At 74.1% G+C, this 56,085-nt stretch carries 47 protein-coding genes, 2 pseudogenes and 1 riboswitch; of the genes and pseudogenes, 26 read left to right on the top strand and 23 right to left on the bottom strand.

What is annotated here, in order from left to right; all coding sequences use genetic code 11:
• The first annotated feature begins 108 nt into the window (after window positions 1-108).
• Entirely contained in the window at window positions 109-1,548 is a 1,440-nt protein-coding gene (gene purB, locus P3T27_RS31985) for an adenylosuccinate lyase (protein ID WP_280684748.1), read from the top strand.
• Window positions 1,549-1,579: 31 nt separating this feature from the next.
• On the opposite strand, the gene P3T27_RS31980 is transcribed toward purB, so the two are convergent.
• Complete coding sequence (locus P3T27_RS31980) at window positions 1,580-3,112, bottom strand: MFS transporter (protein WP_280684747.1); 1,533 nt, start codon at window positions 3,110-3,112, stop codon at window positions 1,580-1,582.
• Window positions 3,113-3,424: 312 nt separating this feature from the next.
• Window positions 3,425-3,606, top strand: a riboswitch (cyclic di-AMP (ydaO/yuaA leader).
• 2 nt (window positions 3,607-3,608) lie between these two features.
• On the opposite strand from P3T27_RS31980, the gene P3T27_RS31975 reads away from it, so the two are divergent.
• Together P3T27_RS31975 and P3T27_RS31970 are read left to right on the top strand one after the other, a co-directional pair.
• Window positions 3,609-4,574, top strand: a complete 966-nt coding sequence (locus tag P3T27_RS31975; protein WP_280684746.1) for a LysM peptidoglycan-binding domain-containing M23 family metallopeptidase — start codon at window positions 3,609-3,611, stop codon at window positions 4,572-4,574.
• A gap of 363 nt (window positions 4,575-4,937) precedes the next feature.
• Window positions 4,938-6,479, top strand: coding sequence for an APC family permease (locus P3T27_RS31970; RefSeq protein WP_280684745.1), 1,542 nt, complete (start codon window positions 4,938-4,940; stop codon window positions 6,477-6,479).
• A 33-nt stretch (window positions 6,480-6,512) separates the two neighbouring features.
• Here the strand turns inward: P3T27_RS31970 and P3T27_RS31965 are convergent, their stop codons facing one another.
• Window positions 6,513-7,232 (bottom strand): DUF2470 domain-containing protein, encoded by a 720-nt coding sequence (locus P3T27_RS31965; protein ID WP_280684744.1) that lies wholly within the window; start codon window positions 7,230-7,232, stop codon window positions 6,513-6,515.
• A 188-nt stretch (window positions 7,233-7,420) separates the two neighbouring features.
• Between P3T27_RS31965 and P3T27_RS31960 the strand changes: the two genes are divergently transcribed.
• A complete protein-coding gene (locus P3T27_RS31960; protein ID WP_280684743.1) occupies window positions 7,421-8,638 on the top strand; it encodes an MFS transporter in 1,218 nt (405 codons plus the stop codon).
• Window positions 8,639-8,785: 147 nt separating this feature from the next.
• Here P3T27_RS31960 and P3T27_RS31955 read toward each other — a convergent pair whose 3' ends face one another.
• Genes P3T27_RS31955 through P3T27_RS31945 form a run of 3 tightly spaced genes read right to left on the bottom strand, consistent with a single transcriptional unit; the run spans window position 8,786 to window position 11,110 of the window.
• Window positions 8,786-9,193, bottom strand: coding sequence for a RidA family protein (locus P3T27_RS31955; protein WP_280684742.1), 408 nt, complete (start codon window positions 9,191-9,193; stop codon window positions 8,786-8,788).
• 26 nt (window positions 9,194-9,219) lie between these two features.
• Entirely contained in the window at window positions 9,220-9,969 is a 750-nt protein-coding gene (locus P3T27_RS31950) for an IclR family transcriptional regulator (RefSeq protein WP_280684741.1), read from the bottom strand.
• A 37-nt stretch (window positions 9,970-10,006) separates the two neighbouring features.
• Window positions 10,007-11,110: a sugar kinase gene (locus P3T27_RS31945; protein ID WP_280684740.1), complete on the bottom strand. Its 1,104-nt coding sequence runs from the start codon at window positions 11,108-11,110 to the stop codon at window positions 10,007-10,009.
• Between the two features lie 125 nt (window positions 11,111-11,235).
• Between P3T27_RS31945 and P3T27_RS31940 the strand changes: the two genes are divergently transcribed.
• From P3T27_RS31940 to P3T27_RS31920, 5 genes and pseudogenes are all read left to right on the top strand, one after another.
• A complete protein-coding gene (locus P3T27_RS31940) occupies window positions 11,236-12,567 on the top strand; it encodes an alanine racemase (RefSeq protein WP_280684739.1) in 1,332 nt (443 codons plus the stop codon).
• 68 nt (window positions 12,568-12,635) lie between these two features.
• Window positions 12,636-14,231 carry a D-aminoacylase gene (locus P3T27_RS31935; RefSeq protein ID WP_280684738.1) on the top strand — a complete coding sequence of 532 codons (1,596 nt, stop codon included), beginning with the start codon at window positions 12,636-12,638 and terminating at the stop codon, window positions 14,229-14,231.
• Window positions 14,228-14,884, top strand: a complete 657-nt coding sequence (locus P3T27_RS31930; RefSeq protein WP_280684737.1) for a bifunctional 4-hydroxy-2-oxoglutarate aldolase/2-dehydro-3-deoxy-phosphogluconate aldolase — start codon at window positions 14,228-14,230, stop codon at window positions 14,882-14,884. Before P3T27_RS31935 ends, P3T27_RS31930 begins: the two co-directional genes overlap by 4 nt.
• A 150-nt stretch (window positions 14,885-15,034) precedes the next feature.
• On the top strand, window positions 15,035-16,615 hold the full coding sequence (locus P3T27_RS31925) for an alpha-amylase family glycosyl hydrolase (RefSeq protein ID WP_280684736.1): 1,581 nt from the start codon (window positions 15,035-15,037) through the stop codon (window positions 16,613-16,615).
• A gap of 210 nt (window positions 16,616-16,825) precedes the next feature.
• A pseudogene (locus P3T27_RS31920) lies at window positions 16,826-17,900 on the top strand (hypothetical protein).
• A gap of 193 nt (window positions 17,901-18,093) precedes the next feature.
• On the opposite strand, the pseudogene P3T27_RS31915 reads toward P3T27_RS31920, so the two are convergent.
• The 3 genes and pseudogenes from P3T27_RS31915 to P3T27_RS31905 all read right to left on the bottom strand — a co-directional run.
• Window positions 18,094-18,501, bottom strand: a pseudogene (locus P3T27_RS31915) (acyl-CoA dehydrogenase family protein); the annotation flags it as partial.
• Entirely contained in the window at window positions 18,498-19,760 is a 1,263-nt protein-coding gene (locus P3T27_RS31910; protein WP_280684735.1) for a CoA transferase, read from the bottom strand. The gene P3T27_RS31910 and the pseudogene P3T27_RS31915, both read right to left, overlap by 4 nt.
• Window positions 19,757-21,289 (bottom strand): amino acid permease, encoded by a 1,533-nt coding sequence (locus tag P3T27_RS31905; RefSeq protein WP_280684734.1) that lies wholly within the window; start codon window positions 21,287-21,289, stop codon window positions 19,757-19,759. The genes P3T27_RS31910 and P3T27_RS31905 overlap by 4 nt, the downstream gene beginning before the upstream one ends.
• A gap of 222 nt (window positions 21,290-21,511) precedes the next feature.
• Between P3T27_RS31905 and P3T27_RS31900 the strand changes: the two genes are divergently transcribed.
• Window positions 21,512-22,264 carry an FCD domain-containing protein gene (locus tag P3T27_RS31900; RefSeq protein WP_280684733.1) on the top strand — a complete coding sequence of 251 codons (753 nt, stop codon included), beginning with the start codon at window positions 21,512-21,514 and terminating at the stop codon, window positions 22,262-22,264.
• A gap of 53 nt (window positions 22,265-22,317) precedes the next feature.
• Complete coding sequence (locus P3T27_RS31895) at window positions 22,318-23,043, top strand: hypothetical protein (RefSeq protein ID WP_280684732.1); 726 nt, start codon at window positions 22,318-22,320, stop codon at window positions 23,041-23,043.
• Window positions 23,044-23,103: 60 nt separating this feature from the next.
• Here P3T27_RS31895 and P3T27_RS31890 read toward each other — a convergent pair whose 3' ends face one another.
• A complete protein-coding gene (locus P3T27_RS31890) occupies window positions 23,104-23,910 on the bottom strand; it encodes a (2Fe-2S)-binding protein (RefSeq protein ID WP_280684731.1) in 807 nt (268 codons plus the stop codon).
• A 164-nt stretch (window positions 23,911-24,074) separates the two neighbouring features.
• Window positions 24,075-24,626 carry a hypothetical protein gene (locus P3T27_RS31885; protein ID WP_280684730.1) on the bottom strand — a complete coding sequence of 184 codons (552 nt, stop codon included), beginning with the start codon at window positions 24,624-24,626 and terminating at the stop codon, window positions 24,075-24,077.
• Window positions 24,627-24,826: 200 nt separating this feature from the next.
• On the opposite strand from P3T27_RS31885, the gene P3T27_RS31880 reads away from it, so the two are divergent.
• Entirely contained in the window at window positions 24,827-26,026 is a 1,200-nt protein-coding gene (locus P3T27_RS31880) for an ATP-binding protein (RefSeq protein WP_280684729.1), read from the top strand.
• A 76-nt stretch (window positions 26,027-26,102) separates the two neighbouring features.
• Here P3T27_RS31880 and P3T27_RS31875 read toward each other — a convergent pair whose 3' ends face one another.
• Window positions 26,103-27,686 (bottom strand): metallophosphoesterase family protein, encoded by a 1,584-nt coding sequence (locus P3T27_RS31875; RefSeq protein WP_280684728.1) that lies wholly within the window; start codon window positions 27,684-27,686, stop codon window positions 26,103-26,105.
• 160 nt (window positions 27,687-27,846) lie between these two features.
• Between P3T27_RS31875 and P3T27_RS31870 the strand changes: the two genes are divergently transcribed.
• Window positions 27,847-28,533, top strand: a complete 687-nt coding sequence (locus tag P3T27_RS31870) for a response regulator transcription factor (protein WP_280684727.1) — start codon at window positions 27,847-27,849, stop codon at window positions 28,531-28,533.
• Between the two features lie 296 nt (window positions 28,534-28,829).
• Here the strand turns inward: P3T27_RS31870 and P3T27_RS31865 are convergent, their stop codons facing one another.
• Window positions 28,830-30,494, bottom strand: coding sequence for a peptide-N4-asparagine amidase (locus tag P3T27_RS31865; RefSeq protein ID WP_280684726.1), 1,665 nt, complete (start codon window positions 30,492-30,494; stop codon window positions 28,830-28,832).
• Window positions 30,495-30,632: 138 nt separating this feature from the next.
• A complete protein-coding gene (locus tag P3T27_RS31860; RefSeq protein WP_280684725.1) occupies window positions 30,633-31,535 on the bottom strand; it encodes a LysR substrate-binding domain-containing protein in 903 nt (300 codons plus the stop codon).
• Window positions 31,536-31,672: 137 nt separating this feature from the next.
• On the opposite strand from P3T27_RS31860, the gene P3T27_RS31855 reads away from it, so the two are divergent.
• Both P3T27_RS31855 and P3T27_RS31850 read left to right on the top strand, forming a co-directional pair.
• The gene (locus tag P3T27_RS31855) at window positions 31,673-32,692 is read left to right on the top strand and encodes a pseudouridine-5'-phosphate glycosidase (protein ID WP_280684724.1); all 1,020 of its coding nucleotides are present in this window, start codon (window positions 31,673-31,675) and stop codon (window positions 32,690-32,692) included.
• An 11-nt stretch (window positions 32,693-32,703) separates the two neighbouring features.
• Window positions 32,704-33,573: a PfkB family carbohydrate kinase gene (locus tag P3T27_RS31850; RefSeq protein ID WP_280684723.1), complete on the top strand. Its 870-nt coding sequence runs from the start codon at window positions 32,704-32,706 to the stop codon at window positions 33,571-33,573.
• Between the two features lie 152 nt (window positions 33,574-33,725).
• Here P3T27_RS31850 and polX read toward each other — a convergent pair whose 3' ends face one another.
• Window positions 33,726-35,453: a DNA polymerase/3'-5' exonuclease PolX gene (gene polX, locus P3T27_RS31845; RefSeq protein WP_280684722.1), complete on the bottom strand. Its 1,728-nt coding sequence runs from the start codon at window positions 35,451-35,453 to the stop codon at window positions 33,726-33,728.
• 247 nt (window positions 35,454-35,700) lie between these two features.
• On the opposite strand from polX, the gene P3T27_RS31840 reads away from it, so the two are divergent.
• From P3T27_RS31840 to P3T27_RS31830, 3 genes are all read left to right on the top strand, one after another.
• Window positions 35,701-36,387, top strand: coding sequence for a hypothetical protein (locus tag P3T27_RS31840; RefSeq protein ID WP_280684721.1), 687 nt, complete (start codon window positions 35,701-35,703; stop codon window positions 36,385-36,387).
• Window positions 36,388-36,505: 118 nt separating this feature from the next.
• Complete coding sequence (locus P3T27_RS31835) at window positions 36,506-37,123, top strand: helix-turn-helix domain-containing protein (RefSeq protein ID WP_280684720.1); 618 nt, start codon at window positions 36,506-36,508, stop codon at window positions 37,121-37,123.
• Window positions 37,120-38,445 carry an MFS transporter gene (locus P3T27_RS31830; protein ID WP_280684719.1) on the top strand — a complete coding sequence of 442 codons (1,326 nt, stop codon included), beginning with the start codon at window positions 37,120-37,122 and terminating at the stop codon, window positions 38,443-38,445. The genes P3T27_RS31835 and P3T27_RS31830 overlap by 4 nt, the downstream gene beginning before the upstream one ends.
• Before the next feature lie 234 nt (window positions 38,446-38,679).
• Here the strand turns inward: P3T27_RS31830 and P3T27_RS31825 are convergent, their stop codons facing one another.
• Window positions 38,680-39,657, bottom strand: a complete 978-nt coding sequence (locus P3T27_RS31825) for a DMT family transporter (protein WP_280684718.1) — start codon at window positions 39,655-39,657, stop codon at window positions 38,680-38,682.
• Between the two features lie 308 nt (window positions 39,658-39,965).
• On the opposite strand from P3T27_RS31825, the gene P3T27_RS31820 reads away from it, so the two are divergent.
• On the top strand, window positions 39,966-40,229 hold the full coding sequence (locus tag P3T27_RS31820) for a dsRBD fold-containing protein (protein ID WP_280684717.1): 264 nt from the start codon (window positions 39,966-39,968) through the stop codon (window positions 40,227-40,229).
• Window positions 40,230-40,696: 467 nt separating this feature from the next.
• On the opposite strand, the gene P3T27_RS31815 is transcribed toward P3T27_RS31820, so the two are convergent.
• Window positions 40,697-41,584 carry an alpha/beta fold hydrolase gene (locus P3T27_RS31815; RefSeq protein WP_280684716.1) on the bottom strand — a complete coding sequence of 296 codons (888 nt, stop codon included), beginning with the start codon at window positions 41,582-41,584 and terminating at the stop codon, window positions 40,697-40,699.
• 97 nt (window positions 41,585-41,681) lie between these two features.
• Here P3T27_RS31815 and P3T27_RS31810 point away from each other — a divergent pair, with 97 nt between their 5' ends.
• Window positions 41,682-42,137 carry a MarR family transcriptional regulator gene (locus tag P3T27_RS31810; protein ID WP_280684715.1) on the top strand — a complete coding sequence of 152 codons (456 nt, stop codon included), beginning with the start codon at window positions 41,682-41,684 and terminating at the stop codon, window positions 42,135-42,137.
• A 109-nt stretch (window positions 42,138-42,246) separates the two neighbouring features.
• Here the strand turns inward: P3T27_RS31810 and P3T27_RS31805 are convergent, their stop codons facing one another.
• Complete coding sequence (locus P3T27_RS31805; protein ID WP_280684714.1) at window positions 42,247-43,236, bottom strand: YafY family protein; 990 nt, start codon at window positions 43,234-43,236, stop codon at window positions 42,247-42,249.
• Window positions 43,237-43,328: 92 nt separating this feature from the next.
• Here P3T27_RS31805 and P3T27_RS31800 point away from each other — a divergent pair, with 92 nt between their 5' ends.
• Window positions 43,329-43,727: a VOC family protein gene (locus P3T27_RS31800; protein ID WP_280684713.1), complete on the top strand. Its 399-nt coding sequence runs from the start codon at window positions 43,329-43,331 to the stop codon at window positions 43,725-43,727.
• A 288-nt stretch (window positions 43,728-44,015) separates the two neighbouring features.
• Here the strand turns inward: P3T27_RS31800 and P3T27_RS31795 are convergent, their stop codons facing one another.
• Window positions 44,016-44,939 carry an AEC family transporter gene (locus tag P3T27_RS31795; protein WP_280684712.1) on the bottom strand — a complete coding sequence of 308 codons (924 nt, stop codon included), beginning with the start codon at window positions 44,937-44,939 and terminating at the stop codon, window positions 44,016-44,018.
• Between the two features lie 196 nt (window positions 44,940-45,135).
• Between P3T27_RS31795 and P3T27_RS31790 the strand changes: the two genes are divergently transcribed.
• Window positions 45,136-45,594 (top strand): HD domain-containing protein, encoded by a 459-nt coding sequence (locus P3T27_RS31790; RefSeq protein WP_280684711.1) that lies wholly within the window; start codon window positions 45,136-45,138, stop codon window positions 45,592-45,594.
• 226 nt (window positions 45,595-45,820) lie between these two features.
• On the opposite strand, the gene P3T27_RS31785 is transcribed toward P3T27_RS31790, so the two are convergent.
• Together P3T27_RS31785 and P3T27_RS31780 are read right to left on the bottom strand one after the other, a co-directional pair.
• Window positions 45,821-46,195, bottom strand: coding sequence for a transglycosylase SLT domain-containing protein (locus P3T27_RS31785; RefSeq protein ID WP_280684710.1), 375 nt, complete (start codon window positions 46,193-46,195; stop codon window positions 45,821-45,823).
• 574 nt (window positions 46,196-46,769) lie between these two features.
• Entirely contained in the window at window positions 46,770-48,365 is a 1,596-nt protein-coding gene (locus P3T27_RS31780; RefSeq protein WP_280684709.1) for a carboxyl transferase domain-containing protein, read from the bottom strand.
• A gap of 373 nt (window positions 48,366-48,738) precedes the next feature.
• On the opposite strand from P3T27_RS31780, the gene P3T27_RS31775 reads away from it, so the two are divergent.
• Window positions 48,739-49,071, top strand: coding sequence for a ribonuclease (locus P3T27_RS31775; protein ID WP_280684774.1), 333 nt, complete (start codon window positions 48,739-48,741; stop codon window positions 49,069-49,071).
• Window positions 49,072-49,196: 125 nt separating this feature from the next.
• On the opposite strand, the gene P3T27_RS31770 is transcribed toward P3T27_RS31775, so the two are convergent.
• Window positions 49,197-50,015 (bottom strand): MOSC N-terminal beta barrel domain-containing protein, encoded by an 819-nt coding sequence (locus P3T27_RS31770; protein WP_280684708.1) that lies wholly within the window; start codon window positions 50,013-50,015, stop codon window positions 49,197-49,199.
• 139 nt (window positions 50,016-50,154) lie between these two features.
• Between P3T27_RS31770 and P3T27_RS31765 the strand changes: the two genes are divergently transcribed.
• Window positions 50,155-50,826, top strand: a complete 672-nt coding sequence (locus P3T27_RS31765) for a helix-turn-helix domain-containing protein (protein WP_280684707.1) — start codon at window positions 50,155-50,157, stop codon at window positions 50,824-50,826.
• Window positions 50,827-51,268: 442 nt separating this feature from the next.
• Window positions 51,269-52,891, top strand: coding sequence for a carboxylesterase family protein (locus tag P3T27_RS31760; protein WP_280684706.1), 1,623 nt, complete (start codon window positions 51,269-51,271; stop codon window positions 52,889-52,891).
• 73 nt (window positions 52,892-52,964) lie between these two features.
• Here the strand turns inward: P3T27_RS31760 and P3T27_RS31755 are convergent, their stop codons facing one another.
• Complete coding sequence (locus tag P3T27_RS31755) at window positions 52,965-54,053, bottom strand: glycosyl hydrolase family 18 protein (protein ID WP_280684705.1); 1,089 nt, start codon at window positions 54,051-54,053, stop codon at window positions 52,965-52,967.
• Window positions 54,054-54,327: 274 nt separating this feature from the next.
• On the opposite strand from P3T27_RS31755, the gene P3T27_RS31750 reads away from it, so the two are divergent.
• Window positions 54,328-54,870: a universal stress protein gene (locus P3T27_RS31750; RefSeq protein ID WP_280684704.1), complete on the top strand. Its 543-nt coding sequence runs from the start codon at window positions 54,328-54,330 to the stop codon at window positions 54,868-54,870.
• Window positions 54,871-54,892: 22 nt separating this feature from the next.
• On the opposite strand, the gene P3T27_RS31745 is transcribed toward P3T27_RS31750, so the two are convergent.
• Complete coding sequence (locus P3T27_RS31745) at window positions 54,893-55,615, bottom strand: alpha/beta hydrolase (protein WP_280684703.1); 723 nt, start codon at window positions 55,613-55,615, stop codon at window positions 54,893-54,895.
• Window positions 55,616-56,085 lie beyond the last annotated feature (470 nt).

Genomic DNA, 56,085 nt, shown 5'->3' with positions numbered 1-56,085 from the left:
GGTGTGGTATCCTCGCGGTGAGAAGTTTGTCGAGCGTCACCTGACGGTCGCTCAATTGACCCAGCCTACCCGATGCGCCGACGTTCCGGCTGACCTCGGCTGTTAGGCTTGCGAAGCGTGAGCGCGAAGCCCCAGATCCCCAATGTCCTGGCCTCCCGGTACGCCTCGGCGACCCTGGCCCAGCTGTGGTCCCCCGAGCACAAGGTGGTCCTTGAGCGCCACCTGTGGCTCGCCGTCCTGAAGGCCCAGCAGGACCTCGGTGTCGAGGTGCCGGCGAACGCCGTCGCCGACTACGAGCGGGTGATCGACCAGGTCGACCTCGGCTCGATCGCCGCCCGTGAGCGAGTCACCCGCCACGACGTGAAGGCCCGGATCGAGGAGTTCAGCGAACTCGCCGGCCACGAGCAGATCCACAAGGGCATGACCTCCCGGGATCTGACCGAGAACGTCGAGCAGCTGCAGATCCGTCAGTCGCTGGAGCACGTGCGCGACCGTACGGTGGCCGTGCTGGTCCGGCTGGCCGGCCTGGCCGCCCAGCACTCCGAGCTGGTCATGGCCGGCCGCTCGCACAACGTGGCCGCGCAGGCCACCACCCTGGGCAAGCGCTTCGCGTCGATCGCCGACGAGCTGCTGGTCGCCTTCCGCCGCCTGGAGGAGCTGATCGCCCGCTACCCGCTGCGCGGGATCAAGGGCCCGGTCGGCACCGCCCAGGACATGCTGGACCTGCTCGGCGGCGACACCGACAAGCTCGCCGAGCTGGAGCGCCGGGTCGCCGGGCACCTCGGCTTCGAGAACGTGCTGACCAGCGTCGGCCAGGTCTACCCGCGCTCGCTGGACTTCGAGGTGCTCACCGCCCTCGTCCAGCTGGCCGCCGCGCCGTCCAGCCTGGCCAAGACCATCCGCCTGATGGCCGGCCACGAGCTGGTCACGGAGGGCTTCAAGGAGGGCCAGGTCGGCTCCTCGGCGATGCCGCACAAGATGAACACCCGCTCCTGCGAGCGCGTCAACGGCCTGGCCGTCATCCTGCGCGGTTACGCCTCGATGACCGGCGAGCTGGCCGGCGACCAGTGGAACGAGGGCGACGTCTCCTGCTCGGTGGTGCGCCGGGTCGCGCTGCCGGACGCCTTCTTCGCCTTCGACGGCCTGCTGGAGACCTTCCTGACCGTCCTCGACGAGTTCGGCGCCTTCCCCGCCGTGGTCGAGGCCGAGCTGGACCGTTACCTGCCGTTCCTCGCCACCACCAAGGTGCTGATGGGCGCGGTGCGCGCGGGCGTCGGCCGGGAGACCGGGCACGAGGTCATCAAGGAGCACGCCGTCGCCTCCGCCCTGGCGATGCGTGCGGGCGCCCGGGAGAACGAGCTGCTGGACCGGCTGGCCGCCGACGAGCGGATCCCGCTGGACCGGGCCGCGCTGGACGCGCTGCTGGCCGACCGGCTGTCCTTCACCGGCGCGGCCGGTGCCCAGGTCGCCGAGGTGGTCCGCCAGGTGGAGGCCGTCGCGGCCGCCTACCCGGAGGCCGCCAAGTACGCGCCGGGCGACATTCTCTGACGGTCTTTCAGCCAGCACTCCAGCCGGTGCCTCAGCCGGCCGAGGGCCCTGCCGCCGATCCGGTGGTGGGGCCCTCTTCCGTGCGCACATGGCCCGGGTCGAGCGGCGGGGTGGTGCCGCAGGACCACTCGCAGTCCGGCTCGGCTACGGGGTGGTCCGCCGGCGCGAGGACGTTGCCGCGGACGGTGGCGAAGGCGGTCAGCCCGCCGGTGACCAGCAGCCCGGCGCAGATCAGCATCGCGGTGTGGAAGGCGGAGTCCACCGCGGACGGCACCCGGTAGGCGTCGCCGCTCAGCCCGGCGAACGCGGGCAGGGCGGCGACCGCGAGCAGCCCGGCCGCGCGGGCGGCGGCGTTGTTGACGCCGCTGGCGATGCCCGCGTGCCGGACCTCGACGGCGGCCAGCACGGTGGCGGTCAGCGGCGCGACCAGCAGCACCATCCCGCAGCCCATCACCGCGACGGCGGGCAGCACGTCCGCCCAGTAGGAGGAGTGGGGGCCGGTGCGCAGCATCAGCAGCACCCCGGCGGCGCACAGCAGCGGGCCGACGGTGAGCGGGATCCGGGGGCCGATCCGCTTGCCGAGCCGCCCGGCGCGCGCCGACAGCGTCAGCATCAGCACGGTGATCGGGATCAGCGCGAGGCCGGAGACCAGCGGGGAGAAGCCCGCGACGATCTGCAGCTGCACCACCAGCAGGAAGAACACCCCGCTGAACGCCGCGTAGACGCACAGGGTGACCAGGTTCACGGCGGTGAACAGCCGGGAGGAGAAGAGGCCGAGCGGCAGCATCGGCTCGGCGGTGCGGCGCTCGACCGTGAGGAAGGCCGCGCCGAACAGCAGGCCGAGGGCGCCGCTGATCCAGACGGCGGGGGACAGGCCCTCCCCGGCAGCGGTGAGCGCGTAGGTGATCGCCCCGAGGGAGAGCGCGGCGAGCAGCGCGCCGGGGACGTCGAAGCGGCCGACGGCGCTCTCGTCCCGGCTCTCGGGGACGAAGCGGGAGGTGACCGCGACCACGGCGGCCGCGAGCGGCAGGTTCAGCAGGAAGATCCACCGCCAGCCCGGGCCGTCCACCAGCCAGCCGCCGACGAAGGGGCCGACCGCGGCCGCCACCCCGCCGAGGCCCGACCACAGACCCACCGCCGCCGAGCGGTCGTCCGGGTGGAAGACGGCCTGCAGCATGGCGAGCGAACCGGGGGTGAGCAGCGCCCCGCCGATGCCCTGGACGGCGCGGGCGGCGATCAGAACCTGGATGTCCGGGGCGGCGGCGCAGGCCGCGGAGGCGGCGGCGAACCAGACCACGCCGATCAGGAACACCCGGCGCCGGCCGTACCGGTCCCCGAGCGCGCCGCCGAGCAGGATCAGCCCGGCCAGGGTGAGCAGGTACGCGTTCAGCGTCCACTGCAGGGAGGCGAGCGTGGCGCCGAGATCGGCGCCGATCCGGGGCAGCGCGACGTTCACCACGGTGCTGTCGAGCAGCGCCATGCTGGAGCCGAGCACCGTCGCCAGAAGTACCCAGCGGCCCTGCGCGGTGCCCAGACGCAGGTTGCCGGCCTCAGAGGTGGTCACGGCCTGATCCTGCGCCCAGTGGGGTGTACGTGACAAGGGTCACCGGGGGGTGTGTTGATGGTGGGCGGTGCGTGAGCGGCCGGGTGCGCTGTGCTGGCGGGATGGGCGCAGCGTCGTGGATCAGTGGCGCCGGGTGAATGGATTGTGCACGTACAGTGCGGCGGATCATGCGGAGGGTCACCGTGGTCCGCGCAGTGGTTGCCGGTTCAAGTGATCGACATTGCTTCACTCGAATGGATGGGTTTTAGTTCAGCGACCGCCCGGCCAGTCCGGACGGATCCTCCGGGCGGAACGCCGAGTCCTGCCGCTGTCCGGTGGTTCGAACTGAACTCTGTACGGCAGGAGCGGGGGACCCACAGGTAAGTCGCCGGACCGGAACGGCACGCTCTCGCGTGACCGGATCCAGGGCCGGCTAGGGGTGAAGCCGCGCATGCGGCCGGGCAACTCCAGCCCGAACCCGACAGCTCACCTCGCAGGCGTCGGAGAGGAAAATCCCATGCCTGCTCAGGCTCGTCGTATCGCCCTGCCCCGCGCCGCCCGCATCGGCATCGCCACCGCCGTCACCGGTGCCTCCTTCGCCCTCCCGCTCGTCACCGCGATGAGCGCCCAGGCCTACACCGTCCCGGCCGCCCCGGTCGCGCAGAGCACCACCTCGACCAGTGCCGCTCCCGCCACCCAGGCCCCCGCGCAGGCGAGCTACCGCGTCGTCAGCGGCGACACCCTGTCGAAGATCGCCGACGCCAAGCACGTCGACGGTGGCTGGGAGGCGCTGTACGCGCACAACCGCACGGTCGTCGGTGGCAACCCGAACCTGATCTTCCCGGGCCAGCAGCTCGCGATCGCCGGCCAGGCCGCCGCTGCCGCGCCGTCCTCGGACGCCGCTGCGACCGCCCCGGCCAAGCCGGCCGCTCCGGCCGCCTCGGACACCGCCGCCAAGCCGAAGGCCCAGCTGGAGGTCCGGACCGAGGCCGCGAAGCCGTCCGCCCAGCTCCAGACCCAGGTGCAGACCGCCGCGCCGGTCGCCGCGGTCACCGCCACCCCGGTCGCCGCCACGTCCGGCTTCGTCGCGCCGTTGGCCAACCCGAAGCTGGGCACCGCCTACGGCGTGGCCGGCTCGATGTGGGCCTCCGGCCACCACACCGGCCAGGACTTCGTCGCCTCCACCGGCACCCCGCTGCGCGCCGTCGCCAACGGTGTCGTGGTGAAGGCCGGCAACGGCGGCGCCTACGGCAACGAGGTCGAGATCAAGCTCTCCGACGGCCACTACGCCGAGTACGCGCACCTCTCCTCGATCGGTGTGAAGATCGGTCAGACCGTCACCGTGGGCCAGCAGATCGGCCTCTCCGGCGCGACCGGCAACGTGACCGGCCCGCACCTGCACTTCGAGATCCGCAACGGCTCGGAGTACGGCTCGGACATCAACCCGGTCACCTACCTGCGGGCCCACGGCGTCGCGCTCTGACCCGTACCGCTTGAGAAGCCACCGCTGCTACGGGCGGAACGACCTCCCGGGATGGTCATGTCGGGTGACCGCTCGACCGGGTGATCGCCGCGGCAGCGGACATGGGCGCGGGACACGCCCAGGCCGGCCCGGCACACGATACCTCTCTCGTGTGCCGGGCCGGCCAGCGCCTTTTTCGGCTGATGCCCTTTCCGGGCAGGCTCGTTCGAGCGCGGGTGAGTGGAACCGAACAGGGCGTCAACCTGCCCGCGACCGGTCCGACGATCTGTTCTTGCGAGGGCTCTCGCCGCGCCCGATGCTGTCGGGCAGTCGGCGCCCGGCGGTTCGGCGGGCGGTGGAGCCATGGCGCGCGGAGGAGGACGGATGGCCGTCCGGAGCGGGGAAACGGTCGACGGGCAGACCGGGGGAGGCGGGGTCGACCGGCTGAAGGCGGACTCGGTCGGCCTGGTGGGCGTGGTGTTCATGGCGATCGCCACCGCCGCCCCGATCACCGCGATGACCGGCAACCTGCCGATCGTCGTCGGGCAGGGCAACGGCGTCGGCGCGCCCGCCGCGTACGTCCTGGCGACCGTGGTGCTCACGGTGTTCTCGGTCGGGTACGTGGCGATGGCCCGGCACATCACCGCGGCCGGGGCGTTCTACGGGTACATCTCGCACGGGCTCGGCCGGGTCGCCGGGATGGCCTCGGGGCTGCTCGCGGTGCTCGCGTACATCGTGTTCGAGGCCTCGGTCATCGGCTTCTTCGCCTACTCGCTGCGCGGACTGGTCCGTTCGCAGCTCGGGGTGGACCTGGGGTGGGGCTGGTACGCGCTGTTCGGGCTGGTGGTGATCGGGGTGATGGCCTGGTTCGACCTGCATCTGACGGCGGGGCTGCTCGGGGTCGCGCTGGTGCTGGAGATCGGGGTGCTGGGCGCGGTCGCGCTGGCCGTGCTGGTGGGCGGCGGCGGGCCGGACGGCATCGTCGGCGAGGCGGTGAACCCGCTGAACGCGCTGACGGGGGTGGGGGGTTCGGGCGCTGCGGCGGCGGGCCTCGGCCTGTTCTTCGCGTTCTGCTCCTGGGTGGGCTTCGAGTCGACCGCGATGTACGGCGAGGAGTCCCGGGACCCGAAGCGGGTGGTGCCGCGGGCGACCCTGGTCTCGGTGGTCGGGGTCGGGCTGTTCTACGTGTTCGTGTCCTGGATGATCGTGTCCGGCAACGGGGTTCGGCACGCGATCGACGTGGCGAGCGGCGCGGTGCCGGGCAAGGACGGGAACAGCCTGTTCCTCGACCCGCTGGGCGCGTACCTCGGGGCCTGGGCGGTGAAGGTGTTCCAATGGCTGGTCGTCACCGGCTCGTTCGCCTGCGCGATGGCCTTCCACCAGTGTGCGGCCCGCTACCTGTACGCGATCGGGCGGGAGGGGTTCCTGCTCCCGGCGCTCGGCCGCACCCACCCGAGGTACGGCTCGCCGTACGTCGCCTCGGTGGTGCAGTCGGGGATCGCGGGCGCGCTGGTGGCGGCGTTCCTGATGGCGGGGATGGATCCGTACGCGCACCTGTACACGCTGCTCGCGCTGCTCGGCACGATGGCGATCCTGATCGTGCAGACGCTCTGCTCCTTCGCCGTGGTGGGGTACTTCCACGTGCAGGGCAGGCACCCGGAGACCAGGCACTGGTTCCGCACGCTGGTGGCACCGCTGCTGGGCGGGGTGGCGATGGCCGGGGTGGTGGTGCTGCTCGTGCTCAACAAGGACACCGCGGCCGGGGCGGCCGCCGGGACGCTGCTGTTCCGGCTGATCCCGTACCTGGTGATCGGGGCCTTCGTGGGCGGGATCGTGCTGGCGCTCACCATGCGTCGGCGCAGCCCCGAGCGGTACGCGCGGATGGGGCGGGTGATCCTGGAGGAGGCCGCCGTCGAGCGGGGGTGACGGTACGTCGGAATCGTCCGTCGGTCTGCTGGTTCAGATCCGGTGGGCGGGCAGGCCGTGCTGGGCGGCGGTCAGCAGCTGGTGCATCCGGTGGCCGAAGTCCTCGGTGTCGGCGGCCGGTTCGGGGAAGACCAGGCGGACGTCGCGGTGGCCGTGCGGGTGGTCCAGGCGCAGCACCAGGCCGTGGCGGTCCAGGGCGAGCGGGCGGACGTCCGGGTGCTGGGCGAGCAGGTCCGGGTCGAGCAGGCGGGTGAGGACGGCGAGGGCGTCGGCGTGGTCGTCGGCGAGGTGGGTGAGCATGGCGGCCTCGTAGCGGGCCAGCGGGTCGGGCGTGGCGAGGGCGAGGTCGTCGGCGGTGAGCGCGCCGGTGCCGTACGGGGTGGCGAGGACGGCGTGGGCGACGTCCACGCGCAGGTGGACGCTCAGGCCGTCGTCGGCGAGGTGGGCCAGGTGCAGCCGGCCGGCCAGTGTGAGGCGGGCGCGGACCCGGTCGCGGACGGCGACGGGGGCGATGTCGGTGACGTCCAGGACGACCGCGAGCCCCTCGGTGGCGCCGGCGGCGGCGGTGGTGAGCGGGGTGCCCAGTGGGGCGCGCAGGCGCAGTCGGGAGCCGTGGACGGAGACCGGGCTCTCCAGGTCGTGGTGCTCGCCGCAGGCGCGGACGGTGAGCGAGGAGGTCGCGCTGAGCAGGCTGTGGACCCGTTCGGCGGTGGTGGGCTCGGGCACCTCGGCGTCGCGGGCGGACAGGCTCATGGTGGACTCCATTAGGTTAGGTGAGCCTAACCTAATGTCTGCCGAGGGGTGTGGCAAGTGGCATGCCGGGGCCGTCGTCGGATTGCTGTCGTTGGAGATAGGCGGCGCTTGCAAGCATCTGTGAACGTCCGTATTGTCGACGCTGGTAGTTGCACGCGCAAAGATATCTCTACGGAAAGCGGTCCCTCATGCCCCTCGCGCTCCTGGCACTGGCGATCAGCGCCTTCGGCATCGGCACCACCGAGTTCGTGATCATGGGCCTGCTGCCCGAGGTCGCCGGCGACTTCTCGGTCTCCATCCCCACCGCCGGCCTGCTCATCTCGGGCTACGCGCTCGGCGTCGTGATCGGCGGACCGCTGCTCACCATCCTCGGCACCCGGGCACCCCGCAAGGGCATGCTGCTGACGTTGATGGGCCTGTTCGTGGTGGGCAACCTGATCGCGGCCGTCGCGCCCGCCTTCGGGCTGCTGATGGTCGGGCGGATCGTCAGCGCCTTCGCGCACGGCGCGTTCTTCGGCATCGGCTCGGTGGTCGCCGCCGACCTGGTCGCCCCGCACAAGCGGGCCGGCGCGATCGCCCTGATGTTCACCGGCCTCACCGCCGCCAACGTGCTCGGCGTCCCGATGGGCACGCTGCTCGGCCAGCACTTCGGCTGGCGCTCCACCTTCTACGTCGTCGCCGGGCTCGGCCTGGTCGGCCTCGCCGGGATCGCGGCGCTGGTGCCCGTCCAGCCACGGGCCGAGGCCGCCCGGCTCGGCGCCGAGCTGGCCGCCTTCCGGACCCTGCGGCTCTGGTCGGCGCTCGCCATGACCGTGCTCGGCTGGGGCGGCATCTTCGCGATGTTCACCTACATCACGCCGATGATGACCGAACTGGCCGGCTTCGCCCCGAGCAGCGTCACCTGGCTGCTCTTCCTGTTCGGCGTCGGACTGTTCGTCGGCAACCTGTTGGGCGGTTGGTTCGCCGACCGCGCGCTGATGCGCAGCCTCACCGTGATCCTCGCGGTGCTCGCGGCGCTGCTGTTCGCCTTCACCTTCGCCGCGCACAGCAAGGTGGCCGCGATCGTCACCATCCCGCTGATCGGGCTGTTCGGCTTCGCGACCGTCGCGCCGCTGCAGAAGCGGGTCATGGACCAGGCGGCCGGTGCACCGACGCTGGCCTCGGCCGCCAACATCGCCGCGTTCAACCTGGGCAACGCGCTGGCCGCCTGGCTCGGCGGGCTGGTCATCTCGGCCGGCCTCGGCTACGCCGCGCCGAACTGGGTGGGCGGGCTGCTGACCGTCGTCGCCCTCGGCGTGACGGTGTTCTCCGCGGCGCTGGACCGGCGCGGCGGCGCGGCGGGCGAGGGGCGGATCGTGGCGCACTCGGGCGCGGCGGTCGAGCAGGGCGTGCCCGTGGGGCGGTGAGCGCGGGGCACGGCGAAGGGCCCGGACGTCGGGGGTGCGTCCGGGCCCTTGCGTCGGTCATGCGGTTCAGGCGCCTTGCCGGCCGTGGGACTCGTGCGACCGTTCGTCGGTCGCGGGGCTCGTGCGACTGCCCGTCGGTCGCGGGGCTCAGGCGACGACGGCCTGGGCGTCGATCTCGACCAGCATCGGCTCCTGCGGCAGCTCGACGAAGATCGTGGTGCGGCAGGGCTTCACACCGCCGGGTTTGACGTTCTCCTCGATGAACTCGGCGTACACCTCGTTCATCAGCGGGAAGTCGGCCCGCTTGGTGAGGTAGACGCGGAACATCACCACGTCCTCGATGGTGGCGCCGCCGGCCTCGACGATCGCCTTGACGTTCTCCAGCGTGCGCCGGGTCTGCGCCTTCACGTCGCCGTGGTGGAGGTACTCGCCGGTCGCCGGGTCCTGCGGGCCCTGGCCGGAGACCTGCAGGATCGGGCCCTTGCGGACGCCCTGGGAGAACATCCAGGCGGGGGCGGGAGCGCCGTCGGTGCGGATCTCGGTCTTGTCGCTCATGAGCTTCCTTACGTTCTGGCGGTGGATCAATTCTGCTCCGGGCAACCGCAGTCGGCGGAGATGCCGCGGGTGGTGGCGAGCAGCTGCGGGAGGAGGTCCAGCACCTGCTCGTAGGGGAGGACGACGTCCGGGACGGAGATGGACGCGGCGGCGACCACCCGGCCGCTGCTGTCCCGGATCGGCGCGGCCACGCAGTTGATGAACGCCTCGTGCTCGGCGTGGTCCTGCGCCCAGCCCTGGACGGCGACCTTCTCCAACTCGGCGAGCAGCGCCTCGGGCGTACTGAGGGTGCGCGGGGTGTGCGGGGTGAAGTCGATCCCGGCCACCACCCGGCGGCGTTCGGGCAGCGGCAGGTCGGCGAGCAGCACCTTGGAGACGGCGGCGCTGTGCAGGGCGGCGCGCAGGCCGATCCGGGAGTACATCCTGACCGGGTGCCGGGAGTCGAACTTGTCGATGTAGACGACCTCGCCGCCCTCGTACGCGGCCAGGTGCACGGTCTGGCCGGTGGCGGCGTTCAGCTCGGCCAGGTGCGGGGCGGCGATCCGGCGCACGCCGCGCTGCTCCAGGGCGAGGCCGGACAGGGCGAACAGGCCGGCGCCCAGGTGGTAGCGGTAGGCGGCGTCGCGGTAGACGAACCGTTCCTCCTCCAGGCTCTGGAGCAGTCGGAGCACGGTCGTCTTGTGGACGCCGAGCACCTCGGCCAGCTGGTCGAGGGAGCGCTCGCCCTCGCCGAGCTCGGCGAGGATGCGCAGGGCGCGGGTGACGGTCTGGCTCATCGTGCTCCGCCGGGGTCGTTCGGGCTCGGGTTCGTGCTCATTGTGCCCGGGCCCGCAGGGCGTCGTGGGACCGCTCCGCGGGGACGGCCGGGCCGGTGATGCCCGTCGCCGAGACCCGGGTGGCGGCCCAGTCGGCGGGAGAGGCGTCGAGCAGCGCGGCCACCACGGCGGCGGACGGCAGCTCGGCCTGGTCGCCGTGGGCGGTCAGCGCGCAGGCGGCGCTCAGGTGGCCGAGCCGCAGCCGGCGGCGCTGGTCCAGGCCGTGGACGGTGCCGGCCAGGTACCCGGCGGCGAAGGCGTCGCCCGCGCCGGTGGCCTCGACCACGTCGACGGCCAGGGCGGGCTCGGCCACCGCCGTGCCGTCCCGCTCCAGGGCGGTGACCAGCCGGGCGGCGTCCTTGACCACCACGGTGGCGGGGCTGGGGAAGCGGCGGCGCAGCGCGGCCGGGTCCCCGGTGCCGAAGGCGGCCTCGGCCTCGTCGGCGCCGAGCAGCAGCAGGTCGGCGGCGTCCAGCAGTGGCGGCAGGACGGCCGGGTCGCGGTCGTGCCAGAGCGCGGGGCGCCAGTTGAGGTCGAAGCTGACGATCCGCCCCGGGCGGCGCTCGGCGAGCAGGGCGCGCAGCAGGGCCAGGCAGTCGTCGGAGAGCGCGGCGGTGATGCCGGACAGGTGCAGGAGGCGGGCGTCGGCCAGCAGCCGGGCGGCGGCCGGGTCGGCCAGCAGGGCGGGGGAGAGCGCGGCGGCCGCGGAGCCGCGCCGGTGGTAGTGCAGCCGGCTCCGGCCGGGGCCGAGGTCGTGGCGGTGGCCGGTGGCGCCGCCGACCTCCTTGAGGTAGAGGCCGGTGGGGCGGTGCGGGTCGACGGCGACCGCCGAGACGTCCACACCGCGGGCGGCGACCTCGTCGAGCAGCCGGCGGCCGAAGCCGTCGTCGCCGACCCGGCTGATCCAGGCGGTCGGCACGCCGAGTGCGGCCAGCGCGACGGCCACGTTGGACTCCGCACCGCCGACCGACAGCCGGAAGTTCTCCACCGCCTCCAGCGGGCCCGGCCGGTCCGGCAGCAGCACCGCCATGGACTCGCCCACGCACACGGCCATCGGGGAAGGACCGGGTCGGGTCGGGCCCGGGGTGTCCTGTCGCGGCATCTGCTGGGCTCCTCGTCTGCGGCGGCCGTTCCGTTGACCGTGATCCGGCGCCGATGCTAGAACCGTGATGCCAACATGTGCAACCCTCATTGCACATGTTGCAATATGGCAGATGGAGGAAGACGGTGGAGCAGACCTTCGCAAGCATCGGCACCGGGCCGGGCATCGACGGCGGCGCGGTGGCGGGCCTCGCCGACGAGACGCTCGACTGGCGGTTCAAGGCCGTCCCGCCGGACGCCTCCTCGGTGGGGCGCCCGGACGGCGCCACGCAGGGGCGCTCGGTCCGGGACTGGCTGGCCACCGGGCCCACCCTCGCCGGGCTGAGCACCCCGCTGCTCACCCTGGACGGCGCCGCGCTCGACCACAACATCCGCACCATGGCCGACTGGTGCGCCAAGGCCGGGGTCGCGCTCGTGCCGCACGGCAAGACCACCATGGCGCCCGCCCTGTGGCAGGCGCAGCTCGTCGCCGGCAGCCACGGCATCACCCTCGCCAACCTGCCGCAGGTGCGGGTCGCCCGGGCCTTCGGGGTCGAGCGGATCCTGCTCGCCAACACCCTGCTCGACCCGGCCGGACTGGCCTGGCTCGCCGCCGAGCTGGCCGCCGACCCGGCCTTCGCCTTCGTCTCCTGGGTGGACTCCACCGAGAGCGTCCGGCTGATGGACGAGGCGCTGCGCGCCGCCGGGGCCGAGCGACCGGTCGAGGTCCTGATCGAACTCGGCGGCCCCGGCGGGCGGACCGGTGCCCGCGGGGTGGACGCGGCCGTCGAGGTCGCCGCCGCCGTCCTGCGCGCCCCCACCCTGCGCCTCGCGGGCGTCGGCGGGTACGAGGGCGCACTCGCCCACGACGCGTCCGTCGGCGGGCTGGACACCGTCCGCGGCTACCTGAGGACGCTCGCCGAACTGCACGGCCGGCTCGCCCGCGCCTACCCGGGCGACGCCCAGCCGGTGGTGACGGCCGGCGGCAGCGCCTACTTCGACCTGGTCGTCGAGGAACTGACAGGACTGCCGGAGGCGTTCGTGGTCCTGCGCTCGGGCGCGTACATCGCCCACGACGACGGCTTCTACCGGGGCATCTCCCCGCTGGTCCGGGGCGCTGGCGACGCGCCGTTCCGCAGTGCGCTGCACGGCTGGGCGCGGGTGGTGTCCCGGCCCGAGCCGCAGCTGGCGCTGCTGGACGCCGGCAAGCGCGACCTGCCCTTCGACGAGGGCCTGCCCGAGCCGCAACGCGTGCGCGGTGGCGCGGAGTTGACCGGGACGGCGGCCCGGATCACCGCGCTCAACGACCAGCACGCCTTCCTGCGCGACGCGGGCGACCTCGCCCCGGTCGGCGCGGTGGTGCGGGTCGGCGTCTCGCACCCGTGCACGGCCTTCGACAAGTGGACGGCGATCCCGGTGCTGGACTCCGCCGACGCGGCCGAGCCGAAGGTCACCGGGCTGGTCAGGACGTTCTTCTGATGGCGGGCGGCAGGGCGGGGCGAGTGGGCGTCGGGGGCGCTGGAGGCCTTGAGGGTGCCGGGGACGCCGTGGTCTTCCGGGGCGCCACGGTGGTCGACGGCACCGGCGCGGACCGCTACCGGGCGGACGTGCGGATCGCCGACGGCCTGATCACCGAGATCGGCCGGGGCCTCGGCGCGCCCCGGGTGGTGGACGCGGACGGTCTGGTCCTCACCCCCGGCTTCATCGACATGCACGCCCACTCCGACCTCGCCCTGCTGCGCGAACCCGAGCACCCGGCCAAGGTCACCCAAGGCGTCACCTGCGAGGTCCTCGGCCAGGACGGCCTGTCCTACGCCCCGGTCGACGACACCACGCTGCTCGCGCTGCGCCGCCAACTGGCCGGCTGGAACGGGGATCCGGAGGGCTTCGACTGGGACTGGCGCGGCGTCGCCGGCTACCTGGACCGGATCGACCGCACCGGCGTCGCCGTCAACGCCTGCTACCTCGTCCCGCACGGATCGCTGCGGATGCTCGCCATGGGCTGGGCGAACCGGCCGCCCGCACCGGCCGAACTCGACCGGATGCGCCAGCAGTTGGCGCAGGGCCTGCTGGACGGCGCGGTCGGCATGTCCAGCGGCCTCAGCTACACCCCCGGGATGTACGCGGACACCGCCGAGCTGGTCGAGCTGTGCACCGTGGTCGCGGCCTACGGCGGCTTCCACGCACCGCACCAACGCTCCTACGGCGACGGCGCGTTGGAGGGCTACGCGGAGATGGTGGAGATCGCCCGGCGGACCGGCTGCGCGTTGCACCTGACCCACGCCACGATGAACTTCGGCGTCAACCGGGGCCGCGCCGGCGAACTGCTGGATCTGGTCGACGAGGCGCTCGCCGACGGCGTCGACCTCACCCTGGACAGCTACCCCTACCTGCCCGGCTCCACCACCCTGGCCGCCCTGCTGCCGAGTTGGGCCACCGAGGGCGGCCCGGCGGCGACGCTCACCCGGCTCGCCGACCCGGCGGCCCGCGAGCGGATCCGCTTCGACGTGGAGGAGCAGGGCAGCGACGGCTGCCACGGCGTGGTCACCGACTGGGCGACGATCCAGATCTCGGGCGTCCGCGCGGCGGAGCTGGCGGCGACGGTCGGCCGGACCGTCGCCGAACTCGCCGCCGAGCGGGGGCGCGGCGGGACGGAGGTCTTCCTCGACCTGCTGCGCCGCGACGAACTGGCCACCACGATCCTCCAGCACGTCGGGCACGAGGAGAACGTCCGGGCGATCATGCGCCACCCGGCGCACACCGTCGGCAGCGACGGTCTGCTGGTCGGCGCCCGGCCGCACCCGCGTGCCTGGGGCACCTTCCCCCGCTATCTCGGCCACTACAGCCGGGATTTGGGCGTGCTGACGCTGGAGGAGACGGTCGCCCGAATGACCGGCCGGCCCGCCGCCCGGCTCGGACTGCACCGGCGCGGCCGGATCGCCCCCGGCCACCACGCCGACCTGGTGCTCCTCGACCCCGAACGGGTCCGGGACGCCGCCACCTTCGAGCACCCCCGGCTGCCCGCCGAGGGCATCGAGCACGTGTACGTCAACGGCACCGCCGTCGTCCGGCAGGGCCGCACCACGGGCGCCCGGCCCGGGCGCGCCCTGCGCCGCACCGACCGAGGAACCCGAGCCCTGTGAATCCCGCCGCCGTGCATCCGCCCGCCGAGAACCCGCTTTCCGCCCTGACCGACGACCCGGTGATCGCCGTGGTCCGCGCGCCCCGGATCCCGGACGCGGCCGCGCTGTGCGCCGCGCTCGCCGATGGCGGCATCAACTGGACCGAATTCACCTACACGACACCGAATGTGACGGATCATCTGCTCCGTGCCGCCGAGGCGGGCTGGCGGGTCGGCGTCGGTACCGTGCTGACCGCCGAGCAGGCCGGGCGCGGGATCGCCGCCGGGGCCTCCTTCCTGGTCACCCCCGGCTGCCGGCCCGAGGTCGCGGAGGCCGCCCGGGCCGCCGACGTGCCGGTGGTGCTCGGGGCGCTCACCCCGACCGAGGTGGCCCGGGCGTTGGACCTCGGCGCCGCCGCCGTGAAGATCTTCCCGGCCCGGGCGTTCGGCCCCGGCTACTTCAGGGATCTGCGCGGCCCGTACCCGGACGTCCCGCTGGTGGCGTCCGGCGGCGTGAACGCGGGCAACGCCGCGGAGTTCCTGGCGCACGGCGCGCTCGCGGTCTGCGCGGGGACGGACGTGGTGCCGCCGGACACGGTCGCGGCGGGGGACTGGGCGGAGATCACCCGGCGGGCCCGGGCGTTCACCGAGGCGTGCGCCGCCGCCCGGGCCTGAGGCGGTCGCTGCGGTCGGGATCGGGGTCGCGACAGCTGGTAGCGGCAGTGGGCAGTGGGCAGTGGGCAGTGGGCAGTGGGCTGTCGGGATGGCCGGGGATGGGCGAGAATCGTGCTCCCCGGCCCCGGATCCGGCAGGAGGACCCACCCCATGACCTCGACCCGCCCCGGCCCCGACTGGCTGGCCGACGCCGTCCTGTACCAGATCTACCCGCAGACCTTCGCGGACTCCGACGGCGACGGCATCGGCGACTTCGCGGGCATCGCCGAGCACCTCGACCACCTCGCCTGGCTCGGCGTCGACACCGTCTGGCTCAACCCCTGTTTCGCCTCGCCGTTCCGCGACGCGGGCTACGACGTCACCGACTACCTCGCCCCCGCCCCGCGCTACGGCACCACCGAGGACCTGGTCGCGCTGGTCGAGGCCGCCCGCCGCAAGGGCATCCGGATCCTGCTCGACCTGGTCGCCGGCCACACCTCCGACCGCCACCCCTGGTTCCTGGCCGCCGCCGAGGATCCGGCCGACCACCGGTACATCTGGTCCGAGCGCCCGGTGGAGGGCTTCGTCGCCTCGCCCGGCAGCCGCCCCGGCTGCTACCGGCCGAACTTCTTCGACTGCCAGCCGGCGCTCAACTTCGGCTACGCGAGCGGCAGTTCCGAGGAGCCCTGGCGCCAGCCGGTGGACGCCGAGGGCCCGCGCGCCAACCGGGCGGCGCTGCGCGAGATCATGGCGCACTGGCTCGGCCTCGGGCTGGCCGGCTTCCGGGTGGACATGGCGTCCTCGCTGGTCAAGGACGACCCGGGCCTGGTGGAGACCGCCAAGCTGTGGACCGGCCTGCGGGACTGGCTGGACCGCGCCCACCCGCAGGCCGCCCTGTTCGCCGAGTGGGGCGATCCGGCGGCCGCCGTCGCGGCGGGCTTCCACGCGGACTTCTTCCTGCAGTTCGGCGGCGCCGACCACGGCCTGCCGCTGCGCTCGCTCTGGAACAACGGCGGCGGCACCGTCGAGGAGTTCTGGCACCAGGGCCCGTGCTACTTCGAGGCCGAGGGGCGCGGTACCCCGCAGGTGTTCCTGGACGCCTGGCGCTCCGCCGCCGAACTGACCGAGGGCAGCGGCCACATCGCCCTCCCGACCGCCAACCACGACTTCTCCCGGCTGGCCACCGGCCCGCGCACCGCCGAACAGCTGGCCGCCGCCTTCGCGTTCCAGCTCACCTGGCCCACCCTGCCGGCCGTCTACTACGGCGACGAGATCGGCATGCGCTACCTGCCCGGGCTGCCCGACGTCGAGGGCAGCGTGCTCGGCCCGCGGTACAACCGGGCCGGCTCGCGGACCCCGATGCAGTGGGAGCCCGGACCGACGGCGGGTTTCTCCAGTGCGCCGCCCGAGCGCCTCTACCTGCCCGTGGACCCGGACCCGCGGCGGCCGGACGTGCTCTCCCAGCGGGCCGACCCGACCTCGCTGCTGCACACCGTCCGGCGGCTGATCGTGCTGCGCCGCGCGCACCCGGGACTGGGCGCGACCGGCGGGGTCGAGGTCCGCAACGCCGGGTACCCGCTGGTGTACACCCGGGCCGGGCGGTACCTGGTGGCGGTTAACCCGCGCCGGGAGCCGGGGTCGGTGCGGCTGGAGTGGGGCGGTGTGCGCCCGCTGGAGGTGCAGGGCGTGCGGGTGGCGGACGGGGAACTGCGGGCGGAGGGCTTCGGGTACGGGGTGTTCGAGCTGTCCTGAGGCCCGGGCTGCGGGTGCCGGGCTCGGGCTGCCCGCTCCGGTCCGCTCCGGGGGTTCGGACTGCTCGCTCTGGGCCCCGGCCACGGGGACCGGCTTTCGATCGGCGTCGGATGGTTGTAAGCTGCATCCATAGATGGTTGCATTTACCACCCACAATGGTTGTATATGACACCCGATCTACTAATGTCACCGGAGGACCGTACGAACGCCATGAGCACACCCCAGACTTCCGCCGCAGCGCCCACCCTGGGGCACTCGCTCAAGCACCTCGCCATCCACCTGATCACCCCGCTGCTGATGTGCCTCGGCATGGCGCTCGCCTACGAGGGCGCCTTCCACCAGCCCGAGCCGCACCACCTGAAGGTCGCCGTCGTCGGCACGACCCCGCAGGCGCACGGCCTGGCAGAGGCGATCCGGGCCAAGGCCGGGGACGCGCTCGACGTCCGCACCCTGCCCGACCGGACGGCCGCCGAGCGGCAGCTGCACGACCGCGATCTGGTCGGGGCCTTCGTCCCGGACGCCAGGAGCCCTGAACTGCTCGTCGCCAAGGGGAACTCGGACACCTCGGTGGTGGCCGCCACGGCGGTGTTCACCGACGTCACCGACCGGCAGGGCGTCCCCGCTGCACGTCACCGACCTCACCACGCCGGCCGAGGGTGACCCGACCGGTCAGGGCCTGTTCTTCCTGCTGGTCGCGCTGAGCATCGGCTCCTACGCGAGCGTCGCCGCGATCGGCGCGGCCGGCGCCGGGCTGAGCCTGCGGACCCGGGCGCTGGTGGGTGTGGCGGTGTCGCTGATGGTGAGTGTGATCGGGGCCGTCACCGCCGGGCCGGTCTTCCACGTGGTCGACCACGACCTGGCCGCGGTGTGGGCGCTCGGCTGGCTCTACTCGGCGGGCGTGGTCCTGATCGGCATCGGCCTGCACACCTTCCTGAAGAAGTGGACCACGCTGGCCCTGATGGTGCTGTTCGTGATGCTGAACTTCACCAGCTCCGGCGGCGTCTTCCGGCCCGAGCTGCAGAATGGCTTCTTCGGCGCCCTGCACGGCTTCTGGACCGGCGCCGGCTTCCTGGAAGGCGCGCGCAGCATCCTGTACTTCGGCGGCGGCGCGGGCCTCGGCGGGCACGTCCTGACGCTGGTGGTCTGGTTGCTGCTGGGCGGCGCCGCGCTGGTGGCCGCCGCGCTGTACGAGGGGCGCGGGCGCTGGCCGGTGGAGGCCCCGGCGGAGGCCGAGGAGGAACTGGAGGAGGCCGAGGAGGAACTGGAGGAGGCGGTCGCGGTCTGACCGCACCGCACGGGCAGCTTCACCCGGGCCGAGGGCATCGGCGCCGGGTGGCGATCGGCGGCCCGCGCCCGGCTCTGGACAAGCCGGGCGCGGGCCCGTTCGCGTCTACCGGTACGCCGCCTGCCCGGTGAGCGCCTGGCCGATCACCAGGGTGTGGATCTCGCTGGTGCCCTCGTAGGTCAGCACCGACTCAGCCGATCGCGGTGCCGGCGGCGAGCCGGGGCAGCCACTCCTGCTTCTGCTCCTCCGAGCCCCACCGGTGGATCGAGTACATCGCGAGCGAGCCCTGGACAGAGACGAAGCTGCGGAAGCCGGAGTCGGCGGCCTCCAGTTCGAGGCAGGCCAGGCCGTAGGAGACGGCGTTGGTGCCGGCGTAGCCGTAGCCGTCCAGATGCATGCCGAGCAGGCCCAACGCGCCCAGTTCGGGTGCGAGTTCGCGGGCGAAGTGGGCGTTCTCGAACCACTCGGCCAGGTGCGGGCGGACCCGGTCGGCCAGGAACGTGGCCACGGTGGTCTGGATGTCGCGCTCCTCGTCGGTCAGTACGGCGGCGAGGTCGATCAGGTCGAGCGGGTCGGCGAGGGGAGTGGCGCGGGTGCTCATGGGTGGTCCTCGGGGTGCTGGTCGGGGCGTGTGGGCTGCCCGCCGGGGCGGTCGGGCCGTGCGGCCGGGGTCCCGGGCCGTGCGGCGGGGCCGCCGGGGCGCCGGCCGGGGTCCTCGGTGTCGAGCCAGGCGGTCAGTTCGGCGGTGTGCTCGCCGAGCCGGGGCGGGGGCAGGTGGTAGCGGGGCGGAGTGCGGGAGAGGCCGATGGGGTTGGCGACCAGGGCGAGCGGGCGGCCGTCGGGGCCGGGCAGGGTGGCCCGGGGAGCGAGGCCGAGGGAGTCGGCGAGGGCGAAGGCGCCGGCCAGGTCGTTGACCGGGCCGCAGGGCACGCCGAGCGGGGTGAGCACGGCGAACCACTCGGCGGCGGTGCGGCGTTCGAGCCGGGCGGTGAGTTCGGTGCGGAGCGCGTCGACGTGCGCGACCCGGTCGCCGTTGGTGGCGAACCGGGGGTCGGTGGCGAGGGCGGGGGCGTCCAGGCCCCGGCAGAGGGCGGCGAACTGCCGGTCGTTGCCGACCGCGACGACCAGCGGGCGGTCGGCGGCGGTGAACACCTCGTACGGGGCGATGGAGGGGTGGCGGTTGCCGAGGATGCCGGGCACCGTGCCGGCCAGGGTGTACCCGGCGGACTGGTTGACCAGGCCGGACAGCAGGGTGGAGAGCAGGTTCAGCTCCACCAGCTGGCCCTGCCCGGTGGCCTCCCGTTCGCGCAGCGCGGCCAGGACACCGACCGCCGCGTGCAGCCCGGTCAGCACGTCCACCAGTGCGACGCCCGTCTTCACCGGCTCGCCCGGGGCCGGGCCGGTCACCGACATCAGGCCGCCGACCGCCTGCACCAGCAGGTCGTAGCCGGGCAGTGCGGCGCCCGGTCCGGCGCCGAAACCGGTGATCGAGCAGTAGACGAGCCCGGGGTTGAGCACCCGGGCCCGTTCGTGTCCGAGGCCGTGGCGGTCCATCGTGCCGGGGCGGAAGTTCTCCACCAGGATGTCGGCGCGGCGCACCAGTTCGACGGCGCGGGCGTGGTCGGCCGGGTCGCGCAGGTCGAGGGTGAGGGAGCGCTTGTTGCGGTTCACCGAGAGGAAGTAGGTGGCCTCGCCCTGGGCGTGCGGCGGGCCCCAGGAGCGGGTGTCGTCCCCGGTGCCCGGCTGCTCGACCTTGATCACGTCGGCGCCGAGGTCGGCGAGCAGCATGGTCAGGTACGGCGCGGCGAGGACGCGGCCGAAGTCGGCGACCAGGAGGCCGGCGAGGGGGAGGCCCGTCACGCGTCCTCCACCGCGCCGGTGGCGGCGACCGCGTCGCCGGACGGGGCGTCGCTGCGCAGGTGCGGGCGGGCCAGCAGCAGGTAGAGCCCGCCGGCCGCGAGCACCACCACCGCCGAGAGCAGCACGAGGTAGTTGTCGTACCAGGCGGCGTCCGGGGTGCGGCCCCAGCAGATGTTGACGATCGCGGCCACGCCGTACACCAGTGCGCCGATGTTCACCGCCAGGCCCCAGCGGCCCAGCCGGAAGTCCCCGCTCGGGCGCCAGCCGCGCAGCCGGGCCCGCAGCGCGGCCAGCACCACCATCTGGAAGGCGAGGTAGATGCCGATGCTGGAGAAGGAGATGATCTTCGTCAGGGCGCCCTCGGAGAGCGCCGAGGCGCCGACGATGATCACACCGGGCAGCGCCGCCGCGAGCAGCAGGGCGTACGGCGGCACCCGCAGCCGGTCCGAGACGGTGGCGAGCAGCCGGCTGCCCACGATCATCCGGTCCCGGGCGAAGGAGTACGTCAGCCGGCTCGCCGCGGCCTGGAGGCTCAGCACACAGGACAGGAAGGAGATCAGCACCACGCCGATCACCACCCGGGCGCCGGTGGGGCCGAACGCGTCGTGCAGCACGGCGGCCACCGGGTCCTTGTCGTCGCCGGACACGACCGCGCCGATGTCCCGGATCGACATGACCAGCGCCAGGCTGACGCCGATCGCCGCCGCGCCGCCGACGTAGATGGTGCGCCGCATCGACTTGGGGATCTGTCGACCTGGGTTCGGCACCTCCTCGGCGACGTCGCCGCAGGCCTCGAAGCCGAAGAAGAGGAAGACCGCGATCAGCCCGGCGGCCAGGAAGGCATCGGTGTACGAGCCGCCCTCGCCCGCGCCGAAGCGGTCGAAGACCACGCCGAGCCCGTGGTAACGGTGGGTCAGCAACAGCCAGGCGCCGACCGCGAGGGCGCCCAGCAGCTCGGCGGCGAAGCCGAACACGGCCGCCGCCGACAGCACCTTGGTGCCGCCCAGGTTGATCACGGTGGCGAGCAGCAGCAGACCGAGCGCGCACCAGACGGTCGTCGCGGTGCTCGGCTCGACACCCAGCAGCGCGGCCACGTACGGGCCGGCGCCGTAGGAGACCGCCGCGATGGTGGACATCAGCGCGAGCAGGTACACCCAGCCGGTCAGCCAGCCCCAGGTGCGGCCCCAGAGCCGGCGCGACCACGGGTACACCCCGCCCGCCACCGGGAACTGGGCGACCACCTCGCTGAACACCAGCGCCACCAGCAGCTGGCCGACACCGGCGATCAGGAAGCTCCACACCATCGGCGGGCCGGCGGTCGCGAGGGAGGAGGCGAAGAGTGTGTACACCCCCACGACCGGGGAGAGATAGGTGAAGCCGAGGGAGAAGTTCGCCCAGAGGCTCATGTCGCGTTTGAACTCGGAGGTGTAGCCGAGGGCGGCCAGATGGTCCGCGTCGGCGTCGGGGCCGGGGCCCTGCCGGGGGAGGGGGCCGGTCGGGGAGGTGGCACGTGCACTGGCATCGGTCATGACCTGCTCCTGGGAACGTGGCGTGACGCGCGAGGATTCTCGGGTGATGCTCGGGTTTCGGGTGATGCGTGGGTCTCGGTGGCGCTCGGGTCTCGGGTGATGCGCGGGCCGAGGTTGCGGGAAAACATACGAGATTGAGTTTCTAGCGGCAAGGGTGCGCGCCCGACCAAGGGGTACCCTGCCGGAAACACCCAGTCCCAAGGCGATCGAGGAGGGCCCGGCGTGGCGACCATCGGGAGCGCGACCCCGCTGCTCAGCGCCGTCCTCGCGCCGCTGACCGACCTCGGCCGCGCCGACGCCGTGGCCCGCCGGATCACCGAGGCGATCGCCCTCGGCCTGGTCGCCGACGGGGACCAACTGCCCAGCGAGAACGACCTCGCCGACCAACTCGGCGTCGCCAACGGCACCGTCCGCGAGGCGCTCGCCCTGCTCCGCGAGGCCGACCTGATCGAGACCCGGCGCGGCCGAAACGGCGGCAGCTTCGTCCGCACCCCCGCCGAGGGCTCCGAACGCCTCCAACTCGCCCGGCTGCGCGACCTCGCCACCGTCGACCTGCGCGACCTCGGCGACGAGGAGCTGGCCGTCTCCGGCACCGCCGCCCGGCTCGCCGCCGAACGCGCCCCCGCCGACCTCGGCCCCCGGCTCACCCGGCTGGTGCACGACCTGCGCGACGCCGCCGGGCCCGCCGAGCAGCGCCGCGCCGACGCCCGCTTCCACATCGAACTCGCCGTCGCGGCCCAGTCGGTGCGCCTCACCCAGCTCGCCGTCCGGCTCCAGGCCGAACTCGGCCCGCTGCTCTGGCTGCCCGCCCCGCACGGCCCCGACCAGGAACGGTTCGCCGAGCAGCACCGGGAGATCCTGGTCGCGGTCCTGGCCGGCGACGCGACCGGCGCCCGGGCCGCCGCCGAGGCGCACACCGTCGCGTGCGTGCACCACCTCGTCCGGGGGCACCTCCAGCTGGCGGACGACGGCTGACCGCGGCCGCCCGTGCCGCCGCCCCCGGAACCCCCATCCCCGCCGGAGCCGTCATGACCACCACGCTCGCCCCGCCCGCCACCGTCGGCGCCGGCGCCCGTCGCGTCGCCGCCGCCGTCGAGTCGGTGCTCGCCGAACTGGACGGCCTGCGGGCGGCGGCCGCAGACTGCTGGACCCGGGCCGCGGCCGACGGGCGCCGGCCCGCCGCCGCTGAACTCGCCGTCCTGCAGGGGCCGGTGCGGGACCTGCTGCACCGGCCCGGCTCGCCCTACTTCGGTTGCGGCGCGGTCGCCGCCCCGGGCGCGCTCGCCGACGCCGACCTGCACGTGGAGTGGTGGTATCGCGGCGCGCGCGGCACCGGCGAGCGGCGGCTGCGCCTCGTACTCGACCCGACGGACGCCGAGTTCTACGACTACCGGGTGCTGCCCTGGTTCGCCGCGCCCCGGTACGAGCGGCGGGCGGCGGTGGCCGGGCCGCAGGTCGACCTGCTCTGCGCGGACCGGTACGTGCTGTGCTGCGCCCGGCCGGTGACGGCCCCGGGCTTCGTCGGGGTGGTGGCGGGGGACGTCCCGCTGGCCGCGCTGGAGCGGCTGCTGGTGCCGCCGCTGCGGGCGCTGCCCGGCGAGGCCGTGCTGGTCACCGGGGAGGGGCGGGTGCTGGCGGCCTCGACCCCGGCCTTCCCGGTGGGCTCGCTGGCCCGCGCGCTGCTCGCCGATCCGGCGGTGGAGCGGGCGGCGGTGCCGTCGTCGGCGGCGGACTGGCAGGTGGTCCGGCTATGACCTTCAATCATGAAGGTCATAGCCGGTCGGTCCGCTCCGCTTCGGTCGGCGCTGCCTCGGTCAGCCCCGCCTCCGCGCGGGCGGCCGGCTGAAACAGCAGTCGCCGCAGACCCCGGCACCCGGCCCCACCCGGTAGTACAGGCAGCAGCTGGTCCGCCGGAAGGCGGCGCCGCGCGGCCCGGCCGACAGGGTCCCGGTGCCGGCCAGCGGCGGACGGGCGAGCAGCTCCGCCACCAACGCCCGGGCGGGCCCCGGCGCGTGCGCGTCCAGGACCCGGAGGGTGCCGGCCAGCGCGGAGGCGGCGTTCCCGGCCAGCAGCCGTGCGGAGAGCGGGACGGCGGACCGCACCGCCGCCGCCAGCGGCTCCAACTGTCCCACCAGGACGGCCTCGTACAGCCGGTCGGCGAGCGAGCCCTGGTCGGCGGGCGTTCCCGGCGCGGGGAGCGGCCGCTGGGCGGGCGGCACCGGCTCGGGCGGCGTCCAGAGGTCGAGCGGCCCCTGGTCCGGGATCCGCACCCAGGCGCGCTCCAGCGTCGGAACCGTCCCCAGCAGGACCGCCGCGCCGAGGCCCACCGACCAGAAGCGGGCGGCCAGTCCGAGGTGCAGGATCGACGCGGCCACCCGGGGCTCGGTGGTGCCGAGCCGCCGCGCCACCACCCGGATCCGCCGGGCTAGTGGCCCGTCCGGCCCGGTGCCGTACAGCTCGGACAGCGGCCGGAAGCCCGGGGGCGGGGCCTCGCCGGGCGTGGCGGGGGTGTCGAGCGCGAAGTACGGGCCGATGGCGGCGAGTCGGCCGTGGTCGGTGTGGTTGCTGCCGTCCGTGCGCCCGGTGCCGTGGGCGTGGCGACGGTCGGGCGCGGGGTTCACCGGCCCTCCCCGGTACGGTCGGTGGACCCCGCGCCCCGTTCGGATGGCCCGGGTGCCGCGGGGCGGGGCGCGGTCGGGCGGTCGACGGGCATCGGGCGGGCCTCCAGGGGCGGTCGGGCGGTGGTGGCGCCGGACGGCGTGGGGAGGCCCCTGGTCGGGCGGGGTCAGCCGCGCACGGTGAAGTCGCCACTGGTCGTGCGGATGAACGGTACCGTGCCCTGGCAGTCCGAGACGGGCGCGCCGAACATGCCCCAGATCCAGCCCAGCCGGTCCCCGCGCCTCCCGTTGTCCTCCACCGAGATCGTGACCTTCTGCCCGACCAGCGGCCGGCCCGGGAACCACGGCGCCTCGCCCCTGGTGACCACACCGGTCGCGATCGCCTCCCGGCCGCCCACGGCCAGGCAGCTGACGTCCCCCTCGAAGTCGGCCACCGGCCGGCCGTCGGTGTGCACGTGGGTGACGTGGAAGTGCCCGCTGGTCGTCCTCGGGTCGGTGTTGACGCCCGCCCGGGCGTCCAGTTCGAAGCGGACCGGATCGCCCGCGAACTCGCCGAAGGCAGCGGTCAGGACCGTCCCACCGGCGCCGTGCACCCGCACCGGCCCGGCAGCGCCGCCGGCGGGGTCGGCGGCCGGGCCGGCGGCGGAGGCGGGCGTGGCGGCGGCGACGGTCGCCAGCAGGCAGAGGGCGGCTGCGGCGACGGCGGTGCGACGGTTCATGGCGGGCTCGTCCTTCTCAGCGGGGGGAATCTCCGGTGCCACCACTCTCGCCCTGGACGCCGCGCCAGACCTCCCGCTGCGGAGGGGAGTCGGGCGCCTCCGGACTCCACCCTGGGGAGGATCCCGCCTCCCCAGGGAGAGCTGCCCCGGTGGCGGGCCCAGGGCCCGGGACGCCGTGGACGGACCGTAGGCTCGGCCGGGTGCGTACCGAATTCCCGTCCCCGGCCGGCGTCGCCCGGTTCGGCCGTCCGCTCGCCGTCGTCGCCGTTCCGGTCCTGCTGGCGCCCGTCGTGCTCGCGCACCCGGGTGCCCGTGGCGCGGCCCTGCTGGTCGCCGCGACGGCGGCGTTCACCGTGGTGGCGGCGCTGTCGCCCGGGCGGGGCCGACGGGTCACGCCGGGGTCGGCGGCCCTGGCGGCGGCCGGGCTCTCGATGCTGGTCGACCTGTTCTACCCGGGCCCGTACCGGCTGCCCGCGTTCTGGCTGCCCTTCGAATGGCTCGCCCTGCTCGGACTGCTCTTCCGGGGCGTTCGCCGACTGCCCGACCGCTGGGCCGGCCCGGTCGGCGCCCTGGTCGGCCTCGCGGCGGTGCTGCTGCCGCTGCGCTTCGCCCTCCGGACGCCGCAGCGCGGCCTGGCCGGCCCGGTGACCGTCGTGCTGGTCTCCCTGCTGCCGACGCTCGGCGTCGCCGGGGCGAGCCTCTACCTGCGCGTCCTCGACGCCCGCCGGGAGCGGGCGGTGGACCGCGCGCGGCGCGAGCAGCGCCTCGAAGTGGCCCGGGGCCTGCACGACTTCGTCGCCCACGAGATCACCGGCATCGTGCTGGAGGCGCAGGCCGGCCAGTTGCCGGGCCAGGAGTCGGAGGAGACCACCGCACTGCTGCGCCGCCTGGAGGAGGCGGGCCTGCGGGCACTCGACTCGATGGACGAGATGGTCGGCGCGCTGCGCGACCCGCGGTCCGACCCGGGCGCGGCCGGCGCCACCGGCCGCCGCGGCCTGACCGAACTCCCGGACCTGGTGGCCAGGTTCGGCGCGACCGGCGGCCCGCGCAGCACCATCGACCTCGCCCCCGGCACGGCCGACCTGCTCACCGCCGAGGCCCAGGCGACCGCGTACGCCGTCGTCCTGGAGGCCCTCACCAACATCCGCCGCCACGCCCCGGGCACGACCGAGGTCGCTGTCCGGGTGGCCCCCGGGCCCGGGCGCTCGGTCGAGGTGACGGTCACGGACACGGGCGACCCGTCCCGCGGCCGTGGGCCCCTGCTGCGCCGCCGCCCGGGCTCCGGCGGGACCGGCCTGGCCGGCCTCGCCGCCCGTGCCGCCGCCCACGGCGGCACCCTCGCCGCCGGGCCGCGGGCCCCGTCGGGTTGGCGGGTGGTCTGCACGCTGCCGGGGCGGTAACCCCCGTCCGGCGGACCCCCGTGGGCGCGTGGCGCGGGTGTGAACCGCACCGGCCGCGCGCCCACGGGGGTGCGGGTCAGGGCCGGCGGCCTCGGCCGCGGGCGCCGCGCGGACGGGTCAGGGTGAAGCGGTCGACGGGGACGAGGTCGCCGTAGGGGCCGCTGACGGAGTAGTAGGTGACGTCGATGGTGGTCTGACCGCCGCGCTCGCCCGGGTCGACCTCGAAGGCGGCGAAGCCGTACGGGTTGTCGGCGTCGCGGAAGGCGGACCAGGGCGCGTCCTCGATCACGTACACCGGCGGCCGCTTGCCGGTGGCCGGGTCGACGGGGCCGACGCCGGTGATGACGCGGGCCTTGGCGGGGCTGAAGAAGAGGTGGTTGGAGGGGGCGGAGGTGCCGCCGCCGCCGATCACCATGTGGACGGTGCCCCGGGTGGTGTCGATGGTCTCGGTGTCGGTGGCGACCGGGATGGGGGTGCGGGTGTCGGTGTGCTGCTGGCCGCGGATCGGGTGCGAGCGCTCGTAGTGGTGCTCGTGGCCGCAGACCACCAGGTCGACGCCGTACCTGTCGAACAGCGGCACCCAGGTCTCGCGGATGCCGAGGTCGGCGCCGTTGAACTTGTCGGCGGTGGAGATGACGACCTGGTGCATGCAGACCACGATCCAGTCGATCTCCGGGTCCGCGTCGGCGGCCGCCAACTCCCGTTCCAGCCAGCGCTGCTGGGCGCCACCGGAGTAGCCGTGCACGTAGGAGTTGCCGGCGTCCTGGTAGGCGACGTCGTCGTTGTTGAGGCTGATGACGCGGACCGCGCCGGCGGTGAACGCGTACCAGAGGCCGCGCAGTTCGTCGTCGGCGCCGGAGGGCGGAAGGTCGAAGTAGGCCTGGTAGGCGCCGTAGCCGATCGGGCCGTTGCCGCGCTCGTTCTCGTGGTTGCCGGCGGCGGGCATCCAGGGGCGGTGGCGGGCGGAGCGGGTGTTGTTCTCGAACCAGTCGGACCAGGTGCGGACCCGGTCGGTGGCGAGGTTGGCGTAGCAGAGGTCCCCGTTGACGAGGTGGAACAGCGGGGCGATGCGCTCGACTCCGGCGGTGGTGTCGCCGGCGGCGGGGCTGCCCAGGTTGTCGTTGGCGTAGCCGTTCGCGGTCTGCTTGCCGAGGGTGGGGGTGCCCTGGTCGCCGAAGCTGGTGAAGGTGAAGGCGGCCCGGCCGCGCGGGGCGGTGCGGACGGTGCCGAGTTCCGGGGTGGCGCTGTCGTGGACCGCCGCGTAGACGTAGTCCGTGTCGGGGTGCAGGCCGGTCAGCCGGGCGTGGTGGGTCTGGACCTCGGTGCCGGACGCGGCGTCGCGGTAGGTGGTGGTGTCGGCCGGTACGGACCGTCCGAAGCCGCCGTGCGAAGTGCCGTACATGACGCGGGGGTTGCCGACGGAGGCGGTGGTGTGCCAGGAGACCACGACCTCGCGCGAGGCGTCCGAGCCGAACTGGAGGTGCAGGCCGGCGACGCGCGGGGCGCCGGAGCGGTCCGGCCGTTCCAGGAGCAGTGGGGAGGCGGCGGCGGGCGTGGCCGCGAGGCCGGAGAGGGAGACGGCACCGCCGAGACCGAGGCCGGTGGCGCCGGCCAGGATCCCGCGCCGGCTGACGGGGAGACGTCCACTGGAAGCGTTCATGGCCGGCAGTCTCACCGCGCGCAGGTGAACCGCGCCGGACCTCCGGCGTGAACTTCCCTCCCGGCGGGGCGCGCTGGTGGCGGGCGGGCCCCGGCGGCGCGGGCGGCGGCTCGCCCGGTGGTCCGGACCGTGGCCCGGACGGGCGTGGCAGACTGCCTGCGTGACGAGTACGAACGGTGAGCATCCGCGGATCATCCGTACGTTGATCGCGGACGACCAGGAGGCCGTCCGGCGCGGTGTCCGGCGGATCCTGGCGGCGCAGCCGGACATCGAGGTGGTGGGGGAGGCCGCCGACGGGGTGGCCGCTCTGGCGCTCGCGGCCGAACTGCGGCCCGACGTCGTGCTGGTGGACATCCGGATGCCGCGGATGGACGGGCTGGAGCTGACCCGGCGGCTGGCCGGGCCGGGGGTGGCGGAGCCGGTGCGGGTGGTCGTGCTGACCACCTTCGACCTGGACGAGTACGTGTACCCGGCGTTGCGGCACGGTGCGTCGGGGTTCCTGCTGAAGCGCTCGGGGCCGGCGCTGCTCGCCGAGGCGGTGCGGGCGGCGGCGGACGGGGAGAGCCTGATCAGCCCGGCGGTCACGGTCCGGCTGCTGCGGCAGGTGACGGCGCCGCGCCGCCCGGAGCCGCGGTCGGCACCGGTGGTGCCGCTGACCGAGCGGGAGGTGGAGATCGCCGGTCAGGTGGCGGCGGGCCGGACGAACGCCGACATCGCCGCCGACCTGTTCATCTCGCCGGGGACGGTGAAGACGCACGTCGCGAGCATCCAGCGCAAGCTCGGGGTGGCGAACCGGGTCGGGATCGCGGTCCACGCCTGGGAGATGGGCTATCCGGTGCCGCGGTGACGGGTGCGTCCACGGAGCCGAGGGGGTGCTCCGTGGACGCGAGAACCTGCGAGGTGGGGGTGGCCTCCGGACATGACGTCCTCCGGCCGGTAGTTCGATCGTCGACCGAGGTAGTACCAGCGGCAGACCCTGATCCGTCTCGATCTGTCGCCACTGCCTCCTGCGGTCGAACTCCTTCAGCTACCTCGCAGGTCCACTCCCATCATGCGCCTCCCACGCCGTGTGCACCAGGGGGCAACCGCTCGAAATCGGGTGGATTTCGCAAAACGTGATCTTTCCGCTGCTATCGGGCGCCGCTACGGCTTCGGCCACCCGTCGACGAAGGAGAGCGTGCGGTGGTACGGCCCGTCGGGCCCGGTGCTCCGGTAGTCCTCGGTGCTGGTGCCGGTGCGGACGGTGGAGTCGCCGTCATGGCGGCGGGCGGTGGGGCGGAGGGTGTGGTCGACGGTCGAGCGCTCGGTGACGTGGCCGCCGGTGGCCGCGGTGGCCTCGCGGTGGTAGCCGAGGTCCATGGCGGTCAGCTGGTCGGTGTTCCCGGCCGCGTCGTGGGTGACCCGGTAGGTGACGTCCAGCGGTTCGTCCTCGTGCACGGTCGTGGTGCGGTGCGGGCCGCCGCCCCAGGTGGCGGTGGTGCGGGTGAGGTCGGTGCCGTTGTGCAGGGTCACGTCGTTGCCGCTGTCGCGCAGCTGCTGGGCGGAGCGGAAGGCGAGGTCGTCGCGGACCTCGGTGGTGATCCGGCCGTGCGAGGTCTGGACCCAGCCGCGGGCGAGGTCGTGCCGGCCCGCGGTGACCGTCCAGTCGCCGCTGCCGCCGCCGTGGTCGGCGAGCTGGGTGTCGACGCGGGCCTCGGGGGCGACCCGGTGCTCGGCGAGCTGCCCGGTGGTGCGGGCGGAGCCGTGGTCGACGTCGGCGAAGAGGTTGATCTGGCCGGTCCAGACGTCGTTGTTCTGCGCCTCGGTGGCGTTCACCGCGATGCCGACGGTGTGCGGGCGGCCGTCGAGCAGCAGGCCGACGTAGGGGGTGAGGTCGAGCCGGTAGGCGGGCAGGTCGAAGGCGAAGATGCCGGGGACGGGCCGCCAGAGCAGTGGATCCCACCCGCCGGTGTAGATGACGGGGTAGGGCCAGACCGCGCCGGCCGTCCGTCCGTCGACGGTGAGGCGCAGTTCGCGGAACGGGCCCTTGCCGCAGGCGCCGAGGCTCGGGTTGGCGGTGACGAAGGCGTCGGGCGCGGAGGCGTAGGCGAACTCCTCGCAGGCGCCGCCGCCCCGGGTGTAGACCTCGGCGGTGAGGCGTTCCAGGTTCTGCGGGAAGGTGAGGTCGCGGGTGGCGGCGGGGGCGGTCTGGGTGAGGGCGAACGGCCCGGTGGTGAGCAGGTGGTCGGCGGTGCGGGCGGCGGGCCGGTGACCGTCCGCGGTGTAGAAGGTGACGCTGGCGCTGATGGTGAAGACACCGGTGTAGGTGGCGTCGGTGACGTTGGCGAGGTCGAAGGAGAACGGCTGCGGGCCGGCGGTGAACAGCGGGGCGTAGCGGGTGAGATCGTGTTCGAGGTTCCACTCGATGCCGTCCTTGGACGGCTCGGGGGTGGAGGAGAGCAGCACCTGGACGCCGCCGATGCGGGCGCTGAAGATGCGGTCGAACTGCCGCCCGGCGACCTGCCCGTGGAGGTCCAGGATCACCGCCGACCAGGGCCCGGCGCAGTCGGCGGGCGGGGTGAGGGTGGCGGTGTACGGGGTGTCGGGCGGGTTGCCGTAGCCGTTGCGGAACTGCTGGTCGTGCATCACCTCGACGGTGCAGGAGCGGGTGTCGGGGCGGGTGAGCGGCTTGGTGGCGGTGACCGGGTCGTGGTAGTCGGTGCCGAAGTCGGCGTGGGCGGGGGCGGCGGCGGTGAGGGTGCCGGCGAGGGTCAGGACGGCGGCGCCGAGTAAGCGGGCGGCGCGGCGGAACAGCGGGCGGACGGCCAAGGCGGGTCCCCGGGGTCGGGCGGCCGGCGGGCGCTGCCGCGGGCCGGGTGGACGATCCGGGCATCCTTTCGGCGGTGGCATGCCAGCGTCAAGGCTCCTCCGGGCCAGGACCGGGCGTCGCCGCGCGCAGGACGCGTGTCAGTCGCTCTCCAGGGCCGCCGCCTCCTGCCGGACCAGGTCGCGCAGGGCGGCCAGCCGGGGGCGGCGGTCGTCCAGCCGCCACTGCATCTCCAGGGGCAGGGTGGCCCGGCCGTCCAGTCGCACGGTGGCCACGTCCTCGGTGAGGTGGCCGGTCATCGAGCCGGGCACCAGCGAGAACGCGCGATTGCGGGCGAGCAGGTAGAGCCGGGAGCCGACGATCCGTGGCGGGCTGACCAGCACCGGCGGGTCGACGCCGTGGTCCGCGCACAGGCCGAGCACGTGGTCGTAGTAGCGCGGGTGCTGCTCGCGCGGCCACAGCAGGAGCGGCAGATCGCGCAGTTCGCGCAGGCTGACGGCGGTCCGGCCGGCCAGCGGGTGGTCCCGGCCGAGGGCGACCCGCACCGGCTCGTCGGCGATCCGCTCCAGCCGGTAGCCGGGCACCTCGTCGAGGAAGCGGCCGAGGCCGATGTCGGCCAGTTCGGCGGCCAGGGCGGCGGAGACCTGTCCGGTGTCGACGGCGACCTCGGCGGTGGTGAGCGCGGGCAGTTCCTGTTCGGCGCGGCTGACCACGGCGGGCAGCAGCCGGTTCGCCACGCTCGGGGAGGCGACGATCCGGGCCGTGCCCAGCCGGGACTCCTCGTGCAGCCGTACCCGGGCCAGCAGCGTCTCGGCCTGCCCGAGCAGCCGGGTGCTCTCGGCGGCCATCACCTCGCCGGCCTCGGTCAGGGCGACCGAGCGGCGGCTGCGGTCGAACAGCTCGACGCCGACGGTCCGCTCCAGCCGGGCGACCTCCTGACTGACCGTCGGCTGGGAGATGTGCAGCCGTTCCGCGGCCCGCCCGAAGTGCAGTGTCTCGGCGACGGTGAGGAAGACCTCGAGTTGACGCAAGGTGAAACCCATGGTCCGAAGCCTAGGCGAACCGATAGTCTGGAGCCTATCGGAAGCCCCAGGACTCATTCTGGATTCCGATGCGAACGGTCCATACGCTGAGCGACACGTTGCCCCATCGCAGTGGCATCTCACAGAGAGCTCGGATCATGACCGGACTGCCCACCAGCACCCCCGAGGCCACCAGCTCCGCGCCGGCCGCCCGTTCCGCGCGGGCCACTCGTTCCGCGCCGTCCGCCCGCTCCGCACGGGCCATTCGCGTCTCCGAGGAGGTCGCGCAGGCCGTCGCCGACGGCCGGCCCGTCGTCGCGCTCGAGTCGACCATCTTCACCCACGGCCTGCCGCGCCCCCGCAACCTGGCCGTCGCGCTGGAGGCCGAGAAGCAGCTGCGCGAGGCGGGCGTCGTCCCGGCGACCATCGGCGTGCACGCCGGGGTGCCCACGGTCGGTCTGAGCACCGAGCAGATCACCGAACTGTCCGCGACGGACGGCCTGGACAAGGTGAGCCTGCGCGACCTGCCGGTGGTCGCCGCGCTCGGCCGCCACGGCGGCACCACCGTCGCCGCCACCGCCTTCCTCGCCCACCGGGCGGGCATCCGGGTGTTCTCCACCGGCGGCCTCGGGGGCGTCCACTTCGGCGCCTCCGAGAGCTTCGACGAGTCGGCCGACATGACCACCCTGGCCGCCACGCCCGTCACCGTGATCAGCGCGGGCGTGAAGTCGATCCTCGACATCCGGGCCACCCTGGAGCGCTTCGAGACCTTCAACATCCCGGTCATCGGCTACCGCACCCGCAGGTACCCCGGCTTCTACGTCACCGACTCCGGCCACGAGATCGCCTACAGCGTCGAGTCGCCCGAGGAGGCCGCGCGGCTCATCGAAGCGCGGGACGGCCTCGACCTGCCGCAGGCCGTCCTGATCGCCAACCCGGTGGACCCGGCGAAGCAGCTGCCGCCGGCGGAACTCGACGGCATCCTCGCCCGCGCCTGGGCGGAGGCCGAGCGCCAGGGCGTCACCGGCAACGCCTCGACGCCGTTCCTGCTCGACTTCATCCAGCGCGACACCCACGGCCGCAGCCTGGAGGTCAACGTCGAGGTCTACCGGGGCAACGTCCGGCTCGGCGGACAGATCGCGACCGCGCTGGCGGCCGCCGCCGGTAGCGAGGCCTGACCGTGCTGGGGGTGCTCGGCGACCTCGTCGAGGACATCGTGGTCTGGGTCGACGGCCCGCTGCGGCACGGCACCGACTCCAGCGCCCAGGTGTTCCGGCGGCGCGGAGGCAGCGCCGCGAACGTCGCGAGCTTCGCCGCCGGTCAGTACCCGGCCCGGTTCATCGGCTGCGTCGGCGCCGACGCGGTCGGGGACGGCATCGTCGCCGAACTGACCGGCCACGGCGTCGACGTACGGGTGGCCCGGCGCGGCCAGACCGGCAGCATCGTGGTCCTCATCGACCAGGTCGGCGAGCGGACCATGCTGCCCGACCGCGGTGCGGCCAAGCTGCTGGAGCGGGTGCCGGACGAGTGGCTGGCCGGCCTGACCCACCTGCACGTGCCCGCCTACTCCTTCGACGGCGAACCGGTCGGCCGCTCGGCGGTGGACGCGCTGGCGCGGGTCCGGCAGACGGGTGGCACCACCTCGGTGGACGCCTCCTCGACGGGCATGCTGGAGCAGTTCGGGCGGGAGCGGTTCCTGGCGCTGCTGGCCGAGTTGGCGCCGACCTTGGTGTTCGCCAACCGGTCCGAGGCGGAGTTCCTGGGCCTGCTGGTGGGCGGGCTGCCGGGGCCGGAGCGGGCCAGGCTGGCGGCCACCACGGTGGTCACCAAGGCGGGCGCCGAGGCGACCACCGTCGACGTGCCCGGGGCGGCGCGGTTCACCGTGCCGGTGCCGCCGGTCAGCGAGGTGCGCGACCTCACCGGCGCGGGGGACGCGTTCGCCGCGGGGTTCCTCGCCGGGTTCCTGGAGACCGGCGACCTGCACCTGGCGGCCGGCCTCGGGCACCGCAGCGCGGCCCGGGTGCTGGCCACGCCGGGGGCCTCGTTCGCGGAGCGGTGACGCGGGTGGGCGGCCCCCGGGCGAGGGGCCGCCCACGGCGGGTGCTGGGCGTGGCGAGGGCTGTCCACGGCGGGTGCTGGGCGCGGCGTGGGCTGTCCACGGCGGGGCCGGCCATGGCGCGGGGTGCTCCCGGCGAGGGCCGCCCACGGTTCTCAGCGCAGCGCGTCCTTGCGGAGGAAACGCTTCAGGCGCTGCCACGGCCAGGTGTTGACCACGTCCTCGGCGGTGAGCCAGCCGCGCTGCGCCGTGCCGATGCCGAAGCGCGGGTAGCCGAGGTGCCCGGTGGCATGGGCGTCGCTGTCGATCGCGAAGCGGACGCCGTGCCGCTTCGCCCGCAGGACGTCCTCGTCGCGCAGGTCGAGCCGCTGCGGGGAGCTGTTGATCTCGATCGCGGTGCCGGTGCGCGCGGCGGCCGCGAACACCGCGTCCAGGTCGACGTCGATCGGGCCGCGGCGGCCGATCCTCCGGGTGGTGAGATGGCCGATGACGTGCACGTACGGGTTCTCGCAGGCGCGGATCAGACGGCGGGTCTGGGCGGCGCGGTCGGCGGTGAAGTGCGAGTGCACGGAGGCCACACAGACGTCGAAGCCGGCCAGGAACTCGGGCGGCCAGTCCACGCCGCCGTCCGGGCCGATGTTCAGCTCGGTGCCGTGCAGCAGGCGCAACTTCTTGTGCCGGTCGGCGAGTTGGCGCAGCTTCTCGCGTTGGGCGAGCATCTTCTCGTCGGTCATCCGCTGCATCACCAGGTCCGGCGCGTGGTCGGTGACGGCGTAGTAGGAGTAGCCGCGGGCGGCCGCGGTGTCGATCATCTCCTCCAGGGTGGCCAGCCCGTCGGTCAGGTCGGTGTGCGTGTGCAGGTCGCCGCGGAGGTCCGACTCCTGGACCAGGTCCGGGAGTTCACCGCGCAGGGCGGCCTCGATCTCGCCCCGGTCCTCGCGCAGCGGCGGCGCGATCCACGGCAGGCCGAGCGCCGCGTACACCTCGCCCTCGGTGGCGGACACCACCTTGGCGCCGCCGTCGACCTCGAACAGCCCGTACTCCGACAGCTTCAGCCCGGCCCGGACGGCCATCGTGCGCAGCCTGATGTTGTGCGCCTTCGACCCGGTGAAGTAGACGAGCGCCGCGCCCCAGTCCTCCTCCGGGACGACCCGCAGGTCCACCTGCACGCCCCCGGTGGTGCGCACCGAGGTCTTGGTCGGCCCGCTCGCGATCACCTCGGCCACGTACGGGAGTTCGGTGAGCGCGGCCATCAGCGGGGCGGAGTCGGCGGCGGTCGCCAGCACGTCGACGTCGCCCACCGTCTCGCGCATCCGGCGCAGCGAACCCGCGTACGTGCAGCGGGTGCAGCCGGGGACGGCGGACAGCGCGGCGACCAGCTGCTCGGCCAGTTCGGTGGCCGCGTCGAGCAGCGTCCGGCCGCCGGACTGCCGCATCAACTCGATGCCGTGCAGGATCTTCTCGCCGCTGCGCTCGCCGAAGCCGGCCACGTCGGACAGCGTGTCGGAGCGTACCGCCTCGGCCAGGTCGTCGACGGAGGCGATGCCGAGGTCGCGGTAGAGGGCGAGGGCGCGCTTGGGGCCGACGCTGGGCACGGCCATCATCTCCCGGACCCCGGACGGGATCATCGCGCGCAGGGACTCCAGGGCGGTGATCCGCCCGGTGGCGAGGTACTCGGCGACCTTCTCGGCGGTGGACCTGCCCACGCCGGGGATCTGCCGCAGGCCCTTGACGTCCAGGCCGGCGAGGTCCTCGGAGTGGCCGCCCACCGCCCGGGCGGCCTTCTCGTAGGCGCGGGCCCGGAAGGCGTCCCCGCCGGTGATGTTGATCAGGTCGGCGTACTCCTGGAGCAGCTCCCGCACCTGGTCGTTGAGCCGGGGCATGGGGTCAGTCTAGGTTCGGCGGTCCGGCCCTGCTCGTCCCGGCCCGCCCCGCTCGCGGGGCCTGCCCCGCCGGTCGGCGGGTGCGGGACCGGCCGCTCGGCGGGGGGCGGCGTCCGGTTCGTGTCCCGGAGCCGGATTGTCATCGGGGCGGGTGGGGCTCAGGCTGGCGGGAGGGCCTGGGAAGCGGCCCGCGCGGGTCGGCCGCAGTACTGATGACGGCCGCCGGCGATGCACGAGGGGCAGGGCGATGGCACGCGGGAAGCTCTGGGGCTATGTCGCGTCGGGGGCCAGGGCGCTGGGCGCCCTCGGCGGGTCGGGCGGGCCCGGTGGCAGGGCGGTGGGCGAGGAGGCCGGGCCGTTCCATCCGGGTGCGATGGCCACGCCCCGGACGCTGTCCCGGCCGGAACTGGAACGCGTTCGGTGGACCGGCCGACTGGCCGGCTGCGAGCCGCAGGCGCGGCACGTCCAGGTGGCCGAGCTGGTGCGCCGGGTGGTGCGCGGCGGCGGCCGGGCGGCGGCGGTGACGGTCCAGGTGGCGCCCGGGCTGCCGGTGGTGGCCGGGGACGCGCGGCGGCTGGAGGCCGCGCTCGCCGGGCTGGTCGACCACGCGATCCGGCGCGATCCGCTCGGCGGGCGGGTGCTGGTCCGCGCCGGGATGGCGGGCGGGTCGGGCGCGGCCGCGGCGGCGCTGCGGTCGGCGGGGCTGAGCGGCGCGGCGCTGCCGCGCGGGCGGGTGGAGATACGGGTGTCCGACCGGGGGTCGTCCGAGCTGCCCGGGGCACGCGAGTGGCTGCTCGCGGGCGTGCGCGCCGACGGGCCGGTCGGGCCCGCCCTGCACAGTCTGGTGCTGGCGGCGGGCGGGCGGCTGGCGGTCGAGACGACGCCGGGCGGCGGGCTGACCGTGGTGCTGCTGCTGGTGGTCGCGCACGACTGACCGTTCCCGTTCCCTTCGGGGCCTCCGGCGGGGCCGTCGGACGACCCCCGCTCGAACCGCAAAGAGTTCTTCGCAAAAATCCTTTGCAAAGAACACTTTGTGGTCCTACGCTCCTGCCATGACCGATGAACGCGGCTGGATGCACAGTGACGACCCGCAGATCGTCCTCACGGCCAAGGGCATGAAGGCGATGGCCCACCCCGTGCGGATGCAGTTGGTCGGGCTGCTGCGCAAGCGCGGCCCCTCCACGGCGACCAGACTCGCCGAGCAGCTGGGGCTCAACTCCGGGGCCACCAGCTACCACCTCCGTCAGCTCGCCGCCGCGGGCTTCGTCGAGGAGGATCCGGAGCGCGGCAACGCCCGCGAGCGGTGGTGGCGTTCGGCGCACACGCTCACCGTCTGGACGGGGGACGACCTGGCCGACGAGGAGCCGGAGACGGCCGTCGGCTTCCTGCGGTCCGTCCTCACCGCGCACGCCCTGGCCGCCCAGCGCACGATCGACGCCTTCGAGACGATGCCGCGGGAGTGGCGCAAGGCGGTCGACCTCGGCGACATGGTGCTCCGCCTCACGCCCGAGGAGTCCGAGCAGTTGGCCGGCGAGCTCTCCGCCGTGGTGCGGCGCTACCGCCGGCTGGACGCGCAGGGGCCGGTCCCGGAGGGCGCCGAGCAGGTGTCCGTGGTGGTCCACGTGCTGCCCGACCCGACCACGGACACCGCGGAGGGGGAGTCCCGGTGACCACCGCCGTCGACGCGCCCGCGCGCAGCCTCCGTCCGCTGGCCGGGGTGCTCGCCGCCACGGCCGTCTCCCTGACCGGGACACGGGTCTCGGCCATCGCCCTGCCCTGGTTCGTCCTGGCCACCACCGGCAGCGCCACCATGACGGGCCTGGTCGCCTTCGCCGAGATGGCGCCGTACGTGCTGGTCAAGGCGCTGACCGGGCCGCTGGTCGATCGGCTCGGGCCGCGCGTGGTGTCCTGGACGACGGACGCGGTGAGCGCGGTCGCGGCCGGGCTGGTCCCGCTGTTGCACGCGCAGGGGCTGCTGCCGTTCGGGGTGCTGCTGGCGGTGGTCGCGGTGATCGGCGCGATGCGCGGGCCCGGAGACCTGGCCAAGTCGGTGATGGTCCCGGAGGCGGCCGACCACGCCCGGGTGCCGATGGAGCGCGCCACCGGCCTCTCCGGCGTCACCGAACGGCTGGCCTCCACGGTCGGCCCGGCGATCGGCGGAGGGCTGGTCGCGGTGACCGGCCCGATGGCCGGGCTGGTGGTCAACGCCGCCACTTTCGCCCTGGGATCCCTCGTCATCGCCTTCGCCCTGCCGCGCGGCATGGGGCGCTCGGCGGCGCCGACCGCCGCCGGCGCGCAGGGGGCCTCGGCCGAGGCCGAACCGGCCGGCTACTGGCGGATGTTCCGCGAGGGCTTCACCTTTTTGCGCTCCGAGCCGCTGCTGCTCACCGTGATCGTGATGATCGGCATCACCAACCTGCTCGACGCCGGGTTCATGACCGTCCTGACCCCGGTCTGGGCGCGGGAGTCCGGCAACGGCCCGGCCGCCATCGGCCTGACCGCCAGCGCCTTCGGTGTCACCGCCGTCGTCGGCAGTCTGACCGCGGCCGCCGTCGCCCACCGGCTGCCCCGGCGGACGGTGTTCTTCGCCGGGTTCCTGCTCGCCGGGGCGCCGCGCTACCTGGTGCTCGCGTTCGACGCGCCGCTGTGGGTGGTGCTCACGGTGTTCGCGGTCGGCGGCCTCGGCTCCGGCTTCCTCAACCCGATCCTCGGCGCGGTGCTCTTCGAACGGGTGCCCCGCCCCCTCCTCGGGCGCGTCCACGCCCTCAGCGACTCCCTCGCCTGGGCAGGCATCCCCCTCGGCGGCGTCCTCGCCGGCGCGGCGGTCGCCCTGGTCGGGCTGATACCCACCCTGCTCGCCGGCGGCGTCCTGTACTTCGCCACCACCAGCCTGGCCGGGCTGCGGCCGGAGTGGCGCGAGATGGACCGCCTGCGCGGCCGCCCGGGCAGCGCCGTCGAGCCCCGGCCGGAGCCGGTCCCGGCGCGCTCGTAAGGCGGCCGCCGTTCGTCGGCAGACCGCCGCTGTTCGGTCGAAGGAGGCTGTGCGGCGACGGCGACGGCCACGGCGAGCGGGGCGGCGACCGCCGTACCGAGTACGGTCAGCCGGCGAGCACCAGCCGTCGTGGCCGACCCGCCCGGCGGGCGCGGACCAGGCAGAGCACGCCGACGCCCGCGACCACCCCGCCGGCCACGGCGTCCGCCTGGGCGCTCCAGCACGTCCGTCCGCCTAGTCGCCGTTTCGGGGGCTGTTCCCGGTGCCGGTCCCTGGCCCGTCGCCGGTGCTGTCGCCGGTGCCGGTGCCGTCCTCGGGCCGTTCGTCCTCCGGCGAAGCCCCGATCGTTTCCAGGGTGTCGCCGGCGCTGCCCGGCATCGCCGGGTGGCGGCCGATCACGACCACCCCGATCACGATGGCCAGCAGTCCGACCGACTCCCAGGCCAGCGCGCCCGGTGTCACCCGCAGCCGGTCGCCGAGGAAACCGACCGCACAGGCGATCCCGGACAGCGGCTGGGCGGCGGTCAGCGCTGGCAGGGACATCCGCAGCGGCGCGGCCTCGAAGGCGCTCTGCACCAGCAGCAGCCCGACCACGCCCGCCGCCACCACCGCGTACGGCTGCCAGCTGCGCAGGACCGCATCCAGCCCGCTGTGGTCCAGGCGCTGGGTGGTGGTGCGGGTCAGCGCGTCCTGAAGGCCGTAGAGCAGACCGGCGGCGAGGGCCAGCAGCGTGGCCTCCTCGAACAGCGGCAGCCGCCGGGCCAGTGAGACCAGCAGCAGGGTCAGCCCGACCACCGTGCCGACCACCAGCCAGTGCCGCAGTTCCCCGGCCGGCGCTCCGCCGCCGGTGGGCTGACCCGCCACGATGAACGCCGTCACCCCGAGGCCGAGCAGCAGCACGCCGATCCAGCCCGAGCGGCCGAGGGTCTGACGGGTCAGCACCCGGGAGAGCGCCATGGCGAACAGCAGATTGGTCGCGAGCAGCGGCTCGACGAGCGAGACCTCGCCCTGGTTGAGGGCGAGTGCGGAGAGGATCAGTCCGCTCACCATGAACCCGGTACCGAGCAGCCACTCGGGCATCCGCATCAGGTCCAGGAGCAGCCGCCAGCGCAGCAGGTCGGCACGGGGCGCCCGCTGCGCCGCGTGCTGCTGGAGGACGAATCCGAGGCCCAGGCAGCAGGCGGCGCCGAGGGCGAGGAGGAAGACCGCCACGGAGGGACCACCCGGTTGTCACTGCCCGCGCCGCGCCGGCGGGTCCGGGCTTGGTCGGCGGTCGCGGCGCGTTTCCGTCAGCGTACCGCCGGGGCGGTGGCGAGGCCCGGTTGGCGGCGCCGGAAGCCGGGGCGGGTCGGCGGAGTCACGGCGGGTCGGCGGAGTCGCGGGGGGCCGAGGCGGGCCCGGGGCGGCCGCGCTTGCCGCCCCGGGTGCCACAGGCGCACGCTGGTGTGAGCGGCCGACACCGCTCACCGCCCGTGCCGGTCCGGACAGGTGCGACGGGGGCCGTTGCCAGGAGGTGTGGCATGCACAACCAGTGGGACGTGGAGCTGAGCTTCGAGGAAGACGGTGTACACACGGCCTGCGAGGCCAGACTCACCGGAGCCAGGGCGCCGGGCCTGAGCGCGCACGGCGAGTCCGTGAAGAGCACGGAGGACCGCCCGCTCGCCCGGATCGGCGAGGAGGTCGCGGCCTCCCGAGCCCTGGAGGCACTGTCCCGCAAGCTGCGGGCCCAGGCCACTGGGGAGATCGACGACGAAGGACACCGTCCGGGATACCTGATCTACTGACCTCCGCCGCCCGGCGGGTGACCGAGTTCGGCAGAGCTAACTCGCTCTCGGCGCTGGGTACTCGACGCCCCTGTCCGAGTTGACGGACAGGGGCGCCGTCATTCCGGGGAGGAAGTCTCCTCTTTCGGAGGCCCGTGGGGCGTGTGAGCGTGTGGTGTGCCCCGCAGGACCGGTGGCGCATCACCCAGACCCTGCCCCGCTGACCGGCAGACCTCCCAGGGCAGACCTCCCAGGGCAGACCCGCAGGCCGACCATCGCGGCGTACCGCCAGTCGGCCCGATCCGGCACCTCACGGCGAGGCTCGGCACGATCGGTCAGGGTTCGCCCTGCGCAGAGCAGCGCCGGCTCCCGGTCCCGTCGCCCGGGTGGCTCTCGTCCACCGGCATGTTCGACGGAGCGAAGCCACCTCCGCTTCGCTGGCGGCTCCGCCGATGCTCCACCGGCACTGGTCGGCCGCGTCAGGGGGGTCAGGTGCGTGCGGCGGCGAGGAATGCGGCCAGCCGGGGGTTGACCTCCGGCGCGCCCGCCATGGGGAGGCTGTGGTGGGAGAGACCCGGGAGGACGGCGACCGTCGCCTCGGGCAGGGCCCGGCGTGCGGCCTCGGCGACCTGGGCGGCGCGGTGGGTGCGGCTGTGCTCGGCGAACAGGGCGAGGGTCGGGGTGGTGAGGGTGCGCAGGCGGTCGGGGCCGGGGCGGGGCCCGGTGATGACGCGAGCGGCGGGGAAGTCGGCGTACCCGAGGGCGTAGACCTCCCGCCAGTCGGCGTCCAGGCGGGGGCCGCCGCCGGTTTCCCAGTCGAGGTAGGAGCGGGCCCGGGAGGCGTCGCGGCGGGGGAGGAAGAGCGGCAGGGCGCGCAGCAGGTAGCCGGGGTGGAAGCCGGCGAAGCACTGGGTGGGGTCGAGGAGGGCGAGCCGGCCGACCCGCTCGGGCGCGTGCAGGGCGTACTCCAGGGCGATCCAGCCGCCGTAGGAGTGGCCGCAGAAGTCGGCCCGGGGGACGCCGAGTCGGTCGAGGACGGCGTCCAGCCAGCCGAGCAGTCCGGGGACGTCGGTGAGCGCGACGCCGTCGTGGACGCTGCGGCCGGGGTCGCCGATCAGGTCGAGGGCGAGGACGCGGTGCCCGGCGGCCGTCCACGCGGCGACGTTGGCGAACCACATGGTGGAGGTGGCGCCGCCGCCGTGCAGGAGGACGAGGGGGCGGCCGTCGCGCGGGCCGCAGGCGTTGATCCGGGTGGTGCCGTGGGGGGTTCGGACGGTGTGCGGCTCGACCGGGACGGGCCAGCGGGCCAGCAGTGCGTCGTAGGCGGTGAGGAAGGCGGCGGTGCGGGTGGGGGAGCCGGCGGTGCGGGCGGACATGATGGGCCTCCGCGGGGATGATGGAATCACTCGCTGCACAAGTATCTCGCTCAACGAGAGAATATTGGCACATGCGTGCCGGAGGAAGGACGAGAGGGTGTCCGAGGCTGAGGATCCGCTGCGACTGGTCCACCTGCTGCGCGGCCTGACCGTCGAACTCGACCTGTTCGGAGCCGAGTTCGCGGCCCGCAACGGTCTGCACCCGACCGATCTGCGGGCGCTGATCCACCTGCTGGACGCCGCCCGGGCCGGCCGGGTGGTCACCCCGGGCCGGCTCGGGGAGGCGCTGCGGTTGAACTCGGCGGGTACCACCAGCCTGGTGGACCGGCTGGAGCGGCTCGGGCTGATCCGCCGCGAGCGGGACCCGCAGGACCGGCGGAAGGTGCGGCTGGTGGTCGAGGAGCGGGCGATGGCGTTGGGCCAGGGCTTCTTCGGCGGGCTGATCGGCGATCTGGTCGCGGAGATGGGGCGGTTCGACCCGGTGGAGCTGGCGACGGCCCGGCGCTTCCTGGAGGCCATGACCGAGGTGGTGGCCGCCGCCAGACGGGAGTGACCGGCGGGGTGTCAGAACCAGGACTCGCCGTAGTGCGGCCCTGGGTGCTCCTCGCGCAGCAGGCAGATGCTGGGGTCGCGCGGAGGCTCCGGCCCTTGGTTCCTCGCTGTCAGGCTTGGCGGGCGGAGGACGCGAGGCGATCGGCGAGCGCGATGACGAGGTCGCGCAGTTCATCGGGGCGCTCGATGACGAACGGCCGGTCGAGTGAGGCGAGTGCCGGAGGCAACCAGTCGAGCCGCTCCGCCCGTAGTTCGACGCGCAGCCAGCGCTCGGTCGCCCGGTCCTTGCCCGCCGTGGGCGCCTGCTCCTCCAGGCTCGCGACGCTGGCGGGAAGGTGGGCGCGGATCTGCTCGACGGTCCCGTGGATCCGCAAGGTCACCTCATGCCGGTACTCAGCCGTGGCGAACCCTGACAACACGCGCTGTGCCGGATCGGGACCCACGGGCGCCTCGAATGAGCCGGGCAGGGTCCGCGCGTCTGCGATGCGATCGAGCCGGAAGGTTCGGTCCTTGCCGATCTCGGGGTCCGCGCCCGTGACGTACCACCGGCCCGCATGGGCGACGATCCCGTACGCGTGCAGTGTGCGTTCGCTGCGCCGGCCGTCGCGGTCGGTGTATCTGATCGAGACCGGTCGGCGGTGGCGTACCGCATCGGCGATGGTGAGCAGGACCCCGGCGTCCGGGGTGGCGAACTCACCGGGCTGATCCGTGAAGGCGAGAGATTCCAGGAGTGTGTCGAGCCGGCGGGCGACGTGCTTGGGCAGCACCCGCCGGATCTTGGCCGACACCGTCTCGCTCGCCGTGCGCTCCGCCGTCATCAACCCTGTTCGGCGGCCGGCGACCAAGCCGAGCAGCACGGCCAGCGCCTCGTCATCGCTGAGCATGAGCGGAGGCAAACGGTACCCGGGGGCGAGCCGGTACCCGCCGTAGCGGCCGCGCACCGACTCCACGGGCACGTCAAGGTCGATCAGATGATCCACATACCGCCGCACGGTGCGCCCATCAACGCCGAGACGGTCGGCGAGTTCGGCCACCGTCCGGGTGCCGCCCGACTGCAGCAGCTCCAGGAGTGTCAGCACGCGGCCGGTGGGTCGAGGCATGTGCACAGCCTAAGGTGAATACAGGACCGATTCTGTCCACTATTTCTCCTAGCCTGCGATGTGCAGCGACCCCATCAGCTAAGGAGATCACCATGGACTTCGTCTCGATCCGCATCATTACCGGCGACGTCGCGCGCCTCGTCGAGTTCTACGAGCGAGCCACGGGGGTGCAGGCGATGTGGGCCACCGCGGACTTCGCCGAACTCAAGACCCCCAACGCCACCCTCGCGATCGCCGGCACCCGCACCGTACCGCTGTTCGCCCCGGGCTCCGCACGCCCGGCGGCCAACCACAGCGTGATCACCGAGTTCCGCGTCGACGACGTGGACCGCGTTCACCAGAACCTGACCGGCTTCGTCACCGACTTCGTCAACGAGCCCACCACGATGCCCTGGGGCAACCGGTCGCTGCTGTTCCGCGACCCCGACGGCAACCTCGTCAACTTCTTCACCCCCGTCACCCCGGAGGCCATCGAGAAGTTCGCACGTTGACGCCAGGCACAGCCGCTCACGCGGGAGCCTTGAGATCTCAGGGTTCCCGATGAGCGCGTCCGCCGAGTCCAGGAGCGCCGACCGCAGGGGCACCGGAACGCACCGCTCACTCCCGAGGGACGTCTGCGGTTGTGCCTGCGGATCGACGCTGGCCGGCCGAGCGCGCACGTCGCTGCCGAGGCCGGGCTATCGCGCCGCTGCCTGTCCACGTGGTACGGCTTGCGGGGGACAACTGTCGTGCCCGGTACGGGTGGCGGTCACCTGCCGGGCGGAACCGCCGGACAAGTCCTACGGCGCGAGGGACCAGCTGATCACCGAGAGGGTCGCCATCGACAGCAGGGTCGACCAGAGCACCACGTCCCTGGCGAGCCCGGCGCTCTGCCCGTACTCGCGGGCGTAGACGTAGACGTTCTGTGCGGTGGGCAGGGCGGAGAAGAGCACCACGGTGAGCAGTTGGTGGGCGGGCAGGTGGAGCAGCGGGCCGGCCACCGCGAAGGCGGCCAGCGGCTGTATCAGGGTCTTGATCAGGACCGTCAGTCCGACCTCGGCGTGGCGTGAACGCCCGGTGGCCGGCGGGCGGTTGTGCAGCGACATGCCGAGGGCGACCAGGGCGGTCGGTACGCCGGCGCCGCCGAGCAGTTCGCAGGAGCGGTTCAGTTCGGCGGGCAGGTGCAGGCCGGCGGCGGAGGCGGCGGCGCCGAGCGCGGTGGCCAGCAGGATGGGGTTGCGCAGCGGCAGGGTGAGCAGGGCCCGGCGCCCGGCCGCGCCGCTGTCGAGGACGGCCAGGACGGCGGGCGTGACCACCAGGATCTGGAACAGCACCACCGGCGCGACGAAGGAGGCGTCGCCGAGGACCTGCATGGCCACCGGGATGCCGAGGTTGGCCGAGTTGACGTACCCGGAGGCCATCGCGCCGATCGCCAGCTCGCCGGACTCGCGCCGGAACAGCAGGCGCCCGGCGAGCAGTCCGAGGCTGATCGCGAGGGCGGTGCCCCCGGCGAAGGCGAGCATCGACGGGTTGGCGAACCGTTCCAGCGGGGTGCGGACGATCATCAGGAACAGCGCGGCCGGCATCGCCACGTGGAAGACGAACCGGTTGAGCACCGGCTCCGCGTGCGGCCCGAGCAGCCCGGTCCGGCCGACCAGGTAACCGACACCGGTGAGCGCCCAGATCGGGGCGAATCCGGACAGCAGGGGGTGCAGGGAGGGCATGGTTCCTCGGATCACTCGGACGGTCTGCCGGGTGGTGCGGGGATCGCCCGCCCCGGGGCAGTAAACCAGCGGGCGCGAACGGGCCGACCACGGCCCTGGGGCTCGTCCCACACTTCGCGTCGCATCAGCGCGCGGCGGGAATCGTGAGACGAACTCTGGGCCGAACCGATGCCGACCACGGGCCTACGATGAACCGATGGAGCCCGAATACCTGAGTCTGGCCGAGGTGGAGGCGATCGCTCGCCGTGCGCACGAGGGGCAGGTCGACAAGAACGGCCACCCGTACGGCGAGCACATCGCGGCGGTCGCGCACGGGACGGCCGCGCGCGGCGGCAGCGACGCCCAGATCGCGGCGGGGTGGCTGCACGACACCGTCGAGGACGACCGGCTGAGCCGGGAGTGGCTGGCGGGGGCCGCGCTGCCCGAGGCCGCCAAGTCGATCGTGGATGCGCTCACCCGGCGCCGCGACGAGCCGGTCGAGGCGTACACCGCGCGCATCCTGGCCACGCCCGGCGCGCTGCTGGTCAAGCGCGCCGACCTCGCGCACAACTCGGACCCGGCGCGGCTGGCCACGCTGGACGCCGCGACCGCCGAGCGGCTGGCCGCCAAGTACGCGCGGATGCGGGAACTGCTCGGGCTCACCGGCGAGCTCTGAGCGCGGGGGGCGGAGCGAGCCGGGTCGGCGCGCCCCGGCTGGGTCGGCCGGACGGGCCGGGGAAGAAACCAGGAGAGGGCCCGGGAGAACCACGAGAGGGCCCGGGCCACGCGGATCGCGCGGGCCCGGGCCCTCTGGGGGCACCCCGGTGATCCCTGTCCGACCCCCGGGGTGAGGGGGGAGTGGTCAGGATGCGGGTGGAGTCAGGTGAGCCGAGTCGGTCGGCTTAGTACCAGTGGTGGGTCTGCCAGAAGTTCCAGGCGGCGTTCGGGCTGCCGTAGCGGGAGTTCATGTAGTCCAGCGCCCACTTGATCTGGGTGACCGGGTTGGTCCTCCAGTCGGAGCCGTGCGTGGCCATCTTGGAGCCCGGCAGTGCCTGGGCCAGGCCGTACGCGCCCGAGCTGGGGTTGGTCGCGGTCACGTTCCAGCTGGACTCGTGGGCGATGATCTGGCTGAACGAGGCCAGCTGGTTGGCCGGGACGATCTGGGCGGCCAGGGCCTTCGGGGAGGCGGTGGCGGCGTTCGCCGTGGCGGGCAGCACGCCCGCACCCAGGGCGGTCAGACCGGCGGTGCCGGCCAGAACAGCGGCGGAAGTGCGCATACGGAGCTTGAAAGTGGGCATGAAGAACAAGACCTCAATCAGGTTGGGCCGGGTCACGCCCCGCTTGGACCGTGGCCGGGCAGGGGCCGATAAGGTCGCGGGGCGTGATGTGGCAGTTAGCCGCTGACCGGCGGGACAGGTGTCCGGAGCGGCTGGCGATGGAGCAATTGTTGCCAGACGGAATCGGCCGCTGCCAAGACCCCCTTGGTACGACGCGCCGTCGTACCGGGTGTGGCCGCCTTGGATTCGAAGGCTCGGTTGCGGGTGGCGCGCCGACCGCGCCGACCGTGGTGACCTGCGCACCTGCCCGCCCCGTGAGCGGCGCGGCCGTCCGGATCGGGCCACTATCGCCCGTCGTTGACCACAAGTCGATGTGAGCGCACTCACCGGTTAGGTCGATTTGTCCGTTACTCGACGATTTGCCGGCGGCACTTTGCGTGCAGATGACCTTGCATTCGGTGAGACCGGCGCCACATCCGCCTCGCCCATTTCCATCGCCATATCCGTCATATCCGATATGTCATCGGTGAAGGCGGTGCAGGAGGCGAAGTCCTCGGTGGAGGCCGCCGGGCGTTCAGCGAAGGTCGCCGAGCCGGCGGTGACGCAGGGCACGCGCCGCGAGGCGGTCCGGCTCCGGCCGTGTCGCCAGCCCGTCGAGCGCCGTACCGACCGCCAGCCCGAGCCGGGCGCAGAACGCGGCGGGCTCGTCGGCCGCGTCCGGCCGCTCCTCGACCACCTCGTCCACCAGCCCGACCTCCGCCAGGTGGCGGGCGCCGATGCCCTGGGTGCGGGCCAGCTCGGCGGCGTGCCCGCCGTCGCGGTGGACGATCGCGGAGGCGCCCTCCGGCGGCAGTGGTGCGAGCCAGGCGTGCCCGGCGGCGATCACCCGGTCTGCCGGGAGCAGTGCCAGCGCGCCGCCGCCGGAACCCTGGCCGAGCAGCACTGCCAGGACGGGCGTGCGCAGCGCGAGCAGGGTGGTCAGGCAGTGCGCGATCTCGACCGCGATCCCGTCCAGCTCGGCCTGGGCGGACAGCTCGGCCCCCGCCGTGTCCACCACCGTGACCAGCGGCAGCCCCAGCTGCTCCGCCACCCGCGCGGTGCGCCGGACGGCCCGCAGGTCGGCGGCGGTGAACGGGCGCTCGTGCTCCGGGGTCTGCCGCTGCTGGCCGACGACCAGCACCGGCCGGCCTCCGAGGACGGCGAGCGCGCGGACCAGCGCGCCGTCCCGCCCGCCGGGGGCGTCCAGCAGCACCAGCTCCTCGGCGGTGCGGCGCAGCAGCTCGCGGGTACCCGGGCGGTCGGGGCGTCGGGTGCGGTGGACGGAGTCCCAGGCGTCGGGGCGCTCGGTGGGCGCGGCCTCGGGCGCGGGTTCGGGCTCGGGCTCGGGCCTCCCGGCGGTGTCCGTGGGTTCAGCGGTAGTCCCGGCGGGGGCGGCAGGCCCGGCGGTGGCCAGGATGGCGAGCGTGCGGCGGACCAGCTCGCGCAGCTCCTGCGGCGGCACGACGGCGTCCACCAGGCCGCGCCCGGCCAGTGTCTCCGCCCGCTGCACGTCCGGGGGCAGCTCCACGCCGCGCAGTTCCTCGTACACGCGCGGGCCGAGGAAGCCGAGCCGGGCGCCGGGCTCGGCGAACACCAGCTGGCCGAGCGTGCCCCAGGAGGCGAAGACCCCGCCCATGGTCGGGTTCCGTAGATAGGTGAGATAGGGGAGTCCGGCCGCGCGGTGTGCCTGGACGGCGGCGGTGATCCGCAGCATGCACAGGAAGGCCGCCGAACCCTCCTGCATGCGCGTCCCGCCGGAGACGGGCAGGGCGAGCAGCGGCAGCCGTTCTGCGGTGGCGCGCTCGACGGCGCGGGTGATGCGCTCGGCGGTGGCGACACCGATCGAGCCGCCGAGGAAGCCGAACTCGGAGGCGACCAGCGCCACCGGTCGCCCGCCGACCAGTCCGGCGCCGGTGAGGACGGCCTCGTCCAGGCCGGTGCGTTCGCGGGCCCGGTGGAGGGAGGCGCGGTAGCCGGGGTCGGCGGGCGGGTCGGCCGGCGGCTCGTCCCAGCCCTGGAAGCTGCCCGGGTCGACCAGCAGCCCGATCAGCTGCCGCGCCGTCAGCGGAGTGCCCGCGCCCGTGGCCGACCTCGCCTCCGTGCCCGCACCCGCCCCGGCGCCCGTGTTCATTCCCGTTCCCGTACCCATGCCCACCCCGTCAGCGGTCGTTCCGGCCCGACATGATCCGTCGCCGACTCTATGCGGCGCGACTGGAGCGGGGAGCGAACGTGGGGAAGGTGTGAGGATGCCGACAGCGGCGGCGGCGCTAGTTCGACGGCGGTCGACCCATGGGGTGTCGGGGCGGTTCGTGAACGGTTCCGGCGGGGCTCGACGTGGGGCCGGAATACGAGTCAAGTCGCTGGTCGGACACGGGAGTTACCCGCCGGTTAACACTTCGTCGGAGGGCTTCCGGAGTTGTCGGTGGCTCGCCACACTGATGGACATGACTCGCACTCTACGCGCGTGGAAGACCCGCGCTGCCGCCGTCACCGCCGTCGCCCTGATGACCCTCGCGCCCGTCGCCGTCGCCACCGAGGCGCACGCCGACGTGAGCGGCACGGTGTGTCTGTCCGCCCTCCCGGCCGAGGCGACCGACACCCTCAACCTGATCGCCAGTGACGGGCCGTTCCCGTACTCGCAGGACGGTGTGGTGTTCCAGAACCGGGAGCACGTCCTGCCCAGCCAGTCCTACGGCTACTACCACGAGTACACCGTCATCACGCCCGGCGCCCCGACCCGTGGCACCCGCCGGATCATCACCGGCCAGGAGACCCAGGAGGACTACTACACCGGCGACCACTACGCCACGTTCTCGCTGATCGACCAGGGCTGCTGAAGCGCACCCCCGCTCCACCCTTCCCGGCCCCGGCGCACTTCCCCGCCGGGGCCGCCGGGGCGCCCGGCGGGGCCGTCGGTCCGGACACGGCCCTGGCGCGGTCCGGACACGGCCCTGGTGCGGACTCAGAGCTCGGACGGCCCCCAGGCGTTCACCGCCAGCTCGTCCCCGACCCGCAGCGTGCCGGGCCGTAGGACGGCGAACTTGCTGCCGAACGCGACCCCGCCGGCCGCCGCCCGGCGGTAGCGGGCCAGCGTCCGCAGCGGCTCCGGACCGGCCTTCGCGCCGGTCGACTGGTCGACCAGCGTCACCGCGCAGCGGATCGCGAGCTTGGCGTAGCCCAACTCGGCGCCGCCCACGGTGATCCGGCGGGCCAGATCCTCGGTGTGCGGCTCGGCCCAGCCGTCCACCACCAGGTTCGGGCGGAACCGGTCCACCGACAGCGGGCTTCCACCGCTCAGCGCGTTGAAGCGCTCCAGCGAGGCACGGGACAGCACGTGCACCGCGCAGCTGTCGGCGTAGCCGGAGGTGCCCGGAGTCAGCCCGTCGGTCACCCGGTCGTGCTCCGGCGGCACCCGGACCAGCCGGCTGCGCACACCCAGTACCTCGGCCAGCCAGTCGGCGACCTCCTTGCCCTGGTCGATCCCGAAGAACGGGGCGCCGAACAGCTGCACCGCCCGGCGTGGGCCCTCGGTGTCCACGGCGACGCTCACGGGTGCGACGCCCGGCGCGGCGAGGGTCAGCCGGCGGCCGTCCTCCCCGACCGTCGGGCGGACGGCGGCCAGCAGGCGGTCCCGGCGCTGGGAGCGGAACACGCCGTCCTCGTCCACCACCATGAACGCCCGGTCGTGGGCCAGGCCCGCGAAGGTCAGCTCCGCGCTGGCCGCCTGGACCCCGGCGCACCCCTTCACCGGGTAGTACCGCAACTCCACCACGTCGGCCATGGCCGCCCCCTCGTCTCCTCGTGGCCCCTTGCGGGCCCGGGCCCGTGGGCCCTGCCGCCGGCTATCGCGGGCCCGGTGCCTTCGTACGGTAGTCGGTCGCCGCCCGGCCGCCCGCCTCCGGGATTGCTAGGGTCGGGGCATGGCACCGAGCAGCGCGAACCCCCCGGGACGGCTCCGGCGCGACGCGCAGCGCAACCGCGATCTGCTGCTCGCCGCCGCCCGCGACATGTTCTCCCGGAACGGCCTCGACGTCCCGCTGGACCAGATCGCCAAGGAGGCCGGGGTCGGCAACGCCACCCTCTACCGTCACTTCCCGACCCGCGAGGCGCTGATCGGCGAGGTGTTCGCCGACGCCGCCGCCACCCTGACCGGGGCGGGTGAGGAAGCCCTCGCCACCGAGGACGCCTGGACCGCCCTGGAACGCTACTACGAGCGGATCTTCGAACTCGTCGCCGCCGACCGGGGCATCAACGACCTGGTCACCCAGGCCATCCCCACCATCCCCGGCATGATCGAGATCGGCCGCCGCAACGCCGCCACCGTCGGCGCCCTCATCGCCCGCGCCCAGGAGCAGGGCACCATGCGGCGCGACGTGGTCACCATGGACCTGCTGTTCATGCTCGGCCCGCTCTGCCGCGCCCTGCCCGCCACCACCGAACTGCGCCCCGACCTCTGGCGCCGTTACCTCGCCCTGCTGCTCGACGGCTTCCGTGCCCAGGCCACCCACCCGCTGCCCGTTGCCCCGATCGGCGAAGAGCACCTGGACCGGATGTTCGCCGACCTCTGGGAGGCCGCACCGCCCGACGCCTGAGCGGCCGCCGGTCCCCCTGGTCCCGCTGCTCCCGGTGCTCCCGGTGGTCTTGCTGGTCCCGGTGGTCTTGCTGGTCCCGTGCGGTGTCCGTCGGACGGGATGATCCGATGGTGAGCAAGTGCGCTGGTGGAACGGCCAGTTGAGGCGTGAGGTGGCGGCGGGTCGCGCCGTGGCGTCCGGCGCGGACACCGGGGGTCGGGGCCACGAGAACCTGATGCGACGACAGTTCACCTCGGCGGCAGCCGAGTTATTGGTGCCGCTCGGCGTGCGTGACACCGCGCAGAACATCCGCGGTGCGGCTGGTCTCCACCCTCTCCATCCCGGGGTGGAGACCCGGAAAGTCCACCCCGGCGGCCAGGACAGCGCACCGGGCACCCGAGCACGCTTGAGCCGGCATCACGTCCCGGCCCCGCCGGGGCGTCCACGTCGGAGGGAGCGCAGGGTGGCACGGGTGCGCACGGTGAAGCGGTGGGGCAGGGTGGTGACGGCCGCGGCGGCACTGCTGCTGACGGTGTCGGCGGCGGCCGTTCCGGCCGAGGCCCAGGGGGCGGCGGAGGGGGTGACGCGGGGGTGCCGGGCCACCACCTCGGCCGGCCGGGTCCAGGGCGTGGCGCAGGACGGCCGCTGCGCCTTCCTCGGAGTGCCGTACGCGGCGCCCCCGACCGGGGATCGCCGGTTCCGCCCGCCGCAGCCGGCCGCGGCCTGGCGGGGCACGCTCCCGGCCACCGCCGCCAAGCCCGGCTGCCCACAGGACCTGAGCGCGGGTGGCGAGGGGGTCGAGGACTGCCTGTACCTGAACGTGTGGGCACCGCGGGCCCGAGGCGCGGACAAGCCGGTGATGGTGTTCCTGCACGGCGGTGCGGACGAGCTCGGCTCGGCCGGCCAGGCGGTCTTCGACGGCGGCCGGCTGGCCGCGCGGGGCGACACGGTGGTGGTGAACCTCGACTACCGGCTCGGCATCCTGGGCTGGACGGAACTCGGCTCGCTCGACCCGGCCTACGCCGGCTCGGGCAACAACGGCCTGCGCGACGAGAGGGCCGCGCTGGCCTGGGTCCGTCAGCACGTCGCGGCCTTCGGCGGGAACCCGGACGACGTCACCGTCTTCGGACAGTCGGCGGGCGCGATCTCGATCAGCGCGATGCTGGCCGGCGACCACCCCGAGCGGCTCTTCCGCCACGCCATCGTCCAGAGCGGGCCCGGGTACCTGGTGCACACGGCGGACGCCGCGCAGAACACCGCCCGGCACATCCTCGCCACCGGGGGCATCCGGTCGGTCGCCGACCTCGACCGGCTGACCACCCAGCAGGTCCTGCAACTCCAGGAGCAGGCGCAGAGCGGGCTGTCCGGGCTCTCCTCCGCCGTCTTCTTCGGGCCCTCCATCGACGGCTCGCTGGTGCCGGGACCCGTGGTCGAGCGGGTCGCGGCCGGAAGCGCCCGTCACGTCGACGTGATGACCGGCACCACGGAGAACGAGACCGACTACTGGGCGCTGTTCAACCCCAAGATCCTGGACTACCCGCTGAGCGCCTACCGGAGCCTGCCCGCGGTCCTCGCCGACCGCAAGCAGCAGATGTACGACCACTACGCCGCGAACCGCCCGGGGCTGGCCGAGGGCCGGGTGGTGAACGCGATGATCACCGACCAGGTGGAGCGGGTGCCCACCCTGCGCCTCGCCGAGGCCCAGTCCCGCTGGCGGCCCACCTACGTCTACCAGTTCGACTGGCACGTGCCCTACGTCCCCGGGCTGCCGGCCGCGCAGAACCTGGGCGCCATGCACACCCTGGAACTGCCCTTCGTCTTCGGCGGCCTGGACCTCGGCCCGCTCCCGCGCGGCGCGCAGACCGTCGCCGAGCAGCGGCCCCTGCTCACCCGCCTGTCCGACCGGATGATGGCGGCCTGGACCTCCTTCGCCCGCCGGGGCGAGCCGGGCTGGCCCAGCTACACACCGGACAGCCGGGCGACCCGGATCTGGGACCTCGACCCGAGCGTCCGGTACGCGCCGCACGACGACGAACGCGCCCTGTGGGACGACTACGACTTCCCCGCCTGGGACTTCCGGTCCTAGGGTCCGACGGCCGCAGTACGGGCGGCTCCGCCCCACCTGCCGGCAGGACGCACCGGGCGCTCCGTGCTGCGGGCTACTGCTGCGCGAGTGCCTGCCACAGCCCTGGGTCCTCGAACCCCAGGGCCCACAGGCCGCTGTTGCGCACGCCGTACTTCCCCATCGCCGCCAGGTGGGCGGCGCTGCCGTGCGCGTCCTGGTACCAGACCTCGTGCCGCCTGCCACCGTCGGTGTAGGTGAAGTGCGGTGTGCCGGAGGCCTCGTCGAAGACGTACGCGGCCTGCCTGTCCCGGCGCAGCGCCTCAGCCTCGGTGGACGTCACGTGCTTGGCGCGGTCGGTGGAGCCGACGGTCCAGTCCCAGCCGTAGGCGGGCAGCGCGACCTCCAGCTTCTCGCGGGGGACGACGCCGGTGGCGTAGCCGAGGAACTCCTCGTACCAGGCGAGCGAGGACAGCGGGCCGGGCCGGCCCAGTGCGTCGTGGAGGTTGTAGCCCATGATGCGCACCCGGTCGGCGACCCTGCCCAGGTGCGCGTAGTCGTAGGCCTGCCCCGAGTCGCGGGTGCGGGGCATGACCGTGACGACGCACTGTTTGTCGCCGGCGTGCAGGCGGGCGCACAGCTCGCCGGTCAGGGCGTCGTAGCCGACGCGGACCCGCTCGCGCAGCTGCTCGTCGTCGGTCTCGGCCATGCGTTCGTAGTCGAGGTCGAGGCCGTCGTACGCGGCGCTCGCGGCGACCGCCATGAGGGCGTCGGCGTGGGCGGTGCGGCGTACCGGGTCGCCCAGGAGCTCCGCCATGGCCTCGGCACCGGGGGTCTCGATGACGGTGGGCACGACCTTGATCCCCTTGCCGTGCAGCTGGTCGACGATCCGCTGATCGCCGGCGCCCGGGTAGCCGTCGACGGTGGTGTCGGACGTGGCCTCGTACCAGAACGGACTGACGGTGTGGAGCTGCGAGGCGTGCTGCAGGGCGTCGTCCAGCGCGCCGTCTCCACCCCACCAGGGCAACCAGGCGGACGTCGTACGGGCGGGGCGGCCCTCGCCGACCGAGGTCCCGACTTCGGTCCCGGCCGCGCTCGGGGAGGCTGCGCTCGGGGAGGCCGCAAGGGAGAGGGCGGTGAGGAGGACGCCGACGCCGCGGACGGGGATGGGGAGTGCGCTCTTCATGGCCGCCATCCTGCACACTCGGTGGGCTGGGGACGCTCGCCCCGCCGACCGGGCGCGGCCGGCAGCCGAACGGCGCACGGCGGCGCCGTCAAGCGGGACACGGCCTGACCGAGGGTCCGTAGCCGCATCAGGGACGCGTACGGAACGCCCGGCCGCGCGTCAGAGCCGCGTCAACGGACGCGGGGCGCGCGGCACCCGCCAGCTTTGCTGGGAGACGACAGCACGGCACGGCGGGACGGACCGAGAGGCGGGGCGAACCATGGCGGAAAGCGGCATGGCCGGCACGGACGAGGCGGCGGAGCGGCCCGACCGTGAGGGCCGGATCGTCGTCGGCGTCAGCGGCTCGCTCGGCAGCATCGCCGCCCTCCACCACGCCGTCGCCGAAGCCCGCCGCACCGACGTCGAGGTGCTCGCCGTCCTCTGCTGGACCTCGGCCGGCGAGGAACTCGGCTACCGCCGTACCCCCTGCCCGGCCGCCATCACCGCCGGCCGCGACGCCGCCGTCGCGCGACTGCGCCAAGCCCTCGACGAGGCGTTCGCCGGCCGCTACGCCGGAGCCCGGCTGCGCTGCCAGGCGGTCCGCGGCGACACCGGACACAGTCTGGTCCGCTGCGCCGACCACGCCGACGACCTGCTGATCCTCGGCGCCGGCAGCAGCCGCGGACGCCTCTCCCGCGCGCTGCGCCCGTCCGTCACCGCCTACTGCGTCCGCCACGCGGCCTGCCCGGTCCTGGCCGTCCCCCGGCCGCCGCTGCAACGAGACCTGGAGGCCATGGAACGCGGCCACGGCCTGCGCGCCCTCGTCGTGGGGCGATAGCCGGTCCGGCCGCGCTGACGGCTCAGGAGAGCCCGGCCGCCTCGGCGAGGGCGGCGGCGGTGCGGCGCCCGGCGCGCAGCACGGCTTCGGCGGTGGTGGGGAGGCAGCGGTGGGCCTCGGCGTCGTACACGGTCATCACGACGCCCGCGTGGTCGGTGGCGAGTTCGAGGACGCGCACCGGTGACATCTGCTTTGTCAGAGCAGCGCTCAGCTGCCGGGTGTGCTCGATGCCCAGCACGTCGTCCTCCGTGCCGTGCACCAGCCAGAGCGGGACGGGGGAGGGGTGGTCGGCCAGGAGGTCGAGGGGGGCGTCCCCGGTGGTGACCGCCGGGCGGGCATAGCTGGAGGAGATGCCGACGGCGGCGACGGGGCGCAGGTCGGCGGGGGTGTCCGGGTGGGTGGCCACGGCTATCGCCTCCCGGCCGCCCAAGGACCAGCCGGCCAGGACGAAGCGCTCCGGGTCCCCGCCGTACCCGGCGGCGGTGCGGCGGGCGTGGGCGAGGGAGGCGAGCAGTTCGGCGCGGCCGCCGTCCGGCCGGTCGGAGCGCCAGTCCGGGACGAACACCAGCAGCCCGAGCCCGGCGGCCTCCCGGGCGATCGGCCGCAGCACGTCACGCTCGTCGGGGCCCCGCCCGTGCCACAGCAGCACGACGGGTGCGGGCCCGGCGGTGCCGGCGGCCGGGCGGTGGACGTCCGTCAGCCGCCCGTCGGCATAGGAGATGACCTCGGGTTGAGCGCTCGTCATGCGGGGTTCGCCTCCGGTTCGGTGCCAGATCATTCAGCTGGTACTGTACGTCTCGTCGCGAGGGAGATGATTCCTCGTCAGGCGTCAGTGGTGCTACCAGAGCACGTCCTACTTTCAGTAGGAAGAGTCCGTGCGATTCGGGCCTGGCGCTCCAGTGGTCGGATGAGGTCCGGTGCCTTTCGGGGTGCCGGGCCTTGTTTGCTTTTCCGGGGTGGGTTGGTGGGAATTCGGCATATGGGTGTTGGGCTGGTAATGTTCTGGGTGTCGCGAGGGAGATGATTCCTCGTCAGGCGTCAGTGGTGCTACCAGAGCACGTCCTACTTTCAGTAGGAAGAGTCCGTGCGATCCGGGCCTGGCGCTCCAGTGGTCGGACGGGGTCCGGTGCCTTTCGGGGTGCCGGGCCTTGTTTGCTTTTCCGGGGTGGGTTGGTGGGAATTCGGCATATGGGTGTTGGGCTGGTAATGTTCTGG

The sequence above is a fragment of the Kitasatospora sp. MAA19 genome, assembly GCF_029894125.1.
Lineage (GTDB): Bacteria > Actinomycetota > Actinomycetes > Streptomycetales > Streptomycetaceae > Kitasatospora.
Note: the sequence above shows the minus strand (reverse complement) of the source record. Positions and strands in the feature narration are given on the sequence as shown.

Excerpts from the sequence above, each read along its gene's own strand:
- P3T27_RS31975 (WP_280684746.1), top strand. The coding sequence starts at position 3,609 with ATGCCTGCTCAGGCTCGTCGTATCGCCCTGCCCCGCGCCGCCCGCATC.
- P3T27_RS31970 (WP_280684745.1), top strand. The coding sequence starts at position 4,938 with ATGGCCGTCCGGAGCGGGGAAACGGTCGACGGGCAGACCGGGGGAGGC.
- P3T27_RS31965 (WP_280684744.1), bottom strand. The coding sequence starts at position 7,232 with ATGAGCCTGTCCGCCCGCGACGCCGAGGTGCCCGAGCCCACCACCGCC.
- P3T27_RS31960 (WP_280684743.1), top strand. The coding sequence starts at position 7,421 with ATGCCCCTCGCGCTCCTGGCACTGGCGATCAGCGCCTTCGGCATCGGC.
- P3T27_RS31955 (WP_280684742.1), bottom strand. The coding sequence starts at position 9,193 with ATGAGCGACAAGACCGAGATCCGCACCGACGGCGCTCCCGCCCCCGCC.
- P3T27_RS31950 (WP_280684741.1), bottom strand. The coding sequence starts at position 9,969 with ATGAGCCAGACCGTCACCCGCGCCCTGCGCATCCTCGCCGAGCTCGGC.
- P3T27_RS31945 (WP_280684740.1), bottom strand. The coding sequence starts at position 11,110 with ATGCCGCGACAGGACACCCCGGGCCCGACCCGACCCGGTCCTTCCCCG.
- P3T27_RS31925 (WP_280684736.1), top strand. The coding sequence starts at position 15,035 with ATGACCTCGACCCGCCCCGGCCCCGACTGGCTGGCCGACGCCGTCCTG.
- P3T27_RS31905 (WP_280684734.1), bottom strand. The coding sequence starts at position 21,289 with ATGACCGATGCCAGTGCACGTGCCACCTCCCCGACCGGCCCCCTCCCC.
- P3T27_RS31895 (WP_280684732.1), top strand. The coding sequence starts at position 22,318 with ATGACCACCACGCTCGCCCCGCCCGCCACCGTCGGCGCCGGCGCCCGT.
- P3T27_RS31885 (WP_280684730.1), bottom strand. The coding sequence starts at position 24,626 with ATGAACCGTCGCACCGCCGTCGCCGCAGCCGCCCTCTGCCTGCTGGCG.
- P3T27_RS31875 (WP_280684728.1), bottom strand. The coding sequence starts at position 27,686 with ATGAACGCTTCCAGTGGACGTCTCCCCGTCAGCCGGCGCGGGATCCTG.
- P3T27_RS31860 (WP_280684725.1), bottom strand. The coding sequence starts at position 31,535 with ATGGGTTTCACCTTGCGTCAACTCGAGGTCTTCCTCACCGTCGCCGAG.
- P3T27_RS31855 (WP_280684724.1), top strand. The coding sequence starts at position 31,673 with ATGACCGGACTGCCCACCAGCACCCCCGAGGCCACCAGCTCCGCGCCG.
- polX (WP_280684722.1), bottom strand. The coding sequence starts at position 35,453 with ATGCCCCGGCTCAACGACCAGGTGCGGGAGCTGCTCCAGGAGTACGCC.
- P3T27_RS31840 (WP_280684721.1), top strand. The coding sequence starts at position 35,701 with ATGGCACGCGGGAAGCTCTGGGGCTATGTCGCGTCGGGGGCCAGGGCG.
- P3T27_RS31835 (WP_280684720.1), top strand. The coding sequence starts at position 36,506 with ATGACCGATGAACGCGGCTGGATGCACAGTGACGACCCGCAGATCGTC.
- P3T27_RS31820 (WP_280684717.1), top strand. The coding sequence starts at position 39,966 with ATGCACAACCAGTGGGACGTGGAGCTGAGCTTCGAGGAAGACGGTGTA.
- P3T27_RS31815 (WP_280684716.1), bottom strand. The coding sequence starts at position 41,584 with ATGTCCGCCCGCACCGCCGGCTCCCCCACCCGCACCGCCGCCTTCCTC.
- P3T27_RS31805 (WP_280684714.1), bottom strand. The coding sequence starts at position 43,236 with ATGCCTCGACCCACCGGCCGCGTGCTGACACTCCTGGAGCTGCTGCAG.
- P3T27_RS31800 (WP_280684713.1), top strand. The coding sequence starts at position 43,329 with ATGGACTTCGTCTCGATCCGCATCATTACCGGCGACGTCGCGCGCCTC.
- P3T27_RS31795 (WP_280684712.1), bottom strand. The coding sequence starts at position 44,939 with ATGCCCTCCCTGCACCCCCTGCTGTCCGGATTCGCCCCGATCTGGGCG.
- P3T27_RS31790 (WP_280684711.1), top strand. The coding sequence starts at position 45,136 with ATGGAGCCCGAATACCTGAGTCTGGCCGAGGTGGAGGCGATCGCTCGC.
- P3T27_RS31785 (WP_280684710.1), bottom strand. The coding sequence starts at position 46,195 with ATGCGCACTTCCGCCGCTGTTCTGGCCGGCACCGCCGGTCTGACCGCC.
- P3T27_RS31780 (WP_280684709.1), bottom strand. The coding sequence starts at position 48,365 with ATGAACACGGGCGCCGGGGCGGGTGCGGGCACGGAGGCGAGGTCGGCC.
- P3T27_RS31775 (WP_280684774.1), top strand. The coding sequence starts at position 48,739 with ATGACCCTCGCGCCCGTCGCCGTCGCCACCGAGGCGCACGCCGACGTG.
- P3T27_RS31770 (WP_280684708.1), bottom strand. The coding sequence starts at position 50,015 with ATGGCCGACGTGGTGGAGTTGCGGTACTACCCGGTGAAGGGGTGCGCC.
- P3T27_RS31765 (WP_280684707.1), top strand. The coding sequence starts at position 50,155 with ATGGCACCGAGCAGCGCGAACCCCCCGGGACGGCTCCGGCGCGACGCG.
- P3T27_RS31755 (WP_280684705.1), bottom strand. The coding sequence starts at position 54,053 with ATGAAGAGCGCACTCCCCATCCCCGTCCGCGGCGTCGGCGTCCTCCTC.
- P3T27_RS31750 (WP_280684704.1), top strand. The coding sequence starts at position 54,328 with ATGGCCGGCACGGACGAGGCGGCGGAGCGGCCCGACCGTGAGGGCCGG.
- P3T27_RS31745 (WP_280684703.1), bottom strand. The coding sequence starts at position 55,615 with ATGACGAGCGCTCAACCCGAGGTCATCTCCTATGCCGACGGGCGGCTG.